Below are 42,848 nucleotides of genomic sequence, written 5' to 3' on the forward strand. Positions count from 1 at the left end.
TGACGGACGTGAACATGAACGGGCAGACGAAGTACACGGGTGCGTTCAACGATGTAGACTTTATCTTCAACATCGCAGTGCCTACCGCTGCGAACGTATCTTCAATTGTCACCTTCAGCCTGCGCGAGCAGCTGCCGGAATAAGCGGAAAACCCATGTACACAGGGGTGGCAGCAGCGTTGACTGCTGCCACCCATTGTGGGCAGTAAAGATCACTTTTTGGATTGCAAGTGGCGCCGTCCTGCTGATTAAAAGGCAAGGCGGCGTTTTTAATTCAGGCGCGTTCTAATCAATATTGCGCAGTATAGCAGGGGCGTCAACCAAAATGCAGCAGGCGTTGATGCTTTTCGGGCTTTAGGCTAGCCTTGGCCTAGCGCTGCGCAGGGGTGGCCGAAGGCCAGACCCGAAGCCTGTAGGCGAGGGGCCGAGCGGACAGCGAGCCCCGGAGCATAGCGGCACCTGCCCGTTGGCAGGGGCAGGCCCCTCCAGAAAAAGCGGCAATCTGGTTTGCGCTCATATAGCATCCTTTTTCTTGAACGCAGGGAAAAGCATTTTAACGGGCGATAGCCTATACGGTATTCAGTCTAGCCAACTCCAAAAGCAACAGATACGCCTTCGTTCTTGTTATGCGTTTAAGGCTGGCAGGGGCTTCCGCCACCTTGCCTTACACCAAACACGAACACATGCCCTACCGCCCAATGCTCATATTCCTGCTAGCTGTTGCCGCGATCCCGGCCAGTTTGGCCCAGTCTTACCAAGATGCGCTGAAGGAGCTGCAGGAGGCAGCGGGCAGCCCTGTGCGGGAAACCGTCGCTTATTTCAATATGGCCAAGCTGCTTGCTGACACCCTCTCCCCTCATTTTCAGCCCGATGAAGCTTATGATGCCCTGCAAGCAGCGCAGCGGTCTTACCGCAAGCTCAACGGGCGCCAACAAGGCAGGCTGCCTGCAGGGAGCTATAGCCCTGCCACTGCCCGTGAGCTCAAGCAGCATATCCGGGAAGCAGGGCTGGAGCATTACTTGCAGAAAGGGGGCAGCGCCCCGCTAAGGCATTATCTCGATCATTACGGCCGGATCCCTTACGAATTGGAAGCCCGGGCAATGAAAGCGCTATTGGGGTTTAGGCTTCGAGAGCTGCCACATCATATAGACAGCCTGCTGCTTTTTGCGGCTCAGCAGGAGCTCGCCCTGAAGCGCTACCGCCCTGACCTGGTAGAGGCGCTGAAAGATCAAGCTTTTAGCGCCTGGGCTGCTGCTTCAGACACGCGCGCGCTCCCAGCGCTCCTCGAGCTGCTCGGCTCCCGCCCTGAGCTGGCAGCCCAAATTGACGCTCCACTGAGCGAGGCACTGGCCAGGGAGCCTTACATCACGGTTGCAGAGCAGTATATCCGGGGCGCAGATCAGCGGCTGATGCCCAAAACGGTCCGGGTGGTCTACTTTTACCACTATTACACCGGCGCTTGGTCTGACCTGCTGGGCTTTCAAAACCGGTACCCTTTTTTCCGGGACAGCTTCAATATCGGGCGGGCTATTGCGGTAGCAAAAATGAGCCCTGACCTCAGCCTGGGCTATACCGATGACCGCCGCGAGGTGTACGAAAGGTATATCGAGCTGGCTGCCCCCGCCCAACAAGCTTATGTGGCTTTGATGCAGCTGGTTGCCCGTGACTTGGAAGAGGGGGACTGGAACGGGGCAATGGCTGATATCCGCCGTTTTCAGCCTGCCTTCGGGCCTTCAGACCCCCGCATCAATGAGCTGCTGGAAAACCTGCAAGCACAAGGGGAAGGATTGGAAGCGGTAGGGGTCAGCCCGGCCGTCAATTCTATTTTCGGGGAGTACGCCCCTGTCCTTTCTGCCGATGGGGAGTGGCTGTACTTTTGCCGGTTCGATGAGAAAGACGAGAATATTTACCGGTCGAAGCGCCTGGGCCCGGAAGAATGGGCCCGCCCGGAGGCAGTTGCTGAACTCAACTCCACCACCAACCATGAAGCCCCGTTGTCCATCTCCACAGACGGGCAGCAGTTGCTCATGTACCAAGGCGGCGAGGTGATGTATGCTACACGTACAGGCAGCGGCTGGTCTGCCAAAAAGCCATTTTTTGAGGAAGCCCGGCGCCCCGACTGGCAAGGGATGACCGTGTTGAACAGCTCCGGCGATGTGGCGGTATTTGCAGCCCGGAGCATCTGGTGCACGGGCGCAAGGAACGAGCACAATATCGACTTGTTCCTTTCTTTCCGGGAGGCGGACGGCAGCTGGGGTGATCCAATCAATTTGGGGCCGGCCCTCAATACGCCATTTGAAGACCGCAGCCCCTTTCTGCACCCTGATATGCGCACCTTGTACTTTAGCAGCAACGGCCACGGCGGGTTTGGGGATTTGGATGTTTACGTTTCCCGCAGGCAAGGGGAAGGGTGGCTGGACTGGAGCGAGCCGGTCAATTTGGGCAAGGAAATAAACGGGCCGGGCCAGGACTGGGGCTACCGCATCAGCACCGATGGCAAGTGGGCCTACTTTTCTGGTTTCTCCCCTGGCTGGCGGGAAGAGCTCTATAGGGTAGGGGTGCCCGAGGCGTACCGCCCTGTCCCGGTCTCTACCATCCAAGGGCAGTTGGTTGGGGTAGACGGCCAGCCGGTCGAGGCGGAGGTTGTCGTCCGGGATATGGAAACTGGGGCGGTGGCCGGCCGCTCAGTGGCAGACCCTGCTACGGGGCGTTTCTTCCTCACGCTGCCGCAAGGTGGGCTGTACAGCTACACGGTTACGGGGGAAGGTTTGTTTCCGGTGAGCAACAACCTGGATTTGCGTGGGCAGCCGGATGTATTGCACCGGGAGGAGGCCGTGAGGGTCCCCCGTATAGCGGAGGTTATCGCGTCGGGCGAGGCTTTGCCATTGCCCAACCTTTTCTTTGAGACGGATAGCGATATCATTGCCCGGGAGTCTTATGCAGAGCTCAGGCGTCTGGCACAATGGCTGAAGAGCAATCGGCTGCAGGCGCAAATAGGCGGCCATACGGATAATGCTGGCGGGCAGGGCTACAATCAGGAGCTTTCTGAGCGGCGGGCCCGTGCTGTCCGGAAGTTCCTGATTGAAAGCGGGGCTCCTCCCGAAGGGTTGACAGCGGTTGGCTTTGGTTTTTCCCAGCCGGTCGCGGGCAATGAGACTGCCGAAGGGCGGGCAGCTAACCGGAGGGTAGAAATACGCCTTAGCCGTGCGCCTCGCCGCAATGGCGAGTAATGGGCATCTTCTGCCAGGAGAAAAATGACGGTCTTTGCCCTGTCCATTAGGGGCAGGGCAGGCGATTGTGTAAATTTGGGCTAACATCAACCTACCGCCTTATGCAGCAGCCTCAGATTTTACTTTATGGAGCTTACGGGTACACCGGCGAGCTGATTGCCCGCAAAGCCGCCAAAGATGGGCAGCGCCTGCTGCTGTGCGGCAGGAGGGGAGCCCCCCTTGAAAAACTCGCGGCAGAGCTCGGCATGCCTTGGAAAGCCTTCGGGCTGGAAGAGCCATCGGTTTTGGATGACGCCCTGGAAGGCATATCGGCTGTCCTGCACGCTGCCGGGCCCTTTTCGCATACGGCAGCCCCAATGATGGAAGCTTGTATACGCAACGGCGTGCATTACCTGGATATCACGGGGGAAATTGCAGTTTTCGAACAGGCGGCAAAGCTGGGCCCGCGGGCTGCTAAGGCCGGTATTATGCTGATGCCCGGCACGGGCTTCGATGTGGTGCCTACAGATTGCATGGCGGCATTGCTCAAGGAAAAGCTCCCTGCTGCCGAAGAGCTGTCCTTGGCATTTGCTACACGGGGCGGGCGTTATTCCAGAGGCACAGCCCTGACCATGGCCGAGAACTTGGGGGGCAAAAGCGCCATCCGGAAAAATGGGAAGATTACTGCGGTCCCCCTGGGCCACAAAAGCCGGAAAATTGCTTTTGCCCCTGATTTTGACCGCTTGGCCATGACCATTCCGTGGGGCGATGTGTCTACGGCTTATTACACTACGGGCATCCCCAATATTGAGGTGTACACTGCTGTACACCCCAAAACGCACAGCCGCCTCAAGTACCAGAAGTATTTCAATTGGTTCTTGCGCCTGCCGGTAGTCCGCAAGCGGGCACAGGACAAAATCCGGAGAGGCGCAGCCGGGCCAAGCCCTGAGGAGCGGGAGGCTGCGCGGAGCTATATATGGGGGGAAGCCCGGGCCGCATCGGGCCAAAAGGTTTCCGGGCGGGCGGTCGTGCCTGAAGGGTATACCCTGACCGCTGCGACAAGCCTGCTGATTGCAGGGAAAGCCCTGACAGGTGATTTCAAGGCCGGGTTTCAGACCCCCGCCGGCTGTTACGGGCCACAGTTGATGAGTGAAGTGCCCGGGGCAGTATACGAGTTTGATCTTACAGGCAATGAGTAAACAGGAGCGCTATTTTATAGGCTTGTTGCCCCCGCCAGGCTTGTCTGAGCAGCTGCAGGCTGCCAAAAAAGCGATCGCAGCACAGTTTGGGCCGTCCCATGCTTTGAAATCGCCCCCGCATATTACCCTAGCCCCTCCATTTCATGCTCCTGCGGCACAGGAGGCGGAGCTGGCCGCCTGGCAAGATCAGCTCGTAAGGCGCTGGCCCGGCTTCACGGTACACCTCAATGGCGTAGGCCACTTTGATGAGCGGGTCGTGTATGTCCGTGTGGAAGCAGCGGAAGGGCTGTATGCTTTGCAGCAAGCTATTGTGCAGGGCTTGAAAACTGCTTTTGGGCAGGCTGCAAGCCGCCCGTACGGCTTTACCCCTCATTTGACACTGGCTTTCAGGGATATGAAGCCCGGGCAGTTCCGGGCGATAATGGAATGGGCCGAAAAAGAGGGTTTCTTTTCGGCTTTCGAGGCCCGCCGCGTAGCCCTGATGCGCCACAATGGGCTGCAGTGGGAGGCTGTGGCAGAAGCCTTGCTCCAATAAGCTTGGGGGCATCGCAGTTTCACAGGCGCTTTCTTTCCGTTCGCTTCTTCTTCAGCCCCAGGCTCCCGGAAAAAGCCGGCGCGCGCTTGAACAGCTCATGCCCCCTCCGTAAGGATAGGGGCCTGCCCCTGCCAACGGGCAGGTGCCGCTATGCTCCGGGGCTCGCTGTCCGCTCGGCCCTGTCGGGCGTCCCCCCCCTTCGCAGCGCTAGGCCAATGCCAGGCTAGTGCCTCAAGGCCTGCGACATTTTGGTTTACACCCATGGGGATCGGGGCACTAAGCTTGGATCAAAGGACAGTAAGGGAGCCGTCCACTTCGTCACGGTAAGCCTTTAGCCCTCCTTCAAGATTGTACACTTCCACAAACCCCTTTTCCATCAGCCACCGGGCAGCTTTGGCAGAGCGGCTCCCGCTCCGGCAGTACACTACGGTAGGGGCGGTTTTGTCCAGGCCAAGGGCAGTGTGCCTCACCCGGTCGAGCGGGCAGTGTGCCCCCCCGATATGGCTGTGCTCGCGCTCGTATTGCTGCCTTACATCGAGCAGTTGGCAGGTTTTGCCGGCTCGCTGCCAGGCATCGAGGGTGGAGGGGGAGATCCTGCCGAACGGTTCTGGCAATGCTCCTGCCCGGCAGAATTGCTCGTAGTCGATGAGCTCAGTGACGGGCTCATGGGCCTGCCTTCGGATGGTTATCTTGCGGCTGAGCATGGTGGTGGCGTCAAATAGGAACAGCTCCCCATCTAGGGGGGAGCCGATATTGGCTAATATTTTGATGGCCTCGCTGGCTTGCAGGCTGCCGATAATGCCGGGCAGTACGCCCAATACGCCCCCTTCAGCACAATTGGGCACAAGCTCAGGCGGCGGTGGGGTAGGGAAAAGGTCGCGGTAATTGGGGCCTCTGCTGCCATCCCCGCGCGCTAAGTTGAAGACCGACACTTGGCCTTCAAACCGGTAGATAGAGCCGTAAACAAGGGGCTTGCCCTCTAAGAGGCAGGCATCGTTGCTCAGGTAGCGGGTCGGGAAGTTGTCTGTGCCATCAACCACCAAATCTGCGGCCCTGACCATCGCCCGGGCATTTTCCGATGTGAAGGCCGATACGGTGGCTTGGATGTCAATATGGGGGTTGAGGGCCTTTAGCCGCAGTGCCGCCTGCCGGGCCTTAGGGAGCCCGAGGTCGCTTTCTGTGAAGAGGACCTGCCGTTGGAGGTTGGTCAGTTCTACCTGATCGAAATCTACGATGTGTATGTGCCCAATGCCGGCCGCAGCAAGGTATAGGAGGATAGGGCTGCCCAGCCCGCCAGCACCAAGGACCAGCACACGGCTTTGCTTTAGGCGGCTCTGTGCCTGTGGCCCGAACCCGGGAATGGCCAGGTGGCGGGCATACCGCCTTAGCTCTGCAGGTGTCAAATTGTCCATCGCTCAATAGTTGGGTTGAAGAGATGTTGGGTTGAATCGTGCGGTCAAGATAAGCGGCGGAGGGGGATAAAAAAAGCCCCGGTATGCCCGGGGGCTTTCAGCGTGAGTCCGCTGGGAGCTGCAGTGGATTCATAATGGGCTGAAAATGTTGCCTTTAACTTTATGTGCTTTCTTGTTTTTAAAAAGTTCTGAGCTCATTTTGACCAAAGGCATTATTTTATGATCAGGGGCTGATTTGCAATTTTGCTAACAAGCCATGGGGGGGAGATTAAATGTTGCAGGCGTTTATGCTTTCCAGGCTCTAGTGCCTCAAGCTTGGCATTGGCCTAGCGCTGCGCAGGGGTGGCCGAAGGCCAGACCCGACGCCTGTAGGGCGAGGGGCCGAGCGGATAGCGAGCCCCGTAGCATAGCGGCACCTGCCCGCTGGCAGGGGCAGGCCCCTATCCTTATTTGAAATCATCCAATCGTAAACTTCACCACTCCATCATCTCCCGGATGCCCTGTTCCACCTCTTGTATCGCCCTGGGAATACTGACATTCACTATTGTTGTCACCTCAGTCTTTTCCTTAACCCCTTGGTTCGAAAGCTCTTCCTGACCAGAAGCGATGAAATAGCTGGCATTCAGGTTGGCGGTATTGGTGTGATTGAGCAAGCGCAGAAAATCCTCTATCTTTTCCCCGGCTTCCGAGGTCAAAAACATGCGGTGCTTGATGTAGTAAATTTCAAACGCGGTCAGTTTTTCGTGGAGGGCCTCCCAAATGGTTTCATCTTTCTCCAGGGAGATAATCCCAGAGGCAATATCGATCAACTCTTTTTTGAACAGTACCCGCAGGTCAACCAATCGGCTTACCATCTCTTTGGCTACCTCTAGCCTGATTTCGTGGAGTTTCGTAAACCGGAATTGAGTTTTTTCATGCTCGTGCCTAGTCTCGGCAATAGCCAAATCTGTTTCGTGTTTCAGCTCTGCCTTGTAGGTTTCTACCCGCTTATTGAGGTATTGCTCTACTAGCCGTTTGCCGAAATAAGCAAGCACCGCAGCTATACTAACGGGCTGTACTAAGTAGGCTAATATCTTTTCCCACCATTCCATACGCTGTTATTTTCTAGCTCCACCCCCCAGCCGCTCAAACACCTCATCCAGAATCATCTCCTTAACAATCCCCGCCATGCGATCATCATCCATTAGCCTGTTAAAGACTTCTTGGTTCTGCTCCATGCGCTCGATCAGCTTATCCATGAATATATCCTCGAAACCGTACCTGAAATTTTCTTTAGTATTACTTTTAGCCTGCTTAGCAAGCGTTTCGTCCTGTATCATGTCCTCTTTGACTTGATCGAGGAAGAGCTGATCGGCGGGCTTAAAATCAGTACCAAGCTTTTCGTTTAGCACCTCAATAATGGTAGAGAGTGGGGCGACTTCCTCCTTACTGTACCGCACCCCCGCTTCTTTTACGCCCGATAGTTGCCCCTCTTCGCCTTTTTGCAGGGCGATCTGGCCTTCCTCTATCTTTTGCAGGCGGTAGTATTCTAATGCTACTTCGTCCGTCAGCTGAAAGCGGTCGGAGAGGTTGGGCTTGGGGAGCTTCTTTTGGAAGTAGCGCAGGTAGGTGAACAGCTTCTCCAGCTCCATGTCCTGGAAGGGCATAATCTGGGACAGGAAGGAGTACAGGCGGGTAAAGGTGCGGATGGCGTTCTTCAGATCATCCTGTGCTTCTTCGGGCAGCCCCTTGAAGCGCTCCACGGCCGGATCGACATAAGCGTTGAGCTTCCGCTGTTCTTTGACTTTTAGCACCTTGACGTTGGAGAAGTAGACTTCCACGAATTTGTCCACCTCCGTCTCCCAGATGACCTGCGTTTTGTCGATCTCGCTTTTTAGGTCGTAGAGGTGGTTGGGGTCGGTGTTTTCTTCTACGGTAGTGACCTCATAAAACGGCTGGAAGGACTGAAGGATGGATTCCCTGTCGTTGACAAAATCCAGTACGAAAGTGTCTTCCTTGCCGGAGGTGGTCCGGTTCAGGCGGGAGAGCGTCTGCACGGCTTTGACCCCAGATAGCTTTTTATCGACGTACATGGTGTGGAGCAGCGGCTGATCAAAACCGGTCTGATATTTATCGGCTACCAGCAGTATCTGGTACTCGTCGGTATCGAATTTCTTGCGCAGCTCTTTGTAGCCGAAGCCGTTCATTTCCGGCTCGGTAAAGGCTACGCCCTCATCAATGACTTTGCCCGAGAAAGCTACCAGGGTTTTGATAGCGCGATCGCCCTGGCCGTAGCCCTTTTCTTTGATGTAGCGGTCAAACTCCCGCTTGTAGCGCACGGCGTGCAGGCGTGAACCGCTCACGACCATTGCTTTCGCCTTACCGCCGATCTGTTTGCTCACCACCTGCCGGAAATGCTCCACCATCACTTCGGTCTTTTGTGCGAGATTGTGCGGGTGGAGGGACAAAAAACGCCCGATGGCCCGGGCGGCCTTTTTCTTGTTGACCTCGGGATCATCCTCAATGGCCTTGGATAGCTTGTAATAGGTTTTGTAGGTGGTATAGTTCTTCAGTACATCGAGTATAAAGCCTTCTTCTATCGCCTGCCGCATGGAGTACAGGTGAAACGGCCGGGGCTTGCCGTCTATGCCCTTGGTGCCGAATACTTCCAGCGTTTTGGCTTTTGGCGTAGCGGTGAAGGCAAAAAAGCTGAGGTTGGGCTGCTTGCCACGGGATAGCATGGAGCGCCGGATTTCGTCCAATGCGGTGTCCTCGTCTTCGGTATCCGCTTCTTCGGCCAGGGCATCTTCCAGGGAGGTGCCGGAAAGTACCTCCTTCATTTTCTTGGTGGCTTCTCCGCCCTGCGAGCTGTGCGCTTCGTCAATGATAACGGCGTAGTTCCGGCTCGGCAGGTCGTCGATTTTATCGAGTACAAAGGGGAACTTTTGCAGGGTGGTGATGATGATGCTGCCGCCTTTGGACAGGCTGTCGGCAAGCTGCGTGGAATCTTTGTCAATCTTCTGCACCACGCCCTGCTTGTGCTCAATCTGGTAGATGGTATTTTGCAGCTGCGCATCGAGCACGGTGCGGTCGGTGATGACGATGACGGCATTGTATATCCGTTCGTTCTCCTGATTGTGCAGGCTGAACAGCTGATAGGACAGCCAGGCAATGGATTTACTCTTTCCGCTACCTGCTGAGTGCTGTATCAGGTAGTTTTCGCCGGCTTGCTTTTGCCGGACTTCCCGGACCAGCTTGCGCACCACATCCATTTGGTGGTAGCGCGGGAAGAACAGCGTTTCCTTCTTGCGGATTTTGCCGTCGATCTCAATTTCCTCCGTTTCGATGTGCATGAACTTGCTGATGATCTGCATCAGGCTGTCCTTTTGCCAGACTTCGTTCCAAAGGTATTCCGTACGGTAGCCTTCCGGGTTGGGCGGGTTGCCCTTGCCGTTGTGGTAGCCCTGATTGAAGGGCAGGTAGTAGGTCTTTGCCCCACGCAGGCGGGTGGTCATGAAGGCCACATCGGTATCTACGGCAAAGTGTACCAAGGCCCGCTTTTTGAATTGAAACAGCAACTCCTTGTAGTCCCGGTCGTAGCGGTATTGCCGCTTGGCGTTTTCCGCGGTCTGCCCAGTGAACTGGTTTTTCAGCTCGATGGTGACAATGGGCAGCCCGTTGAGGGAAAGCAGCATATCGAGGCTGTTGCGGTGCTTGGTGCTGTAATACACCTGGCGCGTGACGGTGAGGATGTTTTGCTGGTACAGGGCTTCCGTTTCCGGGTTGAGGGACGTTTCCGGGCGGAAGTAGGCGAGGTCGAATTTCACGCCGTAGTCCGTAATGCCCTTGCGCACCACATCGAGCATGCCGCGCAGGTCGATTTCCTTGTTGAGGCGGTGGAGCAGCTTTTCTTTGACTGAAGTACCGTGAATCTTGCTGATCTTCTCCCACTTCTTCGGCTGCGTGCTTTGCAGGAAGGTAAAGAGCGTTTCCGGGTCAAGGGCGAGGGTGGCATCAAAGGCATTGGGGGCGCCTTTTGTGTAGCCCCCACTGTCGAGCAGGGCGGCTTCTATTGCCGCTTCAAATGTGTCTTCGGTGTGTATGCCTTTTGCCATATCCTTTGCTATTCTTTGATTAACAAGCCAACCAGATCGTTATTCACATAGTAGTTGAGCTTCCCGATTTTGTACTTTGAGATGATCTTCTTAGGGTCTTCCGCCAGTTCATTCAGGTATTTTGCCGCTGTTTTCCTGTTGATCTGCAAGTCCTTTGCCAAAAACTCAATCCTGGTATACGGATGCCGGAACAGGTTGTTGAGCAAATCCTGGCTGTAATAGGGGTAATGATCCCTTATATGGACTTTATAAGATTGCATGACCTCCTTGATGTCCTTGATCAAGGCAATACTTTGGCGGGAAATATCCTCCACGCCATTCAGCATGTAGAGGATCCACGGCTCCCAGTCTCCGGTGCGCCTGACTTCCTGCAAATGATGATAATACTGGTCTTTATGCTGATTCACGTAGCGGCTGAGGTACAGAATGGGGTAATCCAGCAGCCCCTTTGCTACCAGATACAAAATATTGATAATCCTCCCGGTGCGCCCATTGCCGTCATAAAAAGGGTGAATGCTTTCAAATTGATGGTGAATTATCGCCATTTTAATCAGCGGGTCGACCTCTTCCAGATCGTCTTCATTGATATACCTTAACAACACCTCCATGTGATGCCTGATTTCTGCTTCGGTTTGGGGTGGCGTATACACCACCGCTTTGGTTTTGTCATTGACCAGCTGTGTGCCGGGCACGTTTCTGTACCCCGCTGAATTTTGCTCCAGCTCCTGCTGTATATCTAAAATCACCCGGTTGGTGATCAGCTTGTGCTCCTGCACCATTTCAAAGCCCTTGTTCAGGGCGGATGCGTAGTGCTGTACTTCTTTGGAGGCCAGGCTTTTGAAGCTCTTGATGTGCAAGCCCGACTTAAACAGCTCATCGTGGGTAGTGACAATATTCTCCACCGCCGAGCTGTCTTTGGCTTCCTGCAGGGTCAATGTATTCACCAAAATGGCCATATTCGGAATGATAGCGCCAATCCCTTTCAATTCGGCAAGGGCAGCCCGCACCTTTGGCAGTTTCTTGAATACCTTTAAGGTCTCGACATTGGCCTTCAACGGTAATGCAGGGATGTCATACGTCATTTTCAGCGCATTGGTCATGTCCGGGAATGTGCCCATTTTGGACACGAAAGTTTTTTATGTCCAAAATTATGATTTTTGTGGACAATAGCCTGGTCTCGTGTCCATATTTTGCCGTTTTTTGGACATTCAATCATCTTCCAGCACATAGTCCCGCACGTCAATCTTCCCGCTCACGGCTTCCGCGATCAGGGACTGCCGGTATTCTTCCAAGAGGGCGATTTCCTGCTGGGCGAGGTCAATTTCACGGTCGATGCGGGTGGTTTCGGTTTCTATGTAAGTGATAATTTGGTGCTGTTCATTAATAGGAGGAACAATACTTAGCAATTCTCTTATTTTGTCTAAATGGAGGTTTGTAACTGAGGTTGTTTTACTGCTTTCTTTTATCTGCTGGTCGACTACATTACTACTAAATAAAAAAGAAAAAAAGTATGGATTCAGTCTGTCTGTAAACTTGATTAGACAAACGCTAACAAAAAGACTGAACTCATAATCCCAATCAACTACTTTAGTAATACCAATTGTTCCGTTTTTTGATAGCAAAACGTCCCCTTTTTCAGGGTTACATCTTCTAGACAATTCTTCGTGTTCTTCCTTTGAAATATACTTTGTTTTTGAAAGGTCTATTATGTCATTTTTCAAATCAGTTACTCTGATGAAAGGGACACCCTTTTCTGTATAATTAGGAGTAAAATGAGTGCCATCAATGATTTTTCTTGTCAAATATTTCAATTTCACTAACTCCCAATGCGCCGGCACCTCCCCAATCCACTCCACCCCGGAGTCCTTCATGGGCGCATTTGGGTTGAGGCCTTTGGTCACCGCTTCATTGATGAGGGCGGCGCGGTGTTCGCGCAGCAGCTCGATCAGCTGCCGGTGCTTGTCGATGGCGTCGTCGATTTGGGTGGTTTTGTGGTCTAGGAAGTGGGCGATGATGGTTTGTTCGGAGTAGGGAGGTAAAGGGATTGATATAGTTCGTAACTGAGAGCTGTAGATATGAATAACTATTTCTCCTTTTGCGAGCTTTGCTTTCTCTCTTATGAGGTGTGGACTATTGAGAGCATAACTTAAGAAAACACTGTGTATTTTTGATGGCCTTAAAATAATAATGTCGCCACCTGCATAAGCTCTATCTGCCCCAGTGTACACAACGCACTTGCCAATATCTTCTCGAGTTTCACCTGACCCTGTAAGAAGTAGATCACCAGTTAGTATTTTTTCTGAGTTTGCGACAATTTCTTCGGAAGAAGCGTGGATCAATTTCTCTGTTTGGATACCATATTTTGTGTAGATGTCGCCGTACAGTATGACAGGAACTCCATTTACAGTTAAGTCTTTACGCGCGATTCCTCTGCCTTTTGAAAACTTCCCTACAAATGCAAGTCTAGTTTTATTCCATTCTTCGGGCATTTCATTTAGCCATTCCACCCCCGAATCTTTATATGCCGGATAAGGTGGAAAAGGGTGGTTGTCATTATGCTGAAGGGTCATACGGTTTTGATTTAAGGGTTTTTACCAATTCAGGGCTTGTGGGGTCTGTTCGAATAATTCCCGAAGCTCAGGGATAAGTGCTTGCTGCCGTTTCATTTCCCGCCAGACGGTAGGGTGACCTTCCCGCTTGATTTCCGCTTCGATGCCTTGCAGCTGTTCCGGGGCCGCTCCATCGGCCATCCGATTGACGTATTCATACAAACGGCTGCGATAGCTGCCATAGGCATTTCTGCGGGCTTCAATCAGCGCGTCCCGGCTGTTGAGGTTTAGAACGTCAATGGTGTAGTTTGCCCGCTTCCAACTGATTGTGCTTTCATCATCTTCCAAAGGCGTAAAGGCAAAGGTGTCAATTACATCGAGCCAGAGGTAATCGATAGGGTCTTCTACTCTGGGGTCGATCAATACGGATGTGCCTAGAGGCGGTTGTACGGACCCGGTTTCAGGATGTACTAATTTCTTTAACTGCTCTGGGTCGGCATCGGGAAAAATAGCAAACTGATTGTTTTTTGGCCCATTGCACGGTCCACAGGCATAGAGGTAGTTACTCCAAACGAACGTGCCCTCCGGATAAAAGTCTTTGGGCCAGATGTGTTCAATTTCATCCGCCATTGAGTCCTCGCAATACCCGCACCTACGGGCACCGGAGCACATTTCAGTAAGTACGCTTTTAACTTCATCAAAGGGCTGATTCTGGCGTCTGGAAGGCCAGATTGCCTTAGCCTTATCTACCCGCTCAGCGTACCCGCCCGCCCCATCTACCTCTTGTTGGTAGCCTGCCAGGGCCGCGAGTGTAGCATCAGACAAACTTTTATCAGGCAATTGTATCATGAATGGGCTGATTCAGTAGGCAGAATACTCAAAAGCTCCTCTCGTCGCTTTCTTTCTTCATCCGAAATTTGCCCGGTGATGGACTTTTTATTGAGCTGTGCCAGTTCTTCCAGCATGCGGGTGGTATCCGGTGAGCTCGTGGTGCCCTCCCCAAATAGCTCGGTGCTGTACGCATCGAGGATATTGCCATAAATCAGGCGCTTGAGGGCGGTACCTGTTACCCGTTCGGCCTGAGTGCCGGAGCCGGGAGCCGCCAAACGCCAGACGGAGCCCCGCTCTGCCGCCCGGCAGATGATTGGGCTGTGGGTAGTGACTATGAATTGTACCCTGGGAAAGTACTTGGTGAACCATTGCCCAATACGAGCCTGCCAGGTGGGGTGTAAATGGGCATCAATCTCATCGATGATGACTACACCCGGCATGGAGATGGTATAATCTCCAGCTTCGAAGTCTTTAAAGACCTGCTTTGCACCGTAGGTGAGCACCATTTGCCGGAGCAGTTCAAAAGTCAGACTTAGGATAGAGCGAAAGCCGTCACTCATTTCCGTGATTTCAATAGCATGGCCATTGCCGTCTTTCAGGTAGACCCCCTCAGAAGAAACATTGTCGATTTTACTGCCGTGGGGCAACAGCGCTCCATCATTGATAAATGTGCGCAGGCTATTTAGAATAAAGGTGGCCTCCTCGTTTTGCTCCAGCTCCTTGTATTTGAGCTCCCGCAGCCATTCCAGGCTTTCAGTTAGGGCCACATCTTCTCCAAAAACAGAAAGATGAGCACCCGCTCTGGGGTTGGCGTAGTACACCTTGTCCCAGTCTTTATTGCCACCTGTAAACCGCCGGAAGGGACCAAAGGAGGTAGCGAACCAGCCTTCTTTACCGCTCCAAATGTATTTTTGAGCATGGCGGTATGGTTTAAGCGGTTCGATTTTAGCAGTGCTTCTGCCGTTATCCCCTACCCGGGAGATTCTCACTCCGGCTTCAAAAGGGCGCTCCAACGGGCGGGAATTGGAAGTATAACGGTCCAATTCTGAATCCCGCTCAACAAGTAGCTCTATACTCCCTTCGTTATGGTTTCTTCTCAGGAAATTGACCAACTGCAGGCGCAGTGCATTCGACTCGTAAGGGCCAATAATAGCCAAGGCAAGCGCCCGTAGAATGGTGGACTTACCTGCGCCATTATCTCCAATCAGGACATGCCAGCCCACCGCCCTTGGGAAATCCATCTCAAGGTGGTCTATATTCCGGATATTATCGAGTACTACTTTCCTGATATACATCTTCGTTCACTTGGTTGATGATGGAAACCTTTACCCTTTAATTTACTGCTTTTTCCGTAATGCCCTGCATCGCTGCCCTTAATTCTTCGATATCCTTTCGGATCTCAGAAGTCGGCCGCAGGGGCGTATACTCGTAGAAGTAGCGGGTGAAGTTGACCTCGTAGCCAACCTTCGTTTTATCGAAGTCAATCCACGCATCCGGTACATGCGGCAGCACCTCCCGCTCGAAATACGCCTCGATGTCCTCTTTCAAAGGCACATTTTCGTAATCCCGCAGGCTGCTGTCCGGCTTCGGCTCCCCTTTCCGGTTGGTGATAATCTCTCCGTTTTCATCCCGCTCCGGCCGCTCCACCGTGATCCGGCTATAGCCAAAGTCTTCGTTGTCGAAAATCTTGCAGTATTTGCCTTCCTCGAAGTCTCCGTAGATGCGGGTGATTTCAGCAATCTGCTCTTCACTGATTTCATTGCGCTTATTCCCCAGGCTCTTGCTCATTTTTTTGAACATACCCACCGCATTGATCAGCTGCACCTTGCCTTTGCGCTCGGGGCGCTTGTTATTATCCACCACCCAGATATAGGTGGAAATCCCCGTATTGTAAAAGAGCTGATCGGGCAGCGCGATAATGGCTTCCAGCCTGTCGTTTTCGATGACCCACCGCCGGATTTCGCTTTCCCCGCTTCCGGCACTTCCGGTAAAGAGGGGCGAACCATTAAAGACGATAGCCAAACGGCTGCCCTGCTCGGTTTCCTTCATTTTGGACATCATGTGCTGCAAAAACAACAGCGAGCCATCACTCACCCGTGGCAGCCCTGCTCCAAATCGGCCGGCAAAGCCAAGGTCCTCGTGTTCTTTCTTGATCTGCTTCTGTACTTTCTTCCACGACACGCCAAAAGGCGGATTGGAGAGCATATAGTCAAAGGTGTGCCCTTCCAGCCCGTCCTCGGTAAAGCTGTTGCCGTACTTCACATTGGAGGCATTCTGCCCCTTGATCAGCATATCTGCTTTGAAGATGGCGTAGGACTCCGGGTTGATCTCCTGCCCGAACAATTCCAGGCGGGAATCCGGGTTCAGCTCCCGCACGTATTCATCGGCTACGGTCAGCATACCGCCGGTACCGCCCGCCGGGTCGTAAAGCGTTTTCACAATGCCCGCCTGCGTCAATACATCCTTATCCGTGATAAAGAGGAGGTTGACCATAAGCCGGATCACCTCGCGCGGCGTAAAGTGCTCCCCCGCCGTCTCATTAGAAATTTCCGAAAATTTGCGGATAAGCTCTTCAAACAGATAGCCTGCTTCCACATTGCTCATGACATCGGGGTGCATGTCCACTTCCTCAAAGCGCTTGACCACCAAATACAGCAGGTTCGCCTTCTCCAGCCGGTCGATCTGCTTGTCAAAATCGAAGTACTCAATAATCTCCCGGGCATTTCCCGAGAAGCCATTGATGTAATTGCGGAGGTTGGCAGCAAGGTGGTCAGCGTCCGCCACCAGCAATTCAAAATCGTATTTAGACCGGTTGTGGAAGTTGTGCTTGGCCACCTTGTTCAGGATCGGGTCTACATTCTGCACCTTGGTGCTTTCCAGCCTCGGCAGATAGTCCAGCACCTTTTGCTTGGTAGGCGACAGCACGCAATCCAGCCGCCGCAGCACGGTAAAGGGCAGGATCACTTTGCCATAGTCACTCTGCTTATAATCGCCCCGGAGCAGGTCGGCGATCTCCCAGATGAAATTGGCGGTTTGGCGGAAGTTATTCATGTTTTGGTTTTATACTAGAGCGCCTGGGCGGATGCCCGGCAGAAATCATTTCACCCGTCCTTATGGACAATGCTAAATGTATAAAGAAAAAATGAATTGATGCATGCTTGTACAGCAAGTCGGGCCTCTTTATATTTCCAAGGCAACAGTGTAGCCGATAAGGCACGGCTGTATCATGCCGTAACATTTATCCATCTTTAAACCGAAAAGAAAATGAGCGGTACAGTAAAGGATTATGGGCTTGGGAGTGCGTGGAGTACCATTGAGTTATAGCCCGCCAATCCAATATTTTTGATGACCTGCTATTTTCCCCTAGCGGCAACTGCCTGCGCACCGCAGGCAAGTCAAAAGGGCGCTCTTAGAGCCTAGCGGGAGCAGATTTTCAACAACCGTCGGATACAACTAGGAAGTACTATTTGGCGTACGGCTGTACGCAGCGGCATCAAATAAAAAAAGCCCCCGGTATTCCCGGGGGCTTTCAGAGTGAGTCCGCTGGGGCTCGAACCCAGGACCCCTTGATTAAAAGTCAAGTGCTCTAGCCAACTGAGCTACGGACTCTGAATCAGCGGTGTTTCGCTGTGCCCTTTTTCTTAAGGCGTTGCAAATATAAGGGAGGTTGAGCTAAAAAACCAAGCCCTAAAGGATTTTTTGTCCTATAAAAAATCAAGTGCTTTTGCATCTCTTTGAAAAACAAAGGGTTTTGGCCTGAGGTTCCCCTACGGGAAAATCACAGCGGCGGGCGCGCCTGCTCGATAGCCTGCAGGAACAGGCCGAAATCGGTATAATTTTGGATAATGGCCTGCGCGCCCGCCTCCCGGAGGAAGTGAGTGTCCCCGCGGTGGCGCACCCCTACAAAATCGACCTGCAGGTTGCGGGTGGTGGCCACATCCCAAAGCGCGTCCCCGATGTAGACCACCCTGCGAGGCGGGCTGCCGTTGGCAAGGGCCGCTGCAGAGATGACCTCCTCCAAGATGGCCTCCCGGTTGGCTTTGCCGTCGCCCCCGGAAAAAAGCTCGTCTTTTATTTTGATCTCGACGTGGTCGAGCTTGATCAAGGCAGGCGCTTTCCAGCCGCCTGTGCCAACGCCCACCGTCCACCCCCGCTGTTCGAGCTGCAGTATGGCCTCCCTGGCACCGGGCACAGCGGAGAAATGGCCCGGCGCGTCCTGCCGGTTGCGCCGCAATTTATCTTGGTAGCAGCTTTGGAAGCGGAGGGTCTCCTGGGCTCCGGGCTTCCGCCCAAAGTGCTGCCCAATCACACTGTCGAATATCACCGTGTCCGTGACATGGTCGTATTGGCTCCAGTCGATGGTCGGGAAAGGGCGGCCGAAGGTCTCTTCATAGGATTGGGCAAAAGCCTTGCTGTCCTTTTTGCCGGCCGCATGTACCAGGGTGCCGTCAACATCAAAAATGATCAGGTTCATGTGGTTCGTTTCCGAGGTTTGGATGTTCAAAATCAATTTCCAGCTGAATGCCCTCGGCTTGCTGTTCTCTCTGCAGGTTGGACACGGACAGCCCCAGCAGGCGTACCCGGGGCATTTCCTCCCGGTGCTCTTCCAGCAGCTCGTAGGCCACAGCAGTGATCTCCTCAAGGCGCTTCAGCTCCCGCGCGAAGGTCTTGCTGCGGGTGATGATTTGGAAATCGGGCATCTTGGCTTTCAACGTGAGGGTGCGCCCATAGTTGTCCGATTTTTGCATGTACTTGAAAATTACGCCCGCCAGGTAGGCCAGCTTTTCCTTCATTTCGGCCGGGTCTTCGATATCTTCCCGGTAGGTGCGCTCGGCCCCGATAGATTTCCGGATGCGGTTGGGGTTCACCGGGCGGTCGTCCAATGCCCGCACGATTCGGTAGTAGTGCCGCCCTGCTTTGCCGAAGCGGCGCACGAGCTCGATCTCGCTCAGCCGCTTCAAGCCCTCTCCATTGAATATGCCCATGCGGCGCATCTTCTCCGCGGTTACTTTGCCGATGCCATGAAAGGCTTTGATCGGGAGCTGCTCCAAGAAAGCCAGGGCCTCTTCCGGGGGGATGACCTTCATCCCATCCGGTTTGTTGATGTCGCTGGCCACCTTGGCCAGGAATTTGTTGAAGGAAATGCCGGCTGAAGCGGTCAGGCCGGTCTCCTGCCGTATTTGTTGGCGTATGGCGGCGGCAATAAGGGTCGCAGATTTGGGGCCCCGCTTTGGCTGGGTCACATCGAGGTAAGCTTCATCGAGGGAGAGCGGCTCTACCAGATCGGTATAAGTGTGGAAGATGCCCCGGATTTGCTGTGAGACTTCCCGGTAGACTTCAAACCGGGATTTGACGAAGATGAGCCCTGGGCAAAGCCGTGCTGCGGTCACACTGGGCATAGCAGATTTCACCCCAAATTGCCGGGCTTCGTAGCTGGCGGAGGCCACCACCCCTCTCAGGCTGGAGCCGCCCACTGCGACAGGCTTGCCCCTCAGCTCAGGGTGGTCCCGCTGTTCAACGGACGCATAGAAGGCGTCCATGTCGATATGAATGATTTTGCGGCTGCTTTCCATCTGGCACAAAATAACAAGACCTTAGCAATGGCCGCCACTTTCTTGATGGGCAATCGGGCGACAAAACAGATTGCCGTTTTTTAGGATGGGGGCCTGCCCCTGCCCGATGGCAGGTGCCGCTATGCTGCGGGGCTCGCTATCCGCTCGGCCCCTCGCCCTACGGGCGTCGGGTCTGGCCTTCGGCCACCCCTTCGCAGCGCTAGGCCGGTGCCAGGCTAAAGCCCCTTTTAGCGCCAAGCAGGGGCTCCTGCTTTCGGGCTTTGGCTGCCTACCCGCCGGCTTCGGTGAGCCGCAGGAAGTCTTGTACGGTAGAAAGGAAAAGCGCCCGCTCCGGGCCTTCTGGCCAAAGGCTGATGAAATGGCCATCGGGGCGCTTCAGGTACCACGCCTGCCCCTGTTTTAGCCCTTCGTAGACTTGCAGCCCGGCCCTATACTCTTCCATCAGGTTGCCCTGCCTGAAGACGACCGCTGCTCCGGCTGCCGTGGTGTCCCTGAGCAGTGCGATCTGCTGAGGGCTGTCGGCCCAAGCTTTGTTGGGCAACAGGCGGAGGTAGGCCTCATCCTCCAGCCAATGATTGGCGATAGCAGGGATGAGCTGTGGCCGGCCAAGCTGCGGCCATCTGCCTGGCCGGTATACCTCAATGCGGGTGCCCGGCTCTTCATCCACGCTGTACTGCGTGCTTTTCATGTTTTTGAAATAGAGCAGGGAAGGGGCGGTGGTCCGGAATACCTGCTCGCCTGTGGCGCTGTGCTGACGGGGCGCTGGCGTGCAAGCGCTCAGAATTAGAATGGACAGGGCCATGCCCCTCAAAAAAGAATTCATATCTTTCCTCTTTGTTTGCGGTAAAACCAAGACCTGCCCCAGGGCAGCTAAAACTTCTTCCTAACAATATGCGACGATTAAGGTTTTTCCTGGCTTTGGCGGCCACTACAGCACTGACCCTCATTTGCAGCTGGCACCACCCCTTTGGCACACAGTTGCCCGCGCTGGGCGCTTTCCTCAGCCCATTCACTGGCTTTTGGCAAAATGCAGAGCCTATCGATGCCCTTGCTGACCTAGCACTGTCTTTTCCGGAGCTGGAACAGCCTGCACAGGTCGTCTTCGACGAGCGGGCGGTGCCCCACATCTTTGCTGGCAGCCGCACGGATGCCGCTTTTGTGCAGGGCTACCTGACCGCAAGGGACCGCCTTTGGCAGATGGACATATCGGTGCGCGCTACCGAAGGCCGCTTGTCTGAGGTGCTCGGCGAGGGCACGGTAGCGCGCGACCGCATGCAGCGCCGGAAAGGGCTGAGGCGGGCTGCTGAGAACGCTTTGAAGGCCTGGCAGCATTCACCGGACGAGATGGCCATCATCAATGCTTATACGGCCGGGGCCAATGCCTGGATCGGGAGTTTATCGCCTGCGGAGTACCCCGTGGAGTTCAAGCTTTTAGGCTACCGGCCGGAAGCCTGGACCCCGCTGCATACGGCCATCTTTTTCAAATCTATGGCAGAGACGCTCTGCTTCCGCCACCACGATATCCCGGCTACCAATACCCGGAAACTGCTGGGCGATGCCCTGTTCGATTATTTCTTCCCGGAGTACAACCCGGATCAATCGCCTATCATACCGGAAAGTGTAGACTGGCCGTTCGAAGCAGCGCAAGGCGCAGCGGAAGTGAGCGAGGTACAGCTATCCGGGCTGTACGAGGGCGAGCTGATGCCAATGCCTCCGCCTTTTATCGGCAGCAACAATTGGGCAGTCAGTGGGGACAAGACCGCATCGGGTAGCCCCATCCTCTGCAATGACCCCCACCTTAGCCTCACCTTGCCCTCTATCTGGTACGAGATACAGATTTCTACGCCTGAGTACGAAGCCTACGGGGTCTCTTTGCCCGGAGTGCCGGGCATTATTATCGGTTTCAACCGGGACATCGCCTGGGGGGTGACCAATGCCGGGCACGATGTGGTAGACCTTTATACTATCGAATGGGCAGACGAGCAAAAGCGGTCCTATATATTGGATGGAGCAGCCCGGGAAGCAGAGCTGGTCGAAGAGCGGATTGTGGTGGCCGGGCAGCGGGAGCCGGTCTTGGACACGGTGCGCTATACCTATTGGGGGCCGGTGGCTTACGAGTCGGGCGGGCAAGACCTGGCCATGCACTGGCTGGCTGTGGATGAGCTGCCGGAGAAGCCTTTTTATGAGCTGGGCACTTTCATGAAGTTGATGGGCGGCAAAGGGCTGGACGACTACCGGGAAGCGCTGAAGGGGTACAGCAGCCCCACACAGAATTTTGCTTTTGCCAGCCGCGAGGGCGATATCGCGATGACGGTGAACGGGCGGCTGCCCATCAAGGCCGATCAGCAGGGGCGGTTCATACAAGACGGCACCCAAACGGCTAATGGCTGGAAGGGGTATATCCCGGAGGCGCACCTGCCGCGCGTGGCCAACCCCGAGCGCGGGTTCATCAGTTCGGCCAATCAGCACTCTACGGGCCCGGATTACCCTTACTATTACAACGGCACTTTTGACGACTACCGGGGGCGCTACATCAACCGCAGGCTAGACAGCCTGCAAGGCATCACAGTAGCAGATATGAAGGCCCTGCAGCTGGACAACCACAGCCTGAAGCCGGAGGACGCCCTGCCCGTGCTCTTGGGCTTGATAGCAGGCCGGGCGGAGGAAGATCAGTGGCTCAAGGAGCTGAAAGCCTGGGACTACAGCTTTGAGCCCGATGCCCGTGCGCCGGCCCTGTTTGAGCAGTGGTTTGACCGGGCTTACGAAATGACTTTTGACGACTTCAAGACCCTGGAAGAGCAGGCCCCGGTTTTGTACCCTGAGGCTTGGCGGTTTATCGAGCTGATGGAGGAAGTGCCGGAGCATATCTTCTTCGACCGGGTAGAGACGGTGCAGCGCGAGCGGGCAGCCGATGTGGTGCTCGCGGCGTGGGAGGAAGTCGTGGCGGGCTACGAAGGGCAGAGCTGGTCCGACTACAAGGCTACGGGCATCAGCCACTTGGGGCGCATACCGGCATTTTCCCGTACGGGGCTTGGCGTGGGCGGGTATTATGATGCCCCGAATGCCATTCAGAAGGGCTTTGGGCCTTCCTGGCGGATGGTCGTGGCCCTGGGCGAAGCGCCTGAAGCCTACGGGGTGTTCCCCGGCGGGCCGTCTGGCAACCCGGGCAGCCCCTTTTATGCCCCGGACGTGGACAAGTGGGCCGCGGGGGAGTACAATACCCTGCACCTGATGGACGGGCCGGGCGACAAGGCGGTCTCCCCGCTGTACCAAATGACTTTCCAACCTGAAAAAGACTAATGATGAAAGATACAATTTCTGCGGCCCTGGCGGTATTGGTAGGCGGAGCGGTGGTACAGGGCCTGCTGGCCTGGTGGAGCCTGCCGGTAGGCGCAGCCCTGATCGCACTGCTGTTCGGGTTCCGCCCCAAAGGGGCGCTGCTGGGCGGCTTTTTGGGCGGTTTCCTGCTGTGGGCAGGCTATGCTGCCGTCTTGAACGCGAACAACGACGGCCTATTGAGCAGTCAGATCGGGGTGTTGCTGGGCGGCCTGGGCAGTACAGCCCTGGTGGCGGCGACCGGCCTGTTCGGAGGCTTGTTTGCAGGCTTGGGCGCATGGGCCGGGAGCCTGGCAAGGGCCGGCGCTTCTTCCGAGGCTTAGAGATGTTGGGGTTTTGGCCTTCTAGTGATCTGTCAAGGCTAAAATTAGGGGTTGCCTGCGGCGGCTTTTGAGGCTACTCTTCGTTGGACAACCCCTTACATAGCGCTGCTATGCGCGGGAACATCCGCCTTGATTAGCCTCAAAATCCGCTCCCACTCAACCCATAAATTAACACTTGACAAACCGCTAGCTTAGCGGGACAGGCCGGTTACTAAAGTCCCAATACGCTCCTAGTGCCTCAAGCCATAAATCCTTGCCACCCCAAGTTTCGTTCTTTTCCGCCTACTCTTCGTTAAAGAACCGCTCCTTTAGCTCGGGCTAAAGTCGCGAACCTTCGCCTTGATTAGCCGGAAAATAACTTCAACTTAAGTATCAGAGATTTATGACTTAAGACACTAGTTGCTGTTCATCGAAAAAAGTGGCAAGTGGGTTTATGAAAGCGCACCTTGCCGGCAAAATTGGAATATGGACCGCTACAAGTATGAAAAAGCCCGCAAAAGGGTAGACGAGAAGAAGGCCTTTTATCAGAATCTGGGCGCTTACCTTATGGTCATCCCCTTTTTGTTCCTGCTCAATATTTTTACGGGCACAGGGCATTTCTGGTTTATCTACCCGGCATTGGGCTGGGGGATGGGCCTGTTGGGGCATTACTTTAAGGCTTTTGGCTACCCGGGCATGAAGGGGGAGGAGCCGGAGTGGGAGCAGCGCGAAATGGACAAAGAGCTGCGCCGGCTGAATGCAGGCCGCCGCCCCGAAGCGGAAGAAGATTATCTGGAGCTGAGGGACTATGAGCGGCAGCCGCAAAAGGGCAGGAAGTGGCAGGACGACGATCTGGTATAGCGGACAGGCTACGTGACGTGCCGGACTCTACATTTACCATTTTCGTCCAATTTCACAAATGCTAGCGCAGGCAGCAAAAGGCGAAATTGGCGAAGCCTGGCTTTTGCTGCCTGCGCGGGTTTTTCAATCTCCATTTTCCAATCGAAGATTTTTACCGGCATGACATGTAGCTATTGTTGCGGGAAGTATTTATTTTACTTCATTTTTAATCCAATTCTCTATTTTAATACCTGATATTCTACTTAAGTGCTTCTCATTATTTGTAACCATTATCATGTCGAAATGAACTGCTGTAGCACCTATCAAAAGGTCAAAATCGTGAATAAGATTACCTTCTCTTCTAAGCTTTGCTTTTTCTTTGCCAAAGAAATCCAAGCATTCAAATATTGGGACTATTTGAAATAATTTTTCCGTCTTTATTACTTCCTCTTTATGTTTTTCTATACGATCACTGTAATAAGCTCCATAAGTTAATTCTCCAATTGTAATTTCTGATACATGACAATTATCAAATCCTACTTTTTCTGTTTTCTCGAGCAAATTGTTCTTTCCTTTTAGAAAGGCTATACAGATATCTGTATCTAATAAATATTGAGCCATTTTATCAGTCTAAGTTGATTTCTCTATCAGAAGTCGTTCGTGATGAATAAATTAATTCAGTTATGTCATCATCCATATCTGCCCAAGCACCAAATAATTCGCGTGATAACTCTTTCTTATCAGGTTCCCTATCTCCAGAGTATCCACTCTTTATACTATCTGCCAGCCTTGATAAAAGCTCTATTTTTAGTTCTAAAGACATTAACTCAAAGAGCTTCACGTACTTCGAAATCATCAAATTCTCCATAGCTTTAGCTTTTCTTTTTCCTGTTGAACAAAAATAAGAACTTCAAAGTTCCGAATCCAGTCTATTAGTAAAACCCTTCAAAAAACAATCATAATTAACTGATTTTCAGATGTTAACAAAATGCTATTCAATTGTCTTTTTCTATGATTAGGTTTGATCGTAGGCCAAAAATTTCTTAAGCCTTGAATCCCTTCTACTTTCTTTAACAGTCGTCTTCCTTTGTCCTATTCATTGTATGCAGTGTGTGATTTTCATTTATTTCCCATAACTTGCAGCTAAGCGCATGTTTGGGGCTCATCCCTTAACCCTTGACACCCCAAGTTTTGTTCTTTTCCGCCTACTCTGATGTTCCCCCAAAAATTAGGACAGCCATTTTTTGATTAGGCAAGATCTGAAAACCGGAGTTTGGCCAAGCCCCGCTTTTGATGCACAAAAGCGGGAAGGATTTTCGGGGCGAAGTATAAGCAGAAAAGTGTCCCGCTAGCTTAGCGGGACAGACCGGTTACTAAAGCCCCAACACGCTCTTGAGCCGAAGCGGCTCTCCGCCAAGGCCAGGCGGGTGTGAACCTTTTGTTTTAACGAAGAAGCTGCTCCAAAGAAGCGGTAGCGCGGCAGTGATGTGGAGGGGTGTGAAGCCGCTCCCCGTGGGGCGGCCGAGCGGCAGCGAGCCCCGCAACGTAACGCCCTGCTGACTGAGCCACGCCCTGGCGGCAGGGGCCGCCCTCTCCCTAACGGAGTGCCGTGCGGCCATCAGAGCCTGTTTGTTCAGGGCATAGGCTCAAAAGGGGAAGACTTCGCCGGCCATGGCCATAGCCTGGCTGAAGGTGTGGCGGTCGACGCCGGTATCGGCCCCGATTTCGTGAAAATACCTTACCATATTTTCGGTGGGCATATTGCCGGTCAGGTCATCTTTGGCCATGGGGCACCCGCCGTAGCCTTTGATGGCCCCATCGAACCTGCGGCAGCCATGTTGGTAGGCGGTGGCTATTTTTTCTTCCCATTTGTTGGGCACGGTATGGAAGTGGGCCCCGAACTCGGTCTGCGGGTAGTGTGGGGTGAGGTAGCTGAAGAGGTAAGCGATGCTCTCGGGGCTGGCGACGCCTATGGTATCGGAGAGCTGCAGGATATTGATGCCCATGCTGATGAGGCGGTCGGCCCATTTTTGGACGATCTCGACGTTCCAGGGGTCGCCGTAGGGGTTGCCGAAGCCCATGGAGATGTAGACGACGAGGGCTTTGCCGGAAGCGAGGCAGATGTCCTGTATCTGCTGAACGCGGGCGATGGATTCTTCTATGGTGGCGTTGGTATTGCGCAGTTGGAAGGTTTCGGAGATGGAGAAGGGGTAACCGAGGTAGCTGATCTCCTCAAATTGTGCGGCATCCTGTGCGCCCCTGCGGTTGGCGACGATGGCGAGCAGGCGGGTGGAGGAGGCCGAGAGGTCCAATTGGGAGAGGACATCGGCGGTGTCCCGCATTTGGGGGATGGCTTTGGGGGAGACGAAGCTGCCGAAGTCGAGGGTATCAAAGCCCGCTTGCAACAGGAGGTTGAGGTATCGGGCTTTGGTGGCAGTGGGGATGAAGGTTTTGATGCCTTGCATGGCATCCCTTGGGCATTCTATCAGTTTGACCATGAATGAGTTGGTTAGGGCAGTGATTGTGCAAAAGGCAGCGGGCAGCGCCTGCCCGAGCGGAAGGATTGGGGAGGCCCAGTGCGTCCACTCGGGGATATTTTGTGTTGGTGGCAGTCAAACCCGCCAACCGTTCCTTAGCTTTGCTGTTAACATATACGCTCTACGGGCAGAATGAGTGATTTTTGACTTTTTCTTTACGCACCCTTGGCGTTAAAAATGCTCGCCGGCCTTACCGTGGGCCTTTTCCCCACGCTTTGTGTAGGCTAGGCCTGAGCTTTTTGCCTTGCAGGGCACAACAATAAAGCCGTCAAAATTTCACCTCTCGCGACCGAGGGGGTATAACGTCTCAAAAATAATCCGTCCGGGCTTTTCCGGGCCGATGAACTGCAAACAGCGCTTTTATATGTTCAAGAACAAAGCACTCTTCACTTTGGTTGGTTTTCTGCTGACGGGCATGGGTTTTTCTGCTGTCGTCCTGAGCTTGGTGGGCGCGCGGCTCACCTTTTTGCGTTGGATTGATGGTTTTGGTGCTTTGCCTGCCTTTGTCATCAAGCTGCTGATGATCATCGTCGGCATTGTGATCATATACCTTTCCCGCAGCGATTTTTCAGGAGAAGAGGAGCCGGTCTGATGGGGCGCCGCCCATCATTTTGGCCCGGCCAGCTGCGGGTAATTCTGTTTGAACTTATCCTGTACGACTTCCTGCACGGTACGCCCTTCGATTTTGGCCTCTAGCCAGGAGATGATATCGAGGTAAAGGAAAGGGCGGCGCTCGTAGGGGTCCTGTTCGTGTTTGAGCAGGCGGTTGCGGAGGTTGACGAACTCCTCCTTGAGGTCATTCTCCATGATGCGGGGCACGCGGCGGATGAATCGGAAGATCTCCTGTTGGACGGCGTGCAGCTCTTCCATTTTGGAAAGGAACCGGTAGACGGACTTGACCTGGTACTCCACGAGTTGGGCATTGCCTAGCTCGTAATGAGCGATGAGGTTGAGGATGCGGGAGAAGCACTGAATGTCGGCCCGGTAATCGGGGTTTTTCTGGTTGATGATGAGGTTGAGGTAATCGATGGCGGTATCGTTGTCGCCACTGCCAAAGTATAGGCAGGCGATCCGGTAATAAAAGACCATGAGCCGGTGGTTGTCCCAGTTGTAGCGGTCCTCTTCGATGTCCTCCATCAACCCGGGGACGAGCCTGAGCCCTTCGGAGAAGGTGCCTTGCATGAAGTGTTTTTTGATGGCGTGGATGTAGAAGTAGAGGTGGTAGAGGCCTTCTATATTTTTGCTCTGGCCGAGGTCGTACACCTCTTTGAACCGGACGAGCTGGCTGAGCACGCTATCGAATTTTTGGTATTGGAGGGTATTGAAGAGGGAGTTGAGCAGGTTGTGGACCCCTTTGAGGTAAAAAGCGGGGTACATGGCTATAGGGCTGGGCTCGAGGCTGAACAGGTCGACCCACTTTTGGGCATAGCGGTAGCACAGGGCGAACTCCTGAGTCATGTGGTAGTACCATACATGGGCCTGGCAGAAGTAGAGCTGCCCGAAGAAGTCGAGCTCGAGGTAATCCCCTTTGGGCAGGTTGGCCTGGAAGAATTCGCGCACGAAGAAGTAGTCTTTTTCATTGCGCACATAGCCGACCTTGAGGTAGAGGCCATAGAGCTGTAGGGAGAGGTTGGAGAACTGATTGGTCTTTTCGAGCATGGTGCTCAGCCTCATGGATTCTTGGGTAAGGGCATCGGCCCGCCCGGCGATGCTGCGGGTAATGTATTGCCCTTCGATGAGCTTTTCGAAATCTACAATTTCCATGGCCAGGGTGAACAGCCGGGCCTGGTAAGCCCGCTCTTTGGCTTTGTCGAGCATATCGAGCGACTGCCGGTAGAGGCCTTTGTCGTAGAGGACGCGGGCGTAGTCTACCATTTCGCGCAGCTGTATGTCCTCGTTGTGGTTGGCATTGAGCAGGCGCAAGCTGACGAGCAGCTGTTTGTAGAGGTGGGCTTTGAGGTTGGAGAGCTGCCGTTTTTTGATGTCGGGGATTTTTTTGAGGATGAGCTCTTCATCATAAGATTTGTGCTTGTCGAGGAAGTCGAACAGCTTTAAGAAGAGGATGTCATCAGAGGCTTGGTTGCGGCGCACGAACAAGCGGAAGTGCCGTTTCTCAGCTCGGGTAAGCGACTTCACGAGGTTTAGCAAATCATCAGTCTTCTGCTTAGGCATTGTAAATCTTTCTTTTGTAAGATGCTGTAGGATAGTCTGTTGCAGCGTGTGGAGGTTCTCTGCAAACTTGTATTAGCTTTTGAATCTGGTTTTATCAGCCGGGGGGCAGCCCGTTATCTTTGAAAGAATAGCAGCCGGTGGTTAAAGCGTGCTGAGCCAAGTGGAAATAGGGAGAATGCCAGTAGGCGCAGCACCAAATATAGCAACCGGCGGGTAAAAACTGTTAACCGGGCTGCATTTTCCCACCATGCCTTGTGGCCGGCGGCTGCTGAGGTCAGTTTTTTCTGGCCGGTATGCGCAAGCACACGAGCTTGTTGGGGCTACAGCGCAAGTTGGGAGCCGGCCCCTTTGACCGGATCAGTGCTTTATGGACCTAGCCCCTCACTGAATTTTTATTTAGCCCGCTAAACTCAAATTTAGTGGCTGCGCAAGGATCATAAGCCCTGGCCTGCCAATTGTGGCCGCGGAGCAGGCAGGCAGCCCGGTTTGTTGCGGCGCTGCCCCGGGCATCTTTCCCGCTTTTGCAGCGGGAAGGCGGGGCTCGGGCCAAACTCCGGTTGCCGGCAACCTTAAAAAAATTTATTCAGAAGCCCTAGTTAATGGCTGCGCTCCTTTTTTTCAGCAGCTGTTCCAATACGCTTGTATCCAAATAAATTTGATTATGACTGACAACCAGGTGTTCATTTTCGATACGACGCTCCGAGACGGGGAGCAGGTGCCCGGCTGCAAATTGAACATGGACCAAAAGGTAGAGATCGCCCGGCAGTTGGAGCGCTTGGGGGTGGACATCATAGAAGCTGGCTTCCCCGTTTCCAGCCCCGGCGATTTCAAGGCGGTGCAAGCCGTCTGCCAGGCCGTGACCGACCCCGTTGTCTGCGGGCTGTCGCGGGCTGTTGAGAACGACATCAAGGTAGCAGGGGAGGCCCTCCGTTTTGCCAAGCGCGGGCGCATCCACACGGGCATCGGCACTTCCGATTCCCACATCCGGTACAAACTGCGCAGCGATCAGGCTACCATCCTCGAGCGGGCGGTGGCCGCAGTCAAATACGCCCGCACTTTCGTAGAGGATGTGGAGTTCTACGCTGAGGATGCCGGGCGGACCGACAACGAGTTCCTGGCCCGCGTGCTGGAAGCGGTGATCAAAGCAGGGGCTACGGTCCTCAATATACCGGATACTACCGGCTATTGCATGCCGGAGGAGTACGGGGCTAAGATCCGCTACCTGCGCGAAAATGTGACGGGCATACACAAGGCCGTCCTTTCTACGCACTGCCACAACGACCTTGGGCTCGCTACCGCTAACTCTATCGCCGGCGTACTGAACGGCGCCCGCCAAATCGAATGCACCATCAATGGCATAGGGGAACGTGCCGGCAACACTTCTTTGGAAGAGACGGTCATGATCCTCCGGCAGCGCCCGGACCTTGGCCTGGATACCCGCATCAATACCAAGCTGATCTACGAAACGAGCCGTATGGTGAGCGACCGCATGGGCATGCCGGTACAGCCCAACAAAGCGATCGTGGGGGCCAATGCTTTTGCCCATTCTTCTGGCATACATCAGGATGGCGTCATCAAGCGGCGGGATACCTACGAGATCATCAACCCGCTCGACGTTGGCGTTGACCACTCCAAGATCGTCCTTACCGCGCGTTCGGGCCGGGCAGCTATTGCTTACCGTTCCAAGAACATTGGCTACAATCTGACCAAGGACGAGCTCGACCTGGTCTACGCCCGCTTCCTCGAAGTGGCCGATGCCAAGAAAGAAGTGGAGGACGGCGACCTGAACACCATCATTTTGGCCACCACCACCCGCACCGCGCCCGCGGTCTAAATCATTGGCAGGCAATTATGGGAAAGACATTATTCGATAAGATATGGGACAGCCACCTCGTCACCCAAGTAGGAGACGATACGCAGGTGCTGTACATCGACCGCCACTTCATACACGAGGTGACGAGCCCTCAGGCTTTTGCCGGGCTCGAGCAGCGCGGCATCCCCGTTTTCCGTACACAGCAGACGATTGCAACCGCTGACCACAATGTGCCGACCCGCAATCAGCACTTGCCGATACAGGAGGAGCTCTCCCGTTTTCAGGTAGACAAGCTGACGGAGAACTGCGGCAAGTTTGGCGTAGAGCTGTACGGGCTGGGGCACGAGTACCAGGGCATTGTGCATGTCATTGGGCCGGAGCTGGGCATCACACAGCCGGGCATGACCATCGTTTGCGGCGACAGCCACACCTCTACCCACGGGGCTTTCGGCTGTATCGCTTTTGGCATTGGCACGAGTCAGGTAGAGCAGACGCTCGCTACGCAGTGCGTGCTGCAGCGCAAGCCCAAGCGGATGCGGATCAATGTAGACGGGGAGCTGCAGGCGGGCGTCACCGCCAAGGACATCATCCTCTACATCATCTCCAAGCTGACCGCGAGCGGCGGCACGGGCCATTTTGTGGAGTACGCGGGCTCTGCCATCCGCAGCCTGAGCATGGAAGGGCGGATGACGATCTGCAATATGAGCATAGAGATGGGCGCTCGTGGCGGCATGATCGCCCCGGACCAAACGACTGTCGACTACATCAGGGGGCGCAAGTTTGCTCCCAAGGGGGCTGCATTTGAGGCCGCTGCGGCGCAGTGGGCAACGCTCTACTCGGATGAGGACGCGGTGTTTGACCAAGAGCACCACTTTAGGGCGGAGGACATAGAGCCGATGGTCACCTTTGGGACCAACCCTGGCATGGGCATCGGCATCAGTCAGCAGGTGCCCGAGGCGAACGGGAATACGACCTTCCGGAAATCCCTGCAGTACATGGGCCTGCAGGAAGGGCAGTTGATGAAGGGGCAGAAGATCAACCACGTGTTCATAGGCAGCTGTACGAACTCCCGCATAGAAGACCTGCGGGCTGTGGCTGCGTTTGTGGCGGGCAGGAAAAAAGCCCCGCATGTGCAGGTGATGGTGGTGCCCGGTTCGAAGCAGGTAGAAAAGCAGGCAGTGGAAGAGGGGCTCGACCGGGTATTCCGAGAGGCGGGCTTTGATTTCCGGGAGCCGGGCTGTTCGGCCTGCTTGGGGATGAACGAAGACAAGGTGCCGGCAGGGGAGTACTGTGTATCTACCTCCAACCGGAATTTTGAGGGCCGGCAAGGGCCGGGCGCGCGCACTATCCTGGCCAGCCCGCTGATGGCTGCCGCCACGGCTATTTATGGAGAGCTGGTAGACGTACGAGAGGCCCTCCGGACACAAGCCAACTAACGCAACTATGGAACCATTCAAGCAGCTCAATAGCACAGCGGTCCCCCTGCCTATAGAGGAGGTGGATACCGATCAGATCATCCCTGCCCGCTTTTTGAAAGCGACGACCCGGGAAGGGTTTGGGGACAACCTCTTCCGCGACTGGCGCTACCACAGTGACGGCAGCCCTAAAGAAGGCTTCGTTTTGAACAGCCCGGTGTACAAGGGGCAGATACTGGTAGCCGGGAGCAACTTCGGCTGCGGGTCTAGCCGGGAGCATGCGGCCTGGGCACTGTACGACTATGGCTTCCGGGCGGTAGTCTCGAGTTTTTTTGCAGACATCTTCCGGGGCAATGCCCTGAACAACGGCTTGTTGCCGGTGCAGGTGAGCCCGGGGTTCCTAGACGAGGTGTTGCAGGCTATAGAGCAAGACCCCGCAGCGGAGTTCCGCATAGACTTGGAGCAGCAGCAGTTTATCATCGTGGGCACGGGGGCTGCGGCCAGTTTTGAAATTGATGCCTACAAGAAGCATTGCCTGCTCAATGGGCTGGACGACATCGACTACCTGTTGAGCATACGCGATAAGATTGAAGATTTTGAGCGCAAGCGGCAGGCTGCTTTGCCCACTGCGCACTAGCCGGCTGGAGTTTTGGCGGGGGGCGAAGGGGGCTTAAGCCAAAGTGCCGCAAGCCTTAGCCTGGCATCAGCCTAGCGCTGCGAAGGGGTGGCCGAAGGCCAGACCCGACGCCCGTAGGGCGAGGGGCCGAGCGGACAGCGAGCCCCACAGCATAGCGGCACCTGCCATCGGGCAGGGGCAGGCCCCTATCCTAAAAAAGAAAATCTGGGTGGTGCCCGACAAAGGCATGCTATTTGTCCGCTTTCTCAATAAGAAGATCAGTCCGCTCCGGGAGGAGCGCCAAACCATCTCAAATCGTAAAAATGATGAACACACAGCCGACTACCCCAAAACACAAGATCGCGGTCCTGCCAGGAGATGGCATCGGGCCGGAGGTGACCGAGCAGGCCATAAAAGTGATGGACGCCGTAGGCGAGCGCTTCGACACCGTTTTTGAGTATTGCCATGCAGACGTTGGGGCGATAGCCATCGACCGTCATGGCGACCCTTTGCCAGAGGAGACCGTGGAGGCCTGCCTGAACGCCGATGCCGTCTTTTTTGGCGCTATAGGCCACCCCAAATACGACAATGACCCTTCTGCAAAGGTAAGGCCAGAGCAGGGGCTGCTCCGATTGCGCAAAGCGCTGGGGCTGTACGCCAATATCCGCCCGGTGAAGACCTACGACAAGGTGCTCCACCTGTCGCCTTTGCGGGAAGACCGGGTGAAAGGGACCGACCTGGTCATTTTCCGGGAGCTGACGAGCGGCATTTACTTTGGCGAGAAAGGCACTGCAGCGGACGGGCAGTCTGCCTTCGACACCTGCAGCTATCAGGTAGAAGAGATAGGGCGCATCACCCACCTCGCTTTTCAGCAGGCCATGCTCCGCCGCAAGAAAGTCACTTTGGTAGACAAGGCCAACGTTTTGGAGACTTCCCGCTTATGGCGCAAGGCTGTCAAGGAAATAGCCCCGCAGTACCCTGAAGTCGCCCTTGATTTCATGTTTGTGGACAATGCCGCGATGCAGCTCATACAGTACCCGACGCAGTTCGACGTCATCCTGACCAACAATATGTTTGGGGACATCCTCTCGGACGAAGCGAGCGTGCTGACGGGCTCTATGGGCCTGTTGCCTTCGGCCTCGGTAGGGCTGCACACCTCTATGTACGAGCCCATCCACGGTTCTTACCCACAGGCAGCGGGTCAGGACATTGCGAACCCCATGGCGGCTATTTTGTCTGCAGCCATGCTGGTAGAGTCGCTTGGGCTGCACGAAGCGGCCAATGCCATCCGTGTATCGGTGCAGTATGTGCTCGAAAAGGGCATTGGGACGCCAGAACTGAAGCCGGGCATGGTCTACGGCTGCAGTCAGCTTGGCGACTTGATCGCCCACCTTGTGGCAGAGCCCGAAGATGAGATTTTGGTGCGCGAAGAGAAGATCAGTCAGCGGCTTTCCACGATCATCTAGGAGGGGAGCAGGCCATAGCAACGAGTTAACGATTTGAGATTTCCCGGAGGAGCCTCGCTATTGGGTGGGGCTCCTCTTTTATCGGGCCTTCCCGGGGCAGATGCCTACTATTGGGAAGGGGGTGGGCCCTTGCAAGAGATCAGAGTAGATGAAGAAGGGCGCTATGTGCTCCACAATTTTTTGGGTTGCAGCATAAAGCTCAACCGCTGTGCTGCGCCCGTCCGGGCCCCTCCCCAAACGTCAGGCACTATCAGTAGGGTTTGTATACCGCCGAAGGGAAGTTGTTGTGGCAGGCTTCCGAGTCGGCTTTGCAGGGGCGCCCTTTGCCGGTGGCCTCAGAGCGTATTTTTGGAAAGCTGCTCTGGACTGCACAAGCCTGCAAGGCATTCCATTTAGCCGGGAGGCAAGCGGTAAGCTGATTGTGGGCGATTTAAAAAAAAAACAAGCTTGCGCATTGTCAATTAATTTAAAATTTACGTTATTTGCTTTAAGCAATTAAAATGCTTGCTTTAAGTTTCTATTCAAGCATAAAACACCTAAAACACCCCAATGAAACGCGCTTTAATTTTAATTCCATTCCTTTGCATAGGCATGTCCCCACTTCTAGCAACCCCTCTCGCAGAGATAGTTGAAGTAAGGGCGAGTTGCGGTTCAGAAGGTGGCTCAATCAGAGCAGAGCTAACTGGAAACCCTCAATTTTCCAGCTTTTACTGGGAACATGGAGCTGATTCTCTGTATTTAACAGGGTTGCCAGCCGGCACGTACACACTTCACGTTCTTGATTTTTTTGGTTGCGAAGAGGTATACAGTGCAGAAATAGTAGAGCTAAACAAAGTTGATGTTGAAATATCTAAAGTCCATATCCCAGGAAAGTGCCTTTTTCTTGTAGATGTAATTCCCATACATTTTTTTACCGCTGAAGCAATTGATACTATATTTTTCACTATAGAGTGGGAGGATGATAGCGATGCAGGTTTTCAAAGAGAAATCCAGCAGCTCTCTTATGGTTATTCTTACAATTTTACAATTAAAGGTTTAGGGGGTGATGGAGAGATTTGCGTATACATATTGAACTCAGTATTTATACCTGGAACAACTAGGGCCTGTGGTGTTTCAATTCCTAAACCACGTCGGGACAGGGTCATTGTGAATGAGGTACATGGGGAAGGCAATGTTCAAGTACAATTTATTGAGCTCCTAGTTGTTGGCGATGGGCAATGCGGAGGTGTGTTTGATTTAAGGGGTCATATTGTAGATGATAACAACGGCTATCTGATAAAGCCTGCGAGTATGATAGGCGATGCGAATAAGCATTTGATTGGGATTGATAACGGTTTCATTATCTTTAAGTTGGATGATAATTGGAAAGAAGTTCCAAATGGCAGCCTCATAGTAATATATGATGATACACCAGGTTTGAGCCGGGGGGGGATACCTCCTGACGATCCGGAAGATTCGAACGGGGATGCAGTATATATTTTGCCAGCTAACCATCAAGGCTTCCTGATAAGACAGGAAGGTCAATGGGATAATGTGAAAAGAGAAGTGAAATATACAGTAGGGGCACTAGATACAGCTTCTTGGAAGCCCTTGGAAGTAAGCCCTTCTGCAGATGGGATACAAGTAAGGACACCACAAGGAGGGCTTAGTCATGGGATAAGTTTCGGGCAGAGCTCTTATTCCTTGCCTGATAGTCTGTTTGAGGTACACTTAGAAAGCAAAGACCCTAGGCAAGGGCACTTCATGTTTGTTGGGAACAACCCGTGGGATCCATTACATTTTAAATCACAACAAGGAGCCATTGGTATGGACAGCCCCGGTGCTCCCAACTCAGTACAAAACGATTCAATTATCACATCCTTGAAGGACTGTAGCAGCAATTTATCTTTTAGAGATGTGGGAGATAAGCCTGAGTATGACGAACCCGAAAGAGACGGCACAAGCAATACGCTACTTGCGTATCCTAGCCCATTTCTTGATCATATCTCGATAAGATTAGAATCCAAACAAAGTGGGCTAGGGGAAGCCGCGATATATCATGCGGGTTCGGCACTCGTTTACAAAAGACAGATTGTGTGCAAGGCCGGCAGAAACGAACAGCAGTTGGAGGGCCTTCCTAACTTTCCGTCTGGAATGTACTATCTGCGATTCAGGTTCCCCGATGGCACTGAAAAGCAGCAGAAAATTGTCCGGGCACACTAAAGGTATAGGCTTGAGACAGTGAGGACAACACCTAACTTTAAACGATCGAAACACCCTAAGTCCATGTTCCGTATATTTACTTCCCTCTGTGCATTAGCTTCATTGATAGTAATTTGCAGCCCTAAATTGATCGGGCAGAGCAATTGCGATAGCATAATGAGCAATCTTCAGGATCCACTAGTTGAGCCTGCAAGCCCTGCCCTTTTAGACCTTTGCTGTGCATTCGAAAGCAACTTGCCACGGGTGTGCTATGATTTATCAGGTTTTACCTGTAGTTCAACTCCATTATTTAGTGGCATAACGCTCCCCCAAGGCTTTGTTGGTGCAGCTGTATCTTTTTCAGGGCTTGATGAGCTTGCGGGAGAGATGAACACAATTTGCATAAACAATGGTGTCCCCATATTTTTTGAGGCGGACCTGTCGGCAAACACAATATGTGCCCTAGGCCTGGACTCGCTTACCGCTTACAGTTTTGGTGATTTACAGTTGAATTGCAGGAGCCGCAAAGACCAGTTTCCGCCATCAGTATCGGGAGTGCCTTGCCCTTATGAAGGCTTGACCATAGGAGATGTTTTAGCAGGTGGAGATGGCATCCCCGATTCTTTGTTTGCAGGCTCTCCAAGCGCAGTGGCGCTCTCTGACTTGGAGGCGCTTGGGGGCGAACCTGGGTCACCTATCCCATCTGGCACCTCGATTTCTCAAATGGCCTCATTCCTGGCCTTGATATTAGAGTCAGGCAGTTATCTGTGCGAAGACAATGAGATGAGCAACTTGAATTGCATGATGAATGATTTTCTTGGCAATGACAGCATGCCGCTCGATTCTCTATTCACTATGGTTACAAGTCCTGAGCTAGGATTAGAAGATGTCCCGGAGAATGCAACTTTTGAGGATTTTGAGGCTGAGTTCCTTGCTGGGATGAATGAGATAGTCAATTCGCCTGGAGGGTTAGCAGGCTTAGTCAACAACTTATTGGGCACTGGTTTCTCGACGGAAGATTGCTCTGAAGGCTTTGGGTTGCTCCCTCTGACAGGAGATAGGAAAACACACGGGCAAAGGTCGCAGAGCGAAGCCCCAAGCACTGCTGTAGATTCTGATTTTTTTGAAGATTATCTGCCAGGGCTAGGGCAAGAAGGTGCAGCTATTTCTACCCCATCGCCAACAGCTTTAGCATTGATTAGCCAGATCAAGTCAGGCGTAGATTTATATAATGGAAATCAGAGCACGTCTATTCCATTGTATAGCATCAATGCAAACGACCTTTCTGTCCCGATCAGTCTGAGCAATGTTGGGAATGGGCTGAAAATAAATGATATGGGCTCGTTAGCCGGGCAAGGCTGGAAACTTAATGCGGGCAGTATGATAACCCGTATCGTGAATGGGCTGCCAGATGAATTCGATGGGGTTGTGCATGGTGCGGGGGTAGGCAAATCAAACGCTATGCAGCTGCGGGTAAATTATGTTTCTGCCTTAGGGGCACAGCTGAGCTTTCCTGGTGTAAACAGCATCCCATGTATTTCGATAAATCAAGTACATCATGGATTTGTAGCTGGACAAGAAGAAGGGCTCCCTATAGGAGAAGGGCTATCGCCTTTAGGAGGTGGAAACGGTGAATTGGTGCCTGTGGAGCTAGATATTTCATGGTCACCGCTTCAGCCCAATAGAATCCGATTTATCATTGCAATACCAGTATTCAAATTCTGGGGCATTACCGTATACGTCACGCTTGCTGCAGATATAGCCTTACAGCTTGAGCAAAGGCTTTCTTCAATAGTATATGAAGAGGATGGACTTGGGTACCTTTATACGGATAGTGGGGCATTGATGCAGAGCTTTGGCGGCTTGCCTAGCATGCCAGAAAACGGATCCTTTCTTGAGGGGATGAGCACCGCAGATAAAATTAAAGTCCTCCAATCGATTCATGCTGGGAGGAACCTTGACGATCTTCGGTTTTTGAACGACTACTTCACAGGCTTTGAAGTTTGGATGGAGGCTTTTCTCGAGCTCTTAGAAGATGATTATGTCCCAACCTACAAGAGCAAAAAATTAGACGTTGAGCCTGACGAGTTTTATTTTGAAGCAGGAGGCTATAGTGGGACATTTGTACTCAGTAAAGATGGGCAGGCCGCTCATATTACACCTTATACCCCTGGCTTGTCTGTTGAGAGTATAGAAATATCCGACGGTCATTTGTCTTCCTTTAAGATCCGGGTCCCGGATGGTCATTTATATGTTTTTGGGAGCAATAGCTTCTACGGTGTAGATTTTACAGAGAACACAGCTTACTATCTTCCTAACTTTTATACCTACCCTGAAGCTTCAGGGGGTTTTCTTGGCACTGCTTTTGGGCAGGCAGAGCTTGATGTAGCAGAAGTTTATGATTACCCAACTATCGGCCGGCCTAAGATCAAGTACTTTGGGAATACCTATGACCGGAATTATAAGATCATGGAGCGCCCGCGCTATGCATCTACTTGGCACCTGATCAGAATTGAATCCAGCCTGACACAAGAAGAGGTTTCTTTTGAGTACGAGAAAAGGGAGGGTCTAACTTATTTTTCTGACAAAAGCTATAATCATTCGTTCCCTAATTTTGGAGTACAGCCCGACCGGTTGACCACTAAGCTCAATACTGGGCTCAACCCGCTACAAGATGGCATACAGGGCAGATGGGTCAACGGAAGGGCAGAGTTCGCTCTTAATGCTGTAGAAACGAAATTAGACCGTTGGCATTTAGTCCAGATCAATACAGGCAGAGGGGAGCGGGCACGTTTCTCTTATGAGCAAGCAAGGGGGGAACTGGCATATGATTCGCTGTGTACACATATCTATATTGAAAGAGAGACAGGGGCGGATTATAAGCTGTTCAAAGGCTGGGAGCTTGTTTATGAGCTGCCAGAAGGGCCAGAGATTGTTTTCGACTGTGGACCTGTGCCAGATTCACTTCCTACAGGCCCGGTTATCCGTGCAACAAATGAGACGGAGTTCGGGACAGGTGAAATGTACGAGATGAATTGGTATGATTTCCATACCTATTTGAATTTTACTTTCAGGATAGGTTGTTTCGGCATAGGGACTCAGCTGCCGATTGGCTGGGCTTTGAGGAAGCATAATTGGGGCTATAGGGAGAAAATGTCTGATTTTGGGTCAATTATGGAAATAAAAGCCTTTCCAGACCCTTTTGATGTGGAGAAGTTCAAGTACGAGGCTGCGGTCGATAGTGCTGTATATGTAGCTGAGAACCGTAGGACATTCCTGAGGAAGATCAATGGCATCGACCGTGAAGGCCAAGCCTATGACCTGATTACAGATATAGCGTATTATGAGCCATCTGGAAGTGAAGGCTTGGGGAGCATACCTAAACGTTTCTCAGTAATGCAGGACGAGTATGGTTTCTTCAATGATAACAGCGCTTCAGGCTCTCCTTTGCCGCCTATATCTTATGAAGCCTTGGTTGGGGAGCAAAACGTATCATCAGATACAGATGGCATATGCGCCCATTTCCCCTTTTTCAATACAAAGTTTTTTAGCGCTGGACGGTGTGGTGTCAATAACACTCACAAAGGGCAGTCAAAAGAAGCTGATCTGGCTTTTGTCAGGGCTGGCGCATTGAAGCAGATTACTTACGCTACCGGAGCAGAGGTGGCGTTCGAATATGAGCTGAATGAATTCCCGGAGGGAGCTAAGGGCGCAGGCTTACGGGTTTCGACATTGACCGAGGCGCCTGGAGATACCCCCGCCAAAATTACTAAGTATGAGTATGAGGAGCCTGCTTTCAACAACTTGCCGGTCAGGGTTTTCCATAACAAGCAAGATGTTTACTTAGTAAATTCATTTAATATAAATGGGCCTTTGTCTGTAGCCCTTGATTTCTACCTGGAAAGCAAGGTTACTTCAACTTCTAGTGCTCAGAATAAATTGTTCCCTAATGGAAATGGCGTTATCGGTTATCATAAGGTAGTAGAAAAATGGGATGGCAACGGTGCGGTTGAACATTATTTCTCGACTCCAGCTAACTATGGCCAGCATCTGTACTTTCAAGGAGTAGACATCAATGCTACAGATGCAGTAAATACACATTATTATTACAGGAATAATTGGGCGTTGTCAGATGTGCTTGATATTGTCAATGTGCTTAACCCTAATGGATTTCAGGAGAACCCTATAAGCCAGTACTTGGATTTTCCGCCAGCTCTATCAATACCATCTCCTCTTCATCGTTCTGGTATAGCATTTGGCAAAGAATACAAAACGCTGGTTAAGGATGAGGCGGGAAGTGTCGTCAAGGAAGAGCTGACAGACTATGAGGTAGGCGAGTATAAAGGCAGAGAAAGCACTGCGGGCAATATTGTGAAATCTCATTCAGCGATGGTGCAATACAATCATCATGGCAGCTTCTCTGAAAGGTATTACCATAGGTTAGTCACGCAGTTTTTGCCCTTTAATTTTTCTGCTATAGACGGGCTGCTTGGGCAACTGGTTGATTTAATGTTAAATATCAGTAAACCGCATCCATTTAAATACGTGTCCCGGCATTATTATACCGTACAGTATGGTCTAGAGGATTATTACATCAGATTAAGGAGTACACAGGAGAATAATTACCCATCGGGAGGAGGAGAGAACAGTATATATACAACGTTCTTTTATGTAGGAGCGCCCGACGAGGTGACTACTTTGGAGCGCATCAACAAATCCTATTCAGACAATATTCAGACAAGCGAAGTCTATAGGTACTCGTTTGGGCAAAATTTGAATGTTCCTGGTTTCAACTATTTTGATCAAAGCCTTATATCCTTCCTTAATGGTATTGATTACCACCGACCGCTTTTTAGCAGAAAAACAGTACGTACTGGGAGCAGTGGCACTTTTTATCCTGTCGAGCAGTCTTTTACCGTTCAGCAGGTAGTGAATGGCAAAGTGGTGCCAAAGGCGCACTATGCTCTTCAGAATGGGGACATACGCCTCAGGGGCTATTTTGAGGATTTTGATAGCGATGGCTTGCCGAAGCGCTATTTCCAAGCTAAGTATGGTGCTGATTTGGGCGGTGGCGCTAATAGCTTCTTTGACGAAATAGAAGTGTCTTGGAATGAAAGGAGGCAGCTTTTGCAAAAGAGCTACATCGGGTTCACCTTTACCAATCATTTTAATGATTTTGGGGAGTACACGGGCAGTACGGACCATAATGGTGTATCTTCCGCTTATTCGTATGATGATCGCGGGCGCTTGAAGAATGCCATCGCATACAACAATAGGCAGGTTACATCATTCAGTTACACGATAGGGCCTGGGCAAAATAGAGTAACTGCCAAAACATCTTTCGGCGATAGTACTCCGGATCAGATTACGATAGAAGAAACGGACGGTTTCGGAAAACTAAAACAAAAAGTCCGTGCTAGTGACGGATCTATCTTAGAAGCCCATACCTATGATGCTTATTGGAGGCCTGTCAAATCCAGGGCGATCGGCACGGGCGAAGTGATCAATGAATATGAGCCGTCACCTTCCGGACAGATACTGAAACAGACAGATGCAGAGGATAATGTTTATGAATGGTCGTATAGCGCGGGCGGCTCTGCTTACTTTTGGGAGGTGAACACTACCGACCCTAACGGGCATTCAGTGGCTGAGCGGAAAAATGGGCTTGGGCTCCTGCTCAGCAGCAGACAAGTAGATTTAAATGCTTCCACAAGTTATGAATATGATAATCAGTTAAGGTTAAAGCGTATTTTTAACCCTATAGGGGAAGTGTTTGAGTATGAGTATAATGACATGGGGCTCTTGAAATCAAAAAAAGTCCCAGGAAAAAATAAAGATGAGTTTTGGTACGATGAGAAATACCGCCTAGTGGCATCAAAAGATGGTAAAGGGCAGGTGATCCTCTATCGATACGATGACTATGACAGGCCCAAAGCTTCTTATCTTTACTCCTCTGCGCCCTTAAATTTGGGCATAGATGGCTTTCAGCCCTATCCGGCGCTTCAGGCGCATTTCCAGCCCTCTGCATTACTATCTTCGCAGGAGTATGTGAACACTTCAAGCACTTATCTAGCTGCTCAGCAGGAAAGGATATTTGATCCGCTTGAGCCAGTAGTGCAGTATGCAGATTTTACCTTTCTTGAGGTAGATGACTTAGGCCGCCCTACTCATACTATTGAGGGCTACCCGCATGCTGAGGTTGAGGTCTTTTCGGGGTACAATGACGCTATGCTATTGCAAACTTCAAAAAGGGTCATTGAACAAGGGGGCAATATTTTTAGGGTGTCGGATAGTTTTGAATTTGACAGCGCGCTGCGCCAAAGCTCACACGAGGTTTCTACAAATACGATGGGCACGAACACATACAAGGTGTCAGAGTATTCTTACAACAGTGAGGATCATCTTAAAGTGAAGCTGCTCGGGCAACAGTCAGATGGCAAATTTTTACAACAGGTAGATTATTATCACGATGGGATTGGGCGGGTCGTAGCGATCAACTCCGTAGGCAGTCATGAATGTAGGGAAGAGGAGGAAGCGTTTTGCGATTTAAGCGGCACTTTTGAAGTAAGCTTTAAGACACAGCATTGCCTGCAGTTATTTGCAACCCAGAGCGGGAATACCCTTGTCCCATTGTTGGAATATATCAGTTTCGATGGCAGCCCTGAAGGGTGGTCTGCCGAAATCAGAACACTCGTAGAAGGGGTATTGATCAATAATGGGGCAGAAGGGGAAGTGTTGGTCTCTACATCTTTGGCGGAAGCCGGTATTT

General features: G+C 52.7%; 28 protein-coding genes and 1 tRNA gene. 13 read left to right on the forward strand and 16 right to left on the reverse strand.

The window, feature by feature from the left end; all coding sequences use genetic code 11:
• Positions 1-682 precede the first annotated feature (682 nt).
• The 3 genes from FRY97_RS17600 (at position 683) to FRY97_RS17610 (ending at position 4,942) form a co-directional block, all read left to right on the forward strand.
• Positions 683-3,229, forward strand: a complete 2,547-nt coding sequence (locus FRY97_RS17600) for an OmpA family protein (RefSeq protein ID WP_170254719.1) — start codon at positions 683-685, stop codon at positions 3,227-3,229.
• Between the two features lie 101 nt (positions 3,230-3,330).
• Positions 3,331-4,407, forward strand: a complete 1,077-nt coding sequence (locus FRY97_RS17605; RefSeq protein ID WP_147168883.1) for a saccharopine dehydrogenase family protein — start codon at positions 3,331-3,333, stop codon at positions 4,405-4,407.
• Positions 4,400-4,942: a 2'-5' RNA ligase family protein gene (locus FRY97_RS17610; RefSeq protein WP_147168884.1), complete on the forward strand. Its 543-nt coding sequence runs from the start codon at positions 4,400-4,402 to the stop codon at positions 4,940-4,942. The genes FRY97_RS17605 and FRY97_RS17610 overlap by 8 nt, the downstream gene beginning before the upstream one ends.
• 287 nt (positions 4,943-5,229) lie before the next feature.
• Here FRY97_RS17610 and moeB read toward each other — a convergent pair whose 3' ends face one another.
• The 12 genes from moeB to FRY97_RS22455 all read right to left on the reverse strand — a co-directional run bounded on the left by moeB (position 5,230) and on the right by FRY97_RS22455 (position 20,224).
• Complete coding sequence (moeB, locus tag FRY97_RS17615; RefSeq protein ID WP_147168885.1) at positions 5,230-6,354, reverse strand: molybdopterin-synthase adenylyltransferase MoeB; 1,125 nt, start codon at positions 6,352-6,354, stop codon at positions 5,230-5,232.
• A gap of 473 nt (positions 6,355-6,827) precedes the next feature.
• A complete protein-coding gene (locus tag FRY97_RS17620) occupies positions 6,828-7,445 on the reverse strand; it encodes a hypothetical protein (RefSeq protein ID WP_147168886.1) in 618 nt (205 codons plus the stop codon).
• A 6-nt stretch (positions 7,446-7,451) separates the two neighbouring features.
• A complete protein-coding gene (locus FRY97_RS17625; RefSeq protein WP_147168887.1) occupies positions 7,452-10,448 on the reverse strand; it encodes a type I restriction endonuclease subunit R in 2,997 nt (998 codons plus the stop codon).
• An 8-nt stretch (positions 10,449-10,456) separates the two neighbouring features.
• On the reverse strand, positions 10,457-11,566 hold the full coding sequence (locus FRY97_RS17630; RefSeq protein WP_211356909.1) for a Fic family protein: 1,110 nt from the start codon (positions 11,564-11,566) through the stop codon (positions 10,457-10,459).
• Between the two features lie 90 nt (positions 11,567-11,656).
• Positions 11,657-13,018, reverse strand: coding sequence for a restriction endonuclease subunit S (locus FRY97_RS17635; RefSeq protein WP_147168888.1), 1,362 nt, complete (start codon positions 13,016-13,018; stop codon positions 11,657-11,659).
• Positions 13,019-13,039: 21 nt separating this feature from the next.
• A complete protein-coding gene (locus tag FRY97_RS17640) occupies positions 13,040-13,846 on the reverse strand; it encodes an HNH endonuclease family protein (RefSeq protein WP_147168889.1) in 807 nt (268 codons plus the stop codon).
• Entirely contained in the window at positions 13,843-15,123 is a 1,281-nt protein-coding gene (locus FRY97_RS17645) for an AAA family ATPase (RefSeq protein ID WP_147168890.1), read from the reverse strand. The genes FRY97_RS17640 and FRY97_RS17645 overlap by 4 nt, the downstream gene beginning before the upstream one ends.
• A 37-nt stretch (positions 15,124-15,160) precedes the next feature.
• Positions 15,161-16,879 carry a type I restriction-modification system subunit M gene (locus tag FRY97_RS17650; protein ID WP_147168891.1) on the reverse strand — a complete coding sequence of 573 codons (1,719 nt, stop codon included), beginning with the start codon at positions 16,877-16,879 and terminating at the stop codon, positions 15,161-15,163.
• Positions 16,880-17,363: 484 nt separating this feature from the next.
• A tRNA-Lys gene (locus FRY97_RS17655) sits at positions 17,364-17,437 on the reverse strand.
• A 169-nt stretch (positions 17,438-17,606) separates the two neighbouring features.
• Complete coding sequence (locus tag FRY97_RS17660; protein WP_147168892.1) at positions 17,607-18,302, reverse strand: HAD family hydrolase; 696 nt, start codon at positions 18,300-18,302, stop codon at positions 17,607-17,609.
• On the reverse strand, positions 18,283-19,401 hold the full coding sequence (dinB, locus tag FRY97_RS17665; RefSeq protein ID WP_147168893.1) for a DNA polymerase IV: 1,119 nt from the start codon (positions 19,399-19,401) through the stop codon (positions 18,283-18,285). The genes FRY97_RS17660 and dinB overlap by 20 nt, the downstream gene beginning before the upstream one ends.
• Before the next feature lie 268 nt (positions 19,402-19,669).
• A complete protein-coding gene (locus FRY97_RS22455) occupies positions 19,670-20,224 on the reverse strand; it encodes a hypothetical protein (protein ID WP_170254721.1) in 555 nt (184 codons plus the stop codon).
• A gap of 68 nt (positions 20,225-20,292) precedes the next feature.
• On the opposite strand from FRY97_RS22455, the gene FRY97_RS17675 reads away from it, so the two are divergent.
• From FRY97_RS17675 to FRY97_RS17685, 3 genes are all read left to right on the forward strand, one after another.
• Positions 20,293-22,701, forward strand: coding sequence for a penicillin acylase family protein (locus FRY97_RS17675; RefSeq protein ID WP_147168895.1), 2,409 nt, complete (start codon positions 20,293-20,295; stop codon positions 22,699-22,701).
• A complete protein-coding gene (locus FRY97_RS17680; RefSeq protein WP_147168896.1) occupies positions 22,701-23,060 on the forward strand; it encodes a hypothetical protein in 360 nt (119 codons plus the stop codon). Before FRY97_RS17675 ends, FRY97_RS17680 begins: the two co-directional genes overlap by 1 nt.
• Before the next feature lie 465 nt (positions 23,061-23,525).
• Complete coding sequence (locus tag FRY97_RS17685; RefSeq protein WP_147168897.1) at positions 23,526-23,900, forward strand: 2TM domain-containing protein; 375 nt, start codon at positions 23,526-23,528, stop codon at positions 23,898-23,900.
• Positions 23,901-24,089: 189 nt separating this feature from the next.
• On the opposite strand, the gene FRY97_RS17690 is transcribed toward FRY97_RS17685, so the two are convergent.
• The 3 genes from FRY97_RS17690 to FRY97_RS17700 all read right to left on the reverse strand — a co-directional run bounded on the left by FRY97_RS17690 (position 24,090) and on the right by FRY97_RS17700 (position 26,377).
• The gene (locus tag FRY97_RS17690; RefSeq protein WP_147168898.1) at positions 24,090-24,500 is read right to left on the reverse strand and encodes a type II toxin-antitoxin system VapC family toxin; all 411 of its coding nucleotides are present in this window, start codon (positions 24,498-24,500) and stop codon (positions 24,090-24,092) included.
• Between the two features lie 4 nt (positions 24,501-24,504).
• Complete coding sequence (locus FRY97_RS17695) at positions 24,505-24,747, reverse strand: hypothetical protein (protein ID WP_044230115.1); 243 nt, start codon at positions 24,745-24,747, stop codon at positions 24,505-24,507.
• Positions 24,748-25,525: 778 nt separating this feature from the next.
• On the reverse strand, positions 25,526-26,377 hold the full coding sequence (locus FRY97_RS17700; RefSeq protein WP_147168899.1) for a hydroxymethylglutaryl-CoA lyase: 852 nt from the start codon (positions 26,375-26,377) through the stop codon (positions 25,526-25,528).
• A gap of 403 nt (positions 26,378-26,780) precedes the next feature.
• Between FRY97_RS17700 and FRY97_RS17705 the strand changes: the two genes are divergently transcribed.
• The gene (locus tag FRY97_RS17705; RefSeq protein ID WP_147168900.1) at positions 26,781-27,008 is read left to right on the forward strand and encodes a hypothetical protein; all 228 of its coding nucleotides are present in this window, start codon (positions 26,781-26,783) and stop codon (positions 27,006-27,008) included.
• Positions 27,009-27,022: 14 nt separating this feature from the next.
• Here FRY97_RS17705 and FRY97_RS17710 read toward each other — a convergent pair whose 3' ends face one another.
• On the reverse strand, positions 27,023-28,588 hold the full coding sequence (locus FRY97_RS17710; RefSeq protein ID WP_147168901.1) for a hypothetical protein: 1,566 nt from the start codon (positions 28,586-28,588) through the stop codon (positions 27,023-27,025).
• 661 nt (positions 28,589-29,249) lie between these two features.
• Between FRY97_RS17710 and FRY97_RS17715 the strand changes: the two genes are divergently transcribed.
• The 6 genes from FRY97_RS17715 to FRY97_RS17740 all read left to right on the forward strand — a co-directional run.
• Entirely contained in the window at positions 29,250-30,422 is a 1,173-nt protein-coding gene (locus tag FRY97_RS17715; protein WP_147168902.1) for a 2-isopropylmalate synthase, read from the forward strand.
• 17 nt (positions 30,423-30,439) lie between these two features.
• Positions 30,440-31,837 carry a 3-isopropylmalate dehydratase large subunit gene (gene leuC, locus FRY97_RS17720; protein ID WP_147168903.1) on the forward strand — a complete coding sequence of 466 codons (1,398 nt, stop codon included), beginning with the start codon at positions 30,440-30,442 and terminating at the stop codon, positions 31,835-31,837.
• Positions 31,838-31,844: 7 nt separating this feature from the next.
• On the forward strand, positions 31,845-32,453 hold the full coding sequence (gene leuD / locus FRY97_RS17725; RefSeq protein ID WP_147168904.1) for a 3-isopropylmalate dehydratase small subunit: 609 nt from the start codon (positions 31,845-31,847) through the stop codon (positions 32,451-32,453).
• 302 nt (positions 32,454-32,755) lie between these two features.
• Positions 32,756-33,898 (forward strand): 3-isopropylmalate dehydrogenase, encoded by a 1,143-nt coding sequence (gene leuB, locus FRY97_RS17730; protein WP_246141809.1) that lies wholly within the window; start codon positions 32,756-32,758, stop codon positions 33,896-33,898.
• 549 nt (positions 33,899-34,447) lie between these two features.
• Entirely contained in the window at positions 34,448-36,100 is a 1,653-nt protein-coding gene (locus tag FRY97_RS17735) for a hypothetical protein (protein ID WP_147168905.1), read from the forward strand.
• A gap of 156 nt (positions 36,101-36,256) precedes the next feature.
• Positions 36,257-42,848 (forward strand): RHS repeat domain-containing protein (locus tag FRY97_RS17740; RefSeq protein ID WP_147168906.1); only part of this gene is annotated, 6,592 nt, incomplete at its 3' end.

Origin of the sequence: Phaeodactylibacter luteus, from assembly GCF_007993045.1 — a bacterium.
In the GTDB taxonomy this organism is placed as follows: domain Bacteria; phylum Bacteroidota; class Bacteroidia; order Chitinophagales; family Saprospiraceae; genus Phaeodactylibacter; species Phaeodactylibacter luteus.

Excerpts from the sequence above, each read along its gene's own strand:
- moeB (WP_147168885.1), bottom strand. The coding sequence starts at position 6,354 with ATGGACAATTTGACACCTGCAGAGCTAAGGCGGTATGCCCGCCACCTG.
- leuB (WP_246141809.1), top strand. The coding sequence starts at position 32,756 with ATGATGAACACACAGCCGACTACCCCAAAACACAAGATCGCGGTCCTG.
- FRY97_RS17660 (WP_147168892.1), bottom strand. The coding sequence starts at position 18,302 with ATGAACCTGATCATTTTTGATGTTGACGGCACCCTGGTACATGCGGCC.
- leuC (WP_147168903.1), top strand. The coding sequence starts at position 30,440 with ATGGGAAAGACATTATTCGATAAGATATGGGACAGCCACCTCGTCACC.
- FRY97_RS17700 (WP_147168899.1), bottom strand. The coding sequence starts at position 26,377 with ATGGTCAAACTGATAGAATGCCCAAGGGATGCCATGCAAGGCATCAAA.
- FRY97_RS17625 (WP_147168887.1), bottom strand. The coding sequence starts at position 10,448 with ATGGCAAAAGGCATACACACCGAAGACACATTTGAAGCGGCAATAGAA.
- FRY97_RS17605 (WP_147168883.1), top strand. The coding sequence starts at position 3,331 with ATGCAGCAGCCTCAGATTTTACTTTATGGAGCTTACGGGTACACCGGC.
- FRY97_RS17695 (WP_044230115.1), bottom strand. The coding sequence starts at position 24,747 with ATGGAGAATTTGATGATTTCGAAGTACGTGAAGCTCTTTGAGTTAATG.
- FRY97_RS17645 (WP_147168890.1), bottom strand. The coding sequence starts at position 15,123 with ATGTATATCAGGAAAGTAGTACTCGATAATATCCGGAATATAGACCAC.
- FRY97_RS17620 (WP_147168886.1), bottom strand. The coding sequence starts at position 7,445 with ATGGAATGGTGGGAAAAGATATTAGCCTACTTAGTACAGCCCGTTAGT.
- FRY97_RS17715 (WP_147168902.1), top strand. The coding sequence starts at position 29,250 with ATGACTGACAACCAGGTGTTCATTTTCGATACGACGCTCCGAGACGGG.
- FRY97_RS17635 (WP_147168888.1), bottom strand. The coding sequence starts at position 13,018 with ATGACCCTTCAGCATAATGACAACCACCCTTTTCCACCTTATCCGGCA.
- FRY97_RS17650 (WP_147168891.1), bottom strand. The coding sequence starts at position 16,879 with ATGAATAACTTCCGCCAAACCGCCAATTTCATCTGGGAGATCGCCGAC.
- FRY97_RS17610 (WP_147168884.1), top strand. The coding sequence starts at position 4,400 with ATGAGTAAACAGGAGCGCTATTTTATAGGCTTGTTGCCCCCGCCAGGC.
- FRY97_RS17675 (WP_147168895.1), top strand. The coding sequence starts at position 20,293 with ATGCGACGATTAAGGTTTTTCCTGGCTTTGGCGGCCACTACAGCACTG.
- leuD (WP_147168904.1), top strand. The coding sequence starts at position 31,845 with ATGGAACCATTCAAGCAGCTCAATAGCACAGCGGTCCCCCTGCCTATA.
- FRY97_RS17640 (WP_147168889.1), bottom strand. The coding sequence starts at position 13,846 with ATGATACAATTGCCTGATAAAAGTTTGTCTGATGCTACACTCGCGGCC.
- FRY97_RS17710 (WP_147168901.1), bottom strand. The coding sequence starts at position 28,588 with ATGCCTAAGCAGAAGACTGATGATTTGCTAAACCTCGTGAAGTCGCTT.
- FRY97_RS17705 (WP_147168900.1), top strand. The coding sequence starts at position 26,781 with ATGTTCAAGAACAAAGCACTCTTCACTTTGGTTGGTTTTCTGCTGACG.
- FRY97_RS17680 (WP_147168896.1), top strand. The coding sequence starts at position 22,701 with ATGATGAAAGATACAATTTCTGCGGCCCTGGCGGTATTGGTAGGCGGA.
- FRY97_RS17600 (WP_170254719.1), top strand. The coding sequence starts at position 683 with ATGCCCTACCGCCCAATGCTCATATTCCTGCTAGCTGTTGCCGCGATC.
- FRY97_RS17685 (WP_147168897.1), top strand. The coding sequence starts at position 23,526 with ATGGACCGCTACAAGTATGAAAAAGCCCGCAAAAGGGTAGACGAGAAG.
- FRY97_RS17735 (WP_147168905.1), top strand. The coding sequence starts at position 34,448 with ATGAAACGCGCTTTAATTTTAATTCCATTCCTTTGCATAGGCATGTCC.
- FRY97_RS22455 (WP_170254721.1), bottom strand. The coding sequence starts at position 20,224 with ATGAATTCTTTTTTGAGGGGCATGGCCCTGTCCATTCTAATTCTGAGC.
- FRY97_RS17630 (WP_211356909.1), bottom strand. The coding sequence starts at position 11,566 with ATGGGCACATTCCCGGACATGACCAATGCGCTGAAAATGACGTATGAC.
- FRY97_RS17690 (WP_147168898.1), bottom strand. The coding sequence starts at position 24,500 with ATGGCTCAATATTTATTAGATACAGATATCTGTATAGCCTTTCTAAAA.
- dinB (WP_147168893.1), bottom strand. The coding sequence starts at position 19,401 with ATGGAAAGCAGCCGCAAAATCATTCATATCGACATGGACGCCTTCTAT.